Source organism: Burkholderia sp. A2, assembly GCF_001729305.1.
Lineage (GTDB): Bacteria > Pseudomonadota > Gammaproteobacteria > Burkholderiales > Burkholderiaceae > Burkholderia > Burkholderia sola.
Map to the genome: position 1 here is coordinate 57,672 of NZ_LZXX01000100.1, position 47,202 is coordinate 104,873.

Sequence of the window (47,202 nt, forward strand, 5' to 3'; positions counted from 1 at the left end):
TGCGCCGCATGGCCTTCGTTCTGCTCGGGCACATCATGACGAATTTCTCTGCCGACGAGTCGGATTATTTTTGGGTCGAGATCACGATCGTCGAAATGTGAAACGGTCGGCGGATTTGCATTTGAAGTGGTGAATTCTTTGTTTCTTTCATGTTAATTCCGTCAGTCATTCCATATATTTTTGGCGAAATGATTCTCGAATCATGCGCTCCAAATGAAAAAATGAATTTTGTTGTTTCGAAAAAGTTGAATCGACTGTTGTGAGGTAATTAATCGATATTTTCCGGTATTTAGAATTTCTCTGAACAACCGGCGATTGATATGAAATTTTTCGAGGTGTGCCATCATGAACGCTGCTATGGTGTGTCGGACAGTCAAGTGCACGGTGCGACGATCCTGGAAACAATCAGGTAGACCGAATTTTCAAATGCATTAATAGCAGTCACCGTATCGGAAATTCAATTTGTCGAAGCGGAATCCATTACGCGGTGTGCCGCCGCGTGCGATGGAGGTTTCGCGTTGTTGTCTGACTTCGCTGCGATTCGCTACGCCTTTTCGGTGTCATTTGTCGTGATGGACCGGGCGCGTCATCACGCGTTGCCGGATGAGTTGCCGGTTCAATTCGACAAGGCGGCACTATCCATTCAGGTTTCAAATCCTATGGGAAGCGTGTCATGACTCACCCGATCAAGAATATCGTCATCGTGGGCGGCGGCACGGCGGGCTGGATGTCCGCCTCGTACCTCGTCCGGGCGCTCCAGCACCACGCGAACATCACGCTCGTCGAATCCGCGGCGATCCCCCGGATCGGCGTGGGCGAGGCGACCATCCCGAGTTTGCAGAAGGTGTTCTTCGACTTCCTCGGGATACCGGAGCGGGAGTGGATGCCCCAGGTGAACGGCGCGTTCAAATCCGCGATCAGGTTCGTGAACTGGCGGAAGTCTGCCGATGGTTCGCGCGGCGATCACTTTTACCATTTGTTCGGCAACGTGCCGAACTGCGACGGCGTGCCGCTGACCCACTACTGGCTGCGCAAGCGCGAACGGGGCTTCCAGCAGCCGATGGAATACGCGTGCTACCCGCAGACCGAGGCGCTCGACGGCAAGCTGGCGCCGTGCCTGGCCGACGGCACCCGCCAGATGTCGCATGCGTGGCACTTCGACGCACACCTGGTGGCCGACTTCCTGAAGCGCTGGGCCACCGAACGCGGGGTGAAGCGCGTGGTCGACGAGGTCGAGCAGGTTCACCTGAACGATCGCGGCTACATCGCCAGCCTGTCCACCAAGGAAGGGCGCACGCTGGAAGCGGACCTGTTCATCGACTGCTCCGGCATGCGCGGGCTCCTGATCAACCAGGCGCTGAAGGAGCCCTTCATCGACATGTCCGACTACCTGCTGTGCGACAGCGCGGTCGCCAGCGCCGTGCCCGCCGACGACGCGCGCGACGGGATCGAGCCGTACACGTCGGCGATCGCGATGAACGCCGGGTGGACCTGGAAAATCCCGATGCTGGGCCGGTTCGGCAGCGGCTATGTGTTCTCGAGCAAGTTCACGTCGCGCGATCAGGCCACCGCCGACTTCCTCGATCTTTGGGGGCTCTCGGACAAGCAGCCGCTCAACCAGATCAAGTTCCGGGTCGGGCGCAACCGGCGCGCGTGGGTCAACAACTGCGTCGCGATCGGGCTGTCGTCGTGCTTTCTGGAGCCGCTGGAATCGACGGGCATCTACTTCATCTACGCAGCGCTTTACCAGCTCGTGAAGCACTTCCCCGATACGTCGTTCGACCCGCGGTTGGCCGACGCATTCAACGCCGAAATCGTCTACATGTTCGACGACTGCCGGGATTTCGTGCAGGCGCACTATTTCACCACGTCGCGCGACGACACCGCGTTCTGGCGCGCGAACCGGCACGACCTGCGGCTGTCGGACGCGATCAAGGAGAAGGTCGAACGCTACAAGGCGGGGCTGCCGCTGACCACCACGTCGTTCGACGATTCCACGTACTACGACACCTTCGACTACGAATTCAAGAACTTCTGGCTGAACGGAAACTACTACTGCATTTTTGCCGGCCTGGGGCTGCTGCCCGACCAGTCGCTGCCGCTCTTGCGGCACCGGCCGGAGTCGATCGACAAGGCCGAGGCGATGTTCGCGCGAATCCGGCGCGAGGCCGAGCGTCTGCGAGCGAGCCTGCCGACGAACTACGATTACCTGCGCTCGCTGCGCGAGGGCGATGCGGGGCTGTCCCGCAGCCAGCCGGGGCCGACGCTCGCGACGCCGGAGATCCTGTAGTGGACCGCGCCCCGGACCGGGTACGCGCGATCGCGGCCACGCACGCTGCCGTGGCGGCCTGCGACCCGCTGCAGGCGCGCGCGCTCGTCCTGCGGCTGCCGGGCCTGAACCGTCGACGGGACGTGCCCGGCATCGTCGGGTTGCTGCGCGAGTTCCTCCCGGCGCGCGGCATGCCCTCGGGCTGGGGCTTCGTCGAAGCCGCCGCCGCGATGCGGGACATCGGGTTCTTTCTGGGATCGCTCAAGCGGCACGGACACGAGCCCGTGGACGCGGTGCCCGGGCTCGAACCGGTGCTGCTCGACCTGGCGCGCGCGACCGACCTGCCGCCGCGCGAGACGCTGCTGCACGTGACGGTCTGGAACCCCGCGGCGGCCGACGCGCAGCGCAGCTACACCGGGCTGCGCGACGAAGCGCACCTGCTCGAGAGCGTGCGCATCTCGATGGCGGCGCTCGAGGCGGCCATCGCGTTGACCGTCGAGCTGACCGACGTGCCGCTGCGCTCGCCCGCGTTCGCGCAAGGGTGCGACGCGCTGGCGGACTATCTGCAAAAAATGGTCGACTCGATCGTCTACGCGTATCGCTTCATCTCGGTGCAGGTCTTCTACGACGAGCTTCGTCCGTACTACGAACCGATTCGAGTCGACGGCCAGAACTACCTCGGCCCCGGTGCCGTGGAAATGCCCCTCTTCGTGCTGGAGCACGTGCTGTGGGGCGCGCAATCGGACCACCAGGGTTATCGGGAATTCAAGGAGACGTACCTGCCCTACGTGCTTCCCGCGTTCAGGGCGATCTACGCGCGGTTCGCCGGGCGGCCGGCGCTCGTCGACCGCGTGCTCGGCGAAGCGCAAGCGGCTCGTGCGCGGGGCGAGCCGGTCCAGGCCGGGTTGGCGGCCCTCGACCGCGTATTCGAGGTCCTGCTGCGCTTTCGCGCGCCGCACGGCAAATTGGCCGAGCGTGCGTACGAAGTCGGGCGAAGCGGCCCCACGATCGGCAGCGGCGGGTACGCGCCCAGCATGCTCGGCGATCTGCTCACGCTCACGCGCGCGGCACGGTCACGCGTTCGCGCCGTGCTCGACGCGCGCTGACGGCTCGGCGCGGGCGGCGGCCATGTGTTCCATCTCACCAGGAGAGTTTGCCTCATGACTCAGCAGAGCCCCGCGAACGGGCGCGACAACAACCACTACGACGTGATCATCCTCGGCTCGGGCATGTCGGGCACCCAGATGGGGGCCATCCTGGCCAAGCAACGGTTTCGCGTGTTGATCATCGAGGAATCGTCGCACCCGCGCTTCACGATCGGTGAATCGTCGATCCCCGAGACGTCGCTGATGAACCGCATCATCGCCGATCGCTACGGCATTCCGGAGCTGGACCACATCACGTCGTTCTATGCGACGCAGCGTTACGTCGCATCGAGCACGGGCATCAAGCGCAACTTCGGCTTCGTGTTCCACAAGCCCGGCGAGGAACACGACCCGAAGGAGTTCACGCAGTGCGTGATTCCCGAGCTGCCGTGGGGGCCGGAGAGCCACTATTACCGGCAGGACGTCGACGCGTACCTGTTGCAAGCCGCCATCAAGTACGGCTGCACGGTTCGCCAGAAGACGAGCGTGACCGAATACCACGCCGACAAGGACGGCGTCGCGGTGGCCACCGCCCAGGGCGAACGCTTCACCGGCCGGTACATGATCGACTGCGGCGGCCCGCGTGCGCCGCTCGCGACCAAGTTCGGGCTGCGCGAAGAGCCGTGCCGCTTCAAGACGCACTCGCGCAGCCTCTACACGCACATGCTCGGGGTCAAGCCGTTCGACGACATCTTCAAGGTCAAGGGGCAGCGCTGGCGCTGGCACGAGGGGACCCTGCACCACATGTTCGAGGGCGGCTGGCTCTGGGTGATCCCGTTCAACAACCACCCGCGATCGACCAACAACCTGGTGAGCGTCGGCTTGCAGCTCGACCCGCGCGTCTACCCGAAAACGGACATCTCCGCGCAGCAGGAATTCGACGAATTCCTCGCGCGGTTCCCGAGCATCGCGGCGCAGTTCCGGGATGCCGTGCCGGTGCGCGACTGGGTCAAGACCGACCGTCTGCAGTTCTCGTCGAGCGCCTGCGTCGGCGACCGCTACTGCCTGATGCTGCACGCGAACGGGTTCATCGATCCGCTTTTCTCCCGTGGGCTCGAGAACACCGCGGTAACCATCCACGCACTCGCGGCACGCCTGATCAAGGCGCTGCGCGACGACGACTTCTCCCCCGAGCGCTTCGAGTACATCGAGCGCCTGCAGCAGAAGCTGCTGGACCACAACGACGACTTCGTCAGCTGCTGCTACACGGCGTTCTCGGACTTCCGCCTGTGGGACGCGTTCCACAGGCTGTGGGCGGTCGGCACGATCCTCGGACAGTTCCGGCTCGTGCAAGCTCATGCGAGGTTCCGCGCGTCGCGCGACGAGCGCGCCCTCGATCATCTCGACGACGATCCCCCGTATCTCGGGTACCTGTGCGCGGACATGGAGGGGTACTACCAGTTGTTCAACGACGCCAAAGCCGAGGTCGAGGCCGTGAGCGCGGGGCTGAAGCCTGCCGGGGAGGCCGCGGCGCGGATTCACGCCCTCATCGACGAACGCGAATTCGCGAAGCCGATGTTCGGCTTCGGGTACTGCATCACCGGCGCCAAACCGCAGCTCAACAACTCGAAGTACAGCCTGCTGCCGGCGATGAAGCTGCTGCACTGGACGCAGACCAGCGCGCCGGCGGAGGTGAAACGGTACTTCGACTACAACCCGATGTTCGCGCTGCTCAGGGCGTACGTCACGACCCGCATCGGCCTGGCGCTGAAGTAGTCGACCGACCCCGGAACGAAAATGATAGACGACGTTCAATTGAATCAAGTGCGTGCCAGCGAACATCCGTCGGCGGCGTATGACGCGACCACGCGCGTGGCCGCGAGCTGGTACGTGGCGATGCGCTCGGACGACCTCAAGGACAAGCCGACCGCGTTGACGCTCTTCGGCCGCCCGTGCGTCGCGTGGCGCGGCACGACGGGCCGGGCCGTGGTGATGGACCGCCACTGCGCGCATCTTGGCGCGAACCTGGCCGACGGGCAGATCAAGGATGGGTGCATCCAGTGCCCGTTTCACCACTGGCGGTACGACGAGCACGGCCAGTGCGTGCATATTCCCGGCCACAGCGCGGCGGTGCACCGGCTGGAGCCTGTGCCGCGCGGGGCGCGCCAGCCGACGTGGGTCACCGTGGAGCGATACGGTTACGTGTGGGTCTGGTACGGCTCGCCGCAGCCGCTGCACCCGCTGCCCGAGATCGCCGCGGCCGACGTGGACAACGGCGACTTCATGCACCTGCACTTCGCGTTCGAGACGACGACGGCGGTCTTGCGGATCGTCGAGAACTTCTACGACGCGCAGCACGCGACGCCCGTCCACGCGCTGCCGGTCTCGGCCTTCGAGCTCAAGCTCTTCGACGATTGGCGCGCGTGGCCGGAGGTCGAATCGCTGGCGCGGGCGGGCGCGTGGTTCGGCGCCGGGATCGACTTCACCGTGAACCGGTACTTCGGGCCGCTCGGCATGCTGTCGCGCGCGCTGGGCCTGAACATGTCGCAGATGAACCTGCACTTCGACGGCTACCCCGGCGGATGCGTGATGACCGTCGCGCTGGACGGAGACGTCAAGTACAAGCTGCTTCAGTGCGTGACGCCGGTGAGCGACGGCAAGAACGTCATGCACATGCTGATCTCGATCCGGAAGGTGGGCGGCGTCCTGCGCCGCGCGACCGACTACGTGCTGTTCGGGCTCCAGACCCGGCAGGCCGCGGGGTATGACGTCAAGATCTGGAACGGGATGAAGCCGGACGGCGGCGGCGCGTACAGCAAGTACGACAAGCTCGTGCTCAAGTACCGCGCGTTCTACCGGGGGTGGGTCGACCGCGTCGGCCGATAGCGGTGCCGCGGCGATGCCGAGGATTGCTGGCGACATCGATATGCCTGATACGCGATGACAAGATGGTCGGGTCGCGCCCGGCCGGCGATTGTATCGATCGAAGCGAAGCGGGCGTGCCTGCGCGTAGGCACGCCAACCGCATGCGCTGCGGCGTGGGTAAATCCCGGTTAAAGGCACGCTGTACGGCAATTGAATTCGATATTCAGAGCAATCGGTATCCACGGCAGTGCGACGGCGCAAACGTGTGCGGCCATGGTGCGCGTCGCGCCGTCGGCGACGTATCGAAGCAGGCAAATGCCATACGCAGGTCATCTTGGATCGGGACAATTCGAAAACTCCGCCAGTGATCTCGATCTCGCTGAATGGCTCTGGTTGGATTGGGCGATGGCGTTATCCCGTCACGCGGCGCATTTCCGTCGAAATGCCTTCGCCATCTTTACGATGTCGCATCAAAACATAAATTTATGTAAGAACATAAAATTCACCATTGGGCATGGTAATTTTAAAAAGAAGAACAAACGGGGAAATAATAAGTATGGCCAAGTCGGAAAAAGCATCCGGGTTGATGCTGGTCGCCGGTTCCATCGGCTCTTCCGCGGTCGATGGCGGCAATGCGCTGCGCGTGCAGCCATTTGCGGTGCGGGTCTTGTGTGTGTGGGTCATCACGTGCTGTTTTTTCGTCGTCTATCGAGGCGAGATGCTGCCCTCCGGGGCGAAGACCGAGAGCACGGATCGCCTCGAATATTGCGCGGACATACACGGCATGGGCGCACTTCAAGCCGCCCTCGTCCTGGCTGCCGACAGGGCCGCCGGTTTCAACGTCGCCACGCGCTTGGGATGGCGCGTATCGCTGATGCGGGCCGCAGCAGGCATGGGCGCCGGCAAACGATGAGTGCGCAAACGACCTCCCCTGCATCGTGGTTGCTGCATGCGCGTGCGCCGATAGGGCGCGACGGTCCCGTGCGCATGTGGGGACGTTTCCCGACTGTAGACACCATCCGTTAGATCTTACCTGTGCCGGGGCGGCGTGCGCCGGCATTGCTTGACGTCCGGAACGACACGAATTGAATCATCAACCCAGAGCGGGCACGGCTTCCGTGCTTGCTGTCCGCGGCAGCGTTGCCGCGACCCTGTGCATCGCGGCGCTTGCGTTCGCTTCGCTGCACGCCCTGGCGGCCGATACCCCGGAACATCCATCCCCGCCGGCCGCGCCGCGTGCAAACGTCGCGTTTTTCGACGGTGCCCAGCCGCCCGAGGGCTTGCTGCAAGCGTTCGACGCCGTAGTGCTCGATCCCGCCCGGGGCTTCGATCCGGCGACGCACCCGCTCGCGCATACCGTTTGGGTCGCACGCGTACCGCACGGCGCGTCGGGCCCGGCACTCGGGCCGGCGGCGTTTGTCTCGCAGCGCATCGAGCCGTTGTGGGCGCGTGGTTATCGCGGCTTCCTGCTCGACACGCCGGAGGCGATCGCCTCGAGCGAGGCAATTCATGCGGCTTATCCAGACGCTCGTCTGATCGTCGGCGGCAACGATGCGCTGCGCGCGGCGCAACCGCATGCGAACGTGCTTTACGCGGTGCTCGGTCCGCCGCTGGTGCGCGGTTTCATGGACGGCGACGACATGCGTGCGGTACGCGACGTCGCCGCCGCAGACCGCACCGCGCGCGTCGACACGGCGCGGATTTTCATGCGTGAGACGCACGTGCCGGTGTTGTCGCTCGAGATCTGCGAGCGCACCGACCGGGCATGTGCCCGCGCGACGGCCGCCCAGGTCGTCGCGACCGGCGTGACGCCGTACGTGACGGACGCGGGCCGTGACGTCGTCGGCATCGGTGCGATCGAAGTGCTGCCGCGCAAGGTGCTGATCGTACAGAACCGCGACGCCGATACGCCAGTGGACGAAACGCGTGGCGTGCGCGACCTCGCGATGCCGCTCAATTATCTTGGCTACGACGTCGAATACGCGGATCTCGACGCACCGCTGCCGACCGATATCACACCGGACCGTTACGCGGGCGTCGTCGCCTGGATCGAAGGCGCGGAGCCCGCCGATCCTGCGAGATGGCGGCGCTGGATCGATGCGCGCATCGCGGATCACGTGCCGGTCGCGTTCATGGGACAGTTCGGCTTCGACGCCGCGCAGGAAGAGGGCGCGGCACTCGATCTGCAGCCGGTGCCCGGCCCGTTCAGGGCGCCGCTCAGCGTCGTGACGCGCGATCCGATGATGGACTTCGAGATCGATCCGAGGCCGGATGCGCGCGATCTCGTCGGGATGCGCGTCGGATCGCACAGCCGTGTGCTGTTGCGGCTTGCGGCGGCAGGCACGAACGTCGACGCGGCCGCGATCACGCCGTGGGGCGGCTATACGCTGAGTCCGTACACGGTCGTTTCGCTGAACGGCATCGGGCAGACGCGTTGGGCGATTCAGCCGATCTCGTTCGTGACCGACGCGTTGCGTCTCGTGCGGATGCCATCGCCGAGCGTCACGACCGAGAACGGCCGGCGCCTGTTCATGACGCACGTCGACGGCGACGGCTATGCGTCGCGCGCGGAATTCCCCGGTGCGGATTATTCGGGAGACGCGCTCTATCGACGTATCTTCACGCGCTACAAGGTGCCGATGACGTTGTCGGTCATCGAAGGCGAAGTAGGGCCGACCGGCCTGTATCCGAAACTGTCGCCGCGCCTCGAGGCGCTCGCGCGGCAGATGTTCGCGCTGCCGTGGGTGCAGATCGGTTCGCATACCTATTCGCATCCGTTCCAGATGGCCGACCTCGATGCGACGACGGGCGCACGCGTCGACCACCGGAACAACGTCGAGCGCGGCAACGGCGGCGACACGGCGTTCTCGCTGGATATCCCGGGCTACACGTTCGATCTCGACCGCGAGATCGCCGGCTCGATCGCCTACATCGATTCGCGCCTCGCGCCGCCGGGCAAACGTACCGAAGTGCTGCAATGGCCGGGCGACTGCGAGCCGCCCGCGGTCGCCGTGCGCAAGGCCTATGCGGCCGGCGTCCAGAACATCAACGGCGGCGACACGATCATTCGCAAGTCGGTGAACAGCTGGACCCATATTGCGCCGCTCGGCGTCGACAAGGGGCCGGGCGCGTACCAGGTATACGCGCCGAACCAGGACGAGAACGTTTACACGAACGACTGGCAGGGCCCGTTTTATGGTTTCACGCAGGTACTCGAAACCTACGACATGACGGAGCATCCGTATCGCTTCAAACCGATCGACGTGTACTACCACATGTACAGCGGCACGAAGCTCGCGTCGCTGCGCGCGCTGGACCAGATCTACTCGACCGTGCTGAAGCAGCCCGTGCTGCCTGTCTACATCACCGATTACACGCACAAGGTGCTGGACTGGCGCGGTTTCGCGGTCGCGCGCGAAATGGCCGGCGGCGCATGGGTCGTCCGCGGCAACGGCGACGTGCGCGAATTGCACTGGCCGCGCAACGACGTGCCCGACCTGCGTGCGTCGCAGGGCGTGACCGGTTATGCGCCCGGCCCGGACGGCCTCTATATCCATATTGCCGACGGCGCCGCACGTGTCGTGTTCGAGCGCGACACGGAGAACGGATTGCGCGGCGAAGTTCAACCGCATGGCCCGGGCAGGACACCGTACATCGCGCAAGCGAACGGATTCGTCCGGAACTTCCATCGAACCGCCGACGGGATGTCGTTCGAGTTCGGCGGCTACTACCAGCCGTTCGTCGAGCTCGCCGACGCGCAGCGGTGCCGTGTGCGCATCGCCGGCCGACCGATCGACGCTCGGCGCGACGGAACGGCGCTTCGTTTCGAAACGGCGGCCGACGTCCGTCAGCCGATGCGCTACCAGCCGGTCGAGATCGCGTGTGACCGGTAATCGCCCGCGTATCGCGCCGCCATGGCTCGTGCTGGTGCTGGCAGGCGTCGTGCTGCTGGCTGGCTATGCGGTTGCACCACATGACGGGTTGCGTGAGCGGATGGCCGCGGTTGGCGGCCCGAGCGATCTGAGCGCGGCGTATCTCGAAGCATGGGTGAAAGTGCGGCCGCGCGACGAAGTGCTACTGGCGATGCTCGGTGAGCAATATGTGTCGCTGGGCCGGCTCGCGGATGCGGGGCGGGTCGTTCAACGAATGGACGAGGCGGCTTCCCCGCCACTGCGGCAGGCCGCGATGAAGCTGCGGCTCGCGATCGCGCAGCAACGCACGAACGAGATGCAGGCCGACGATCCGCGCCGTTCCGCTGCGCTTGCCGCACTGCGTCTGCAGCTCTCCGACGCAGCCGCGCTCGACTGGTCCGATCGCGATCTCGAATGGTTCGCGCAATCCGCGGCATCGGTCGGTGCCCCCGCGCTCGCGCTGCGTTTCTATGTGCGCCTCGCGCGGCGCGACACCGCACATCGCGATACGTGGGACGAATACGTGTCGCGCTACGCGCTGCAGATCGGCGACTACAAGGAGGCGGCCGACAGCTGGTTCCGGCGTCAGCAGAACGCGACGACGCTCGGCGCGCGGCGACGCTGCTTCATCGCGGGCATTCGTGTGCTGCAGGCCGGCAATCTGACCGCCGATGCAATCGCGGTTGCGCAGCGCCAGAACGACGCGTTCATCGACGATCAGCCGACGCTCGTTGCGTTGCTCGATCTCGCACGGGCAGCGCAGCGGCCGGACCTGATCGAGCGGTATGCGAAGGCGTTGGCGCGGCGCGCAGGAATCGGCGGGATTGCCTATCGGAGCAGGCGCGCGGGCCGCGTGCTCGCCATGCCGGCGGTTCACTGGTCGGGTTCGACGCCGCAGACGTACGCGTATCTGGACGGTCCGATGGTATGGGGCCGCGCACGTCGCGGTAGCGTCGCGCTGCAGCTCCGGGCAGGCCAGGGCGGCCACGGCCTGTTCATCGATGCGGCGCAAGCGCAAGTCACCGCACGGACGCAACCGCGGGTGCATATCGTGAAGGTCGCGCTGCGACGACGCGACGCAATGATGCGCCTCGCCGTCGCGACGCATGTATCGAAGCATGCGGCAGCTGTGCAACTTCCGTCGCCGCCGGCTGCCGATGGGGCGGACATTGCCGATCTCCTCTATCAGTCGTTCCTGGAGTCCGCCGATCCCGCCAATGCGCAGAAGGTCGCGCTCGCGCAGCTCGCCAAGGAATCGCATTCGGCGCTGTGGCGCAAGCGCCTGGCGCAGGTGGCCGAATGGAACGGGTCGTCGCAGCTCGCGCTGAAATCCTGGCTCGACTATGCGCGACAAACCGGCGACCCCGTCGGCTGGCGGAACGTTCGGCGCATCGCCCCGATGCTGGACGACGACGCCCACCTGGCCGCTTTGCTGCAGGCGGCACGGGCGACGCCCGACGATCTCAAGCTCGTCGATTCCATCACGGCGACGTATGAGCGCCTCGGGCGGCCGGACGACGCGATCGCGTTCCTCGACCGTCTACCGCACGGCCGTGAAGCGAACGCGCTCGACGAACGCGCCGGTGCGCTCGCGGAACGCGCCGGCCACGACGACGAGGCGCTCGTGATTTACCGTCGGCTGCAACGGCGCGAGCCGCGCAATCCGCGCTACGCGCTGCACACCGCCAATGTTCTGTATCGCGACGGAGACTACGCGGGCGCACTCGATGCAATGACGAACGCGAGCCGTTACGCGCAGGACGGCGAAGTGGCGTTCTGGCGCAACTATGGCGAACTGGCGCGCCTGCTGCAACGCGACGACGCGGCGCACGACGCGTATCGTCACCTGCTGGCGAGCGATGCGGCGACACCCGACGATCTGGCCGACATGTCGTACTTCTACGATGCGTACCCGATCGACGCCGGCCGCATCTCGGCGCTCCGCTACCGGCGCGACCATACCGTGCGCGCGCTGCAGCAGGCGGTCTACTACTACACCGCGGCCGGCGCGATGGAGCGCATCGACGCGCTGCTCGCGAGCCTCACGCCGCAGGAGCGCGAGGCAGCCGAGGCGTCGCCGGGTTTTCTCGGCGTCCGCGCCGAGTACGAGCGGCAAGCCGGCCGTCCGCTCGATGCGTTGCGCGATCTGCGGCATGCGGTCGATCTGCCGGGCGCATCGGCGGATCTGAATGCGGCGCTATTGTGGACGCTGGTCGATTACGGCACGGATGCCGAGTTGCGCGCGGCGCTCAACCGCTGGCGCGACAAGGCTTCGGCTGACGCGCCGCTGTGGGGGCCGTATGCCGCGGCCGAACTCCGCCTGAACCGGCCCGTCGATGCGCTCGAATATCTGCGCCGTCAGGCCGTGATGATGTCGCACGATCCGCTGTGGCTGCTCACGTACGCCGATGCGCAGGAAATGGCGGGGCGTCCGGATCTCGCGTGGTCGATTCGTCGCAAGGTGTGGCTGCAGATCGGCGCATTTGGCCGGACGCAGGCGCGGCAGACGCCGCAGGAACGGGATGCACCGTCCTCGCTGCCGCGACGGACGACGCAGGAGCCGCAAGACGCGCAACCCGTGCAACGCGGTGTTCCGGCGCGTACATCGCAGGACATCGAGACGCGCCTGGAACTGCGCAGCCGCGGCGTCGATCTGGCCGCGCAATATTCGAGCGCCGACCACGCGGTCGCGCTGCTCGACGCACTGCTGAAGGACGGCTCGGCGACTGCCGATTTCGTCAGCGAGCGCCGTACCTTGCTCGGCGACGCACGCGGTCTTTCGCCGCTCGAGTCGTCGGCGCGGGGTAGTACGAAATCGATGCACGACATGCTGGAAAAAGATCACCGTGCGTACGCGGCAGTCGCGCAGGAGGTGGCGATTACGTGGGCGCTGTCGCACGAGGCGAATCCGCTTGCGAAGCGGTGGCTCGCGTTGCAGGCGGCAAACCTGTTCGCGCGGCCGGCGTCCGCGCAATTGACCGTCGCGCTTGCCGACGGCGACATCGGAACGATGGAGCGTCTGCTCGATCAGGGCGTGCGCTTGCCGCGCTACGACCGGATCGATGCGGCCGTAGCTGTCGATCGTCCGGGGCAAGCACAAGCGCTCGCGTTCGACGGCCTCGATGGCGCGCCCGACGACAGCGAAATGCATCGGCGTCTCGTCGAAACCGCGCTCGCGTGGCCGCAGTCGCTCGACGCGAGCATGACGACCTACGCCGAACGTCCGCTCGATTACAGCGAGCAGACAATCGCGGCAAGCCGCAAGATCGCCGGGCATTACCTGATCGGCATGACCGCCACGCTGGACCTCCAGCGATCGACGGACGCGTCGCAACTGGTCAACGTGCCGTCGGCGGACCGCTCGCTGATCTTCCATGCCAGGTGGCAGACGCGCGACGATGCGTTCACGATGAGGGCGGGCCGCCGCGAAGGACTCGACGCCTTCTATACGATCGGACTGGGCGTGGAATTCGGACGCAACGGACCGCTGCAGTTCGGCATGCGTGCGGGCCGCGATCAGGTCGCCGACGAGCTGCCGACGTTGCGCATCGGCGGGATGAAGGACAACCTGATCGCCGATGGAAGCTGGCAGGCGAACGAACGCGTGACGGTGTCCGGCAGTGTCGAGATGGACCGCTTCTACAGCCAGGCGCGCACCTATCTCGGGAGCGGCGTGCTGTCGACCGCGCAGGTGAGCTACCGAATTCGCACGGCATACCCGGACTATACGATCCGCGTCGTCGGCACGCACGGCGATTATGGTGCGGGGGGGCGGGCGGACGCGCTGATTTCGTCGCTTCTGCCTGCCGCGAGCCGGTCGGCCTCCGCAGGAAATTTCATGCCGGCCACGTACACGCAATACGGATTGTTCGCGGGGTTCGGGACCGATCTGCGCGAACGGTACACGCATCGGTGGCGGCCGTTTCTCGAGGTCGGTGTCGTGCACGATTCGATCCAGGGCGGCGGAGCGGCCATCGATGCCGGCATGGCGGGTTCGGTGTTCGGCGGGGATCATGCCGCATTGTTCATCCAGCACCAGCGTGTCTCACGCCTCGGTACGCCTGTGACGGTGGTCGGCGCGCAATACCGCTGGTTTTATTGATTCCGGTTTCCATCGTTGTGCGGCGCGAACGGAACGACGCACACGATGACGCATACAACGAAGTGAGTAGGGAGTGGTTCGATGAACGAGATGAACGAAGCGGCTGTACGGTCCGGATGGTTGCGCTGCGCGGAGGCGGCCCGGCTCGTCCGCTGGGGCGCGGCGATCGCGATGTCGGCGGCGGTGCTCGCGGGCTGCGGCTCGATGCGACAGACCGCGGCGCCGACGCTCGCGGCCAGCGATGCGGTGGCGATCGCACCGATTGCGAACTTCACCGAAACGCCCGCAGCGGGCGGGAGCGCCGCGGCGCTCGCGGCGACCATATTGCGCGCGAACGGGCTGGCCGACGTGCGTCTCGCGCCGGTCGACGGAGACGGCAACGCGATGTTCGACACCGCGCAGCGCGACACGGGCGAGCGTCGGCTCGCGTGGGCGCGCGAGCATCACGTGAAGTACGTGCTGGCCGGCGCCGTCGAGGAGTGGCGCTACAAGGTGGGCGTCGACGGCGAGCCGGTCGCGGGCCTGACCTTCGAACTCGTCGACGTCGAGTCGGGCCGGGTCGTCTGGAGCGCGGCGGGTACGCGCAGCGGCTGGAGCCGTTCGAGCCTGTCGAGCGTCGCGAATGCACTGGTCGGCCGCCTGCTCGCGCCGCTGCGGCCGCGCTCGTGATGCGCGCTCGACACGACTGGACCGGGAGACGACCATGAGCGCCGCGAACGCTACCGGCAACCCTCACGGCGGGAGCGGCCCTGCACCGGCGTCGCCTCGATCGCGTCAGGCGAATCCGTTCGGGCACCTGAGTACGGTACGCCGTCTCGTCGCGCCTGCCGCTGCACGGCCGATTTCGGTCGTGGAAACGATCGTGTTCATGCTGATCGTGCTCGCGCTTGCGTGGCACTTCGACCGGAACGATCCGCTGCTGCTGCATGCGGACTTTCCGTGGCTGTGGTTCGGCCCGCTCATCGTCGCGCTGCGTTACGGGACGCTGCTCGGGTTGCTTGCGAACGCGTTGATGATCGGCGCATGGCAATGCGTCGCCCACCTGCATCCTGCCGCCGCCGGCGAAGCGTGGCCGCTGCAGCGCTTCGCCGGCGGGTTGCTGCAGACGATCGTCGTCGGCCATTTCGGCGACACGTGGGGCGCTCGCGCAACTCGGGCGAACGCGCTCAACGACTATCTGAACGACCGGCTCGTCGCGATCACGAAGAGCCACTACCTGATGCGTCTGTCGCACGAGCGGCTGGAAAAGGATCTGCTGTCGAAGCCGACCACGCTGCGGGATTCGATCACCGAACTGCGCCGTCTGTCGCTCGCGCACGGATTCGATGCGCCGCCGCAGGGTGTGGCGAGCACGGTACGGCTACCCGGTGCGCACGCGCTGCTCGAATTCGTCGCGCAGGCGTGTCAGATCGAGGTAGCGGCGCTGTATCCGGTCGAAGGCGCGACGCACTCGCCCGCAATCGTGTGCGAACCGGTTGCGCGGCTCGGCGATGCATTCGATTTCGATCCGCGCGACGGCCTCGTGGCCCGCGCGCTCGAGACGAAATGCATCGCCCATCCGAAAAGCAGCGGCGACGTGGCGCCGAATACGGCGCTGCTGGTCGTCGCGCCGGTCGTGTGCGCCGACGGCCGCCTGATCGCGTTGCTCGCGATCAAGCGCATGCCGTTTCTGTCGCTGAACTTCGACAATCTGCAACTGCTGCTGGTGCTGCTCGGCTATTACGCCGACGGCGTCGAGCATGCGGCGTGCGTGCGGGACGTGGTGGCGGCAGTACCGGCGTGCCCGTACGAATTCGCGCTCGAGGTCGCGCGTCTGACGCGCCTGCAGCGCGAGTCGGGGATCGCGTCGTCGGCGGTCGCGCTCGTGTTCCAGCACGACGAGGCGGACGATTCGCTGTTCGAGCACGTGATGCGCGGGCGCCGTTCGCTCGATCTCATCTGGCCGTTGAAGACGCCGACGCAATCGGTGCTCGTGAACCTGATGCCGGCGACCGATACGGCCGGCGTCGACGGCTATCTCGCACGCGTCGAGGCGAGCCTCGATGCGCAGTTCGGTCTCGATCTCGAAGGCGCGCGCATCGGCGTGCATACGTTGCATCTGGGCAGCCTCGAACCGGGGCCGGCATTGCAACGCCTGCTGAAGGGAAGCGGCATCCATGTATAGGCTGCGATCCGGTTCGTGGGCCCCCAGCGCGTTACGGGTGCCCCCGGCGTCGATGCTGGCCGCACTCGCGTCGTCCGTCGGCATTGCGATCGTCGCGGCGCTGCAGTATGCCGTGCTCGCGCGGTTCGGCGGGTTCGCCCAGGCCGGGGCGGCGATACCCGTTCCCGCACCGCCGGTCGCCCCCCTGTGGCCCGCGTTCGGCGCGATGGTGGTGGGCGGCGCGGCGCAGGCGGTGCTGTACCGGCAGTTGCTGCCGCAACGTTACCGAACCCCACGCAACGGGACGCTCGCGGCGCTCTGGCTCGCCTGTACGTTCGTGCCTGTCGGCGGCGGCCTCGTCGTGCTGGCCAGCTGTGCGTGGGCGGCTTGCTGGCCCGCGAAGCAGGGCGACGACGCATACGCCGACGTGCCTTTGCCCGAGTTCGTCACCTATCTCGTGTCGCGCGTCTCGCACGGCGGCGGCGCGCGTCTGCAGGCGCGTCTCGTGAATACCCGGGTGGCCGCGTCGGATCGTCTCTCCGCGCTCGTTGCGATCCAGAACATGCCGACGCGCACGACCGGCACGCTGCTGCGCGATCTGCTCGCCGATCCTCTCGAAGACGTGCGGCTCATCGCATACGGCACGCTCGACCGCGCCGAGAACGAGATCGCGCAGAACATCTTCCACGCGCAGCAGACGCTCGACGCCGCCCACGACGACGCAACGCGCCAGGCGACCCACCGCCGGCTTGCCGAGCTGTACTTCGAGCTGGTCTATCAAAATCTCGTGCTCGGTGCGGTGCACGGGCACACGCGCGAACAGGCCGACCGCCACGCGCAGGCCGCGCTCGCAATCGATGAAGGCGACGCGGCGATGTGGCTCGTTCGCGGCCGCCTCGCACTCGCGACCGGCGACGCGGACGCGGCCATGCAATACATGAGCCGTGCGCTCGAATGGGGCTTTCCGCGCGAGCGTCTCGTGCCGTGGCTGGCCGAGGCCGCATTCCTGCGCGGCGAGTATTCGCGCACGGCCGAGCTGCTCGCGTCGCTCGGCAACGCCGCCGCGCTGCCCGTTCTCAATCCCGTCGTAAGTTACTGGTCGTCATGAAACCGTCCATTCACCGCCGTGCCGGTCCGTCGACCGCGATCGACGTCTGCCTGCTGCTCGAAGGCACGTTCCCGTATGTCCGAGGCGGCGTATCGAGCTGGGTCAACGAGATGATTCGTGCATACCCGCTCAAGCACTTCGCGATCGTGTTCATCGGCAGCCGGGAAGACGACTATCATGGCGCCGCGTACGCATTGCCCGACAACGTCGTCCACTTCGAGTCCCATTATCTGTATGGCGACGTGCCTGCCGATGCGGGCAGCGCACGGGAGATTCCCGGCAACCCCGAAGCGTTCAAGCGTTCGGCTGCGCTGCACGATGCGTGGCGCGGGCAGGACACGGACGGTGCCGCGGCGAACCCGGCTGCGCTGATGGCCGATCTCGTCCAACTGATCGACGACGACGGACCGCTGAACGAGCGGCAGTTTTCCACCAGCCGCGCGGCGTGGGACTTCATCGTCGAGCGTTATCATCGCTATTGCACCGACCCTTCCTTCACCGACTACTTCTGGACGGTGCGGATCATGCACAAGCCGCTGTGGCAGCTTGCGCGGATCGCACGCGGACTGCCGCCGGCGCGCGTCTATCACACCGTATCGACGGGTTATGCGGGCTTTCTCGGTGCGCTGTTGCATTACCGCACGGGCCGGCCGTTGCTCGTTTCCGAGCACGGTATCTATACCAAGGAACGCAAGATCGATCTGCTGCAAAGCGAGTGGATCCGCGACAACCGGGGCGCGTTCGAGCGGGACGTATCGACGATCAGCTATTTCCGCGCGCTGTGGGTGCGTTTCTTCGAAGCACTCGGCAAGCTCGCCTACGACGCGGCCGACGAGATCGTCGCGCTCTACGAGGCCAATCGGCACCGTCAGATTGCCGACGGCGCCGATGCCGCCCGGACGCGCAACATTCCGAACGGCGTCGACGTGGACGGCTTCGCGCCGCTGCTGGACAAGCGGGACGGCGGCCCGCGCCGCGTCGTCGCGCTGATCGGCCGTGTGGTGCCGATCAAGGACATCAAGACATTCGTCCGCGCGATGTTCATCGCATCGCGGACGATGCCGGAAATCGAAGGCTGGATCGTCGGGCCGGAAGAAGAGGATCCCGCCTATGCGCTGGAATGCCGGGCGCTCGCGCAGAGCCTCGGGCTCGCGACGACGGTGCGCTTTCTCGGCTTCCAGCGGATTCACGACATTTTGCCGAAAGTCGACGTGATCGCGCTGACGTCGATCAGCGAGGCGCTTCCGCTCGTCGTGCTCGAAGGCTTCGCGGCCGGCGTGCCGTCGATTACCACCGACGTCGGGTCTTGCCGGCAACTGATCGAAGGGCTCGGAGAGGACGACCGCGCGTTCGGGACCGCCGGCGCGGTCGTGCCGATCGCGAATCCTGCCGCGTTCGCGCAGGCGGCGCTCGACCTGCTCGGCGACGCGCAGCGCTGGCAGGCCGCACAGCAAGCCGGTCTCTCCCGTGTCCGCCGCTTCTACACGCGTGCACAGATGATCGACCGGTATCGGGCGTTGTACGATGCGCTCGCGATCGCTCCCGACCGGATGCGTCGCGGGCAGCCGTTCGAAGCCGGCTGCCCGGTGCACCGTGCACGGGCGGGCGTGGCTGCATCCGGCTCGAGCAAGGAGGGCCGCTGATGGCCGGCATCGGCTTCGAATTGCGCAAGATCCTGCGGCAACAAACCCTCTTCGGCGTCGCGCGCGCATACGCGTATGCGGGGCTGATCAGCTCCGGGCCGCTGATTCTTTCGATATTTGGGATCCTGATCATTGGCGTGATGAGCGTCGCGTTCGTGATACCAAAATATGCGATCGTCCAGTTTCAAGTGTCGGTGACTTACCTGATCGCGTGCAGTCTGATTCTGACCGGGCCGCTGCAATTGTCGTTCACGCGCTTCATCTCCGACCGGGTGTTCGAAAAGCGCGACGATCTCGTGCTGTCGAACTATAACGGCGTGGCGCTCATTGCCACGGCGGCATCGGGATGCGTCGGCTTCATCGCGGTGGCGGCGGGATTTCGCGGTGAGCCGCTGCTGTATCGGCTGCTGATGGTCGTGGGATTCGTCATCGTCAGCAACATCTGGATCGCGGTGATCTTTTTGTCCAGCGTGAAACAGTACCGGCAGATTCTTGCGGTGTTCCTGGTCGGCTATGGCTGCACGGTCGCGTTCGCGCTGATGCTGAACCGGCAGGGCATCTGCGGCCTGCTCGGCGGTTTCGTCGCCGGGCATCTCGTCTTGTTTGCCGGGCTTTCGGGGTTGATCTACCGAAACTACCGCAGCGATCGCTTCGTGTCGTTCGACTTGCTCGACCGGCGCTTCGCGTATCCGACGCTCGCGCTCGTCGGACTGCTGTTCAATCTCGGCGTATGGCTCGACAAATTCATGTTCTGGTATGCGCCGGGCACGGGGGCGCAGGTGATCGGCCCGTTGCATGCATCGGTGATCTACGACATTCCCGTGTTCATCGCGTACGTTTGCGTGATGCCCGGGATGGCGACGTTCCTGGTACGCATCGAGGCGGATTTCGTCGAGTATTACGATGCGTTCTACGAAGCCGTGCGCAGTGGAGCAACGCTGCGGCACATCAACGACATGCGCGACATGATGGTCGGCAGCGTGCGCACCGGGCTGTATGAAATCATCAAGGTGCAGGCCGCCGTGCTGGTGCTGATCGTCGCATTCGGTCACTGGCTGCTGGCGGCCCTGAATATTTCGACGCTGTACCTTCCGCTTCTGCTCGTCGACGTGATCGCCGCGAGTCTGCAGGTGCTGCTGTTGGGTTTGCTGAACGTGTTCTTCTATCTCGACGCGCGTCGGCTGGTCGTGGCGCTGTCGGCGGCTTTCGTCGTGCTCAACGGCGTGCTGACCGGCATTACGCTATGGATGACGCCGGATGCATACGGCTACGGCTTCGCGCTTGCGCTGCTCATTCTCGATGTCGCGGCGGTGCTGTTGCTCGACCGCAAGTTCGGCCGCCTCGAATACGAAACCTATATGTTGCGTCATTGAGGGGATATGTTTTCATTCCGAATCCGTCGGTCGCGCAGGCGGCCGACGTTGGCAGCGGCATCGTCCGTCGCTGCCATCGCAGTCGTCATCTTGGGCGCGCTGTGCGGGCGGCCAGGACATGCGCAGCCCGCACCGCCCGTATCGTCGCCTGACGCGTGCGATCCGGCCGATGCGATGCGTCCGCATTCCGTCGCGTTCTTCTACGGCAACGACGTGCCGGTTCGTCAGCTGGAGAAGTTCGATGTCGTTGTCGTCGAACCCGACAGCGGCTTCGATCCACGCGCGCAAGACGTGCGATGCCCTGCATGGTTCGCCTATGTGAGCGTCGGCGAAGTCACACCAGAGCGCGACTATGCGCGCAGGATCCCGAAACAGTGGTTGTTCGGGCGTAATACGACCTGGGCGTCGGCGGTCGTCGATCAGTCGGCACGAGGGTGGCCGTCGTTTTTCGTCGAACAGGTGATCGCGCCGCTGTGGGCGCGTGGTTACCGCGGCTTCTTTTTCGATACGCTGGATTCGTACCAGCTCGTCGCGAAGACGGAAGCGGCGCGCGCGAAGCAGGCGGCTGGCCTTGTCGCGGTGATCCGCGCGGTGAAGTCGCGCTACCCGAGCGCGCAACTGATCCTGAACCGCGGCTTCGAGATCTTGCCGAGGGTGCACGACGCGATCGCCGCGGTTGCATTCGAATCGCTGTTCGGCAGCTGGGATCAGCGCAACCGGCATTACGGCGCCGTCCCTGCAGCGGATCGCGACTGGCTGCTCGCGCAAGCAAAGGCAATTGAAGAGCGCTACGCGCTACCGGTGATCTCGATCGACTATTGTGCGCCGGACGATGCGGCGTGCCGCAGCACGATCGCCGCGAAGATTCGCGCGACGGGTCTCATTCCGTACGTGACGGATGGTGCATTGCGCACCGTCGGCACGGGCCCCGATGCGGCGGCATCACGGTAATGCCGCGAGACGAGGTTGGGCGGAGGTTGACGCATTCGGCGTCCTGCTGGACTGTTTTGTCGATCTGTGTCGAGAGACGGGTGTGCGCGGCTACGCGGCCGCGGGGGATGATCGGTTCCTGGAGCCCTATAAGGCAGGCCTCAAGCAGTTCGCCACGTCGTTCGACGTCGTTCGTGGCCTCACTGCGGACAACGCGACGCAGCAGCGTCGTCTCGAGACACTGCGCGACATGCATCGGAAGGTGGCGGAGGTCGACGACAAGCTGATCGCCATGCGGCGTGACGTCAATGCCGGTACGCAGCCTGCCAACGCGCTGATCGACTACTTCAAGCAGGGCGACGACAAGCAGTTCATGGATCGCTATCGAGCCGTGGCCACCGAGCTGAACGAGGCCGAGCAGTCGCTGCTCGATCAGCGTTCAGGAGAGGTGGCCAGCTTGACTGCGTTGACCAAGTTGACGCTCGCGGCGGCAGGCATCATCACCGTCATCCTGTCGATCGTGCTGGGAACCGTCATCACGCGCGGCATCATGCGGTCGCTGGGTGGCGAGCCCGCCGACGCCGCGGTCGTGGCCGGGCGGATTGCCGAAGGCAATCTCGAAGCATCCGTGCCGGTCGCGCCGAACGATCGCGGCAGCCTGATGGCATCGCTCGAATCGATGCGGCGGCAACTGAGCGGCATCGTGTCGGAAATTCAGTCGACCGCGGAATCGATCACGACTTCGGCTGGTGAGATCGCGCAGGGTAACCTGGACCTCTCGCAGCGAACGGAAGAGCAGGCGGCTTCGCTCGAGGAAACGGCGGCCAGCATGGAGCAGCTGACCGCGACGGTTCGTCAGAATACGGAAAACGCCAAGCAGGCGAATGCGCTTGCGGGCAGCGCGTGCGAGGTCGCGATGCGCGGCGGCGAAGTGGTGAGCCAGGTGGTCGACTCGATGCGTGCCATTGCGAACAGTTCGGGCAAAGTGGCCGAAATCATTACCGTGATCGAAGGGATTGCGTTCCAGACGAACATCCTCGCGTTGAACGCGGCCGTCGAGGCCGCGCGTGCGGGCGAGCAGGGGCGCGGCTTTGCGGTCGTGGCCGGCGAAGTGCGCACGTTGGCGCAACGCAGCGCGAACGCGGCCAAGGAAGTGAAGGATCTCATCACGGGTTCGGTGGAGAGCGTGGCGCAGGGGTCGCAGCAGGTCGAACGCGCGGGCACGACCATGTCGGATATCGTGCAGTCCGTGCGGCGCGTGACCGACATCATGAGTGAAATCGCATCGGCGTCGGACGAGCAGGGAACGGGTATCGAGCAGGTGAACGTCGCCGTCGGCCAGATGGACTCGGTCACGCAGCAGAACGTGGCGCTCGTGGAGCAGGCATCGGCAGCGGCGCAGGCGATGGCGCAGCAGGCAACCACGCTGCGCGAGGTGGTCGGGATATTCAGGATCGGTCGCGCGCTCCCGCACTGACGGGCTCGGCCTCGGAGCTTCGCCGGAAGTCGACGCGACAGGCGTCGATGCGTGTTGGCGCGAGCCGTCTACAGGTTCTCGACCGGAACGGGGATCGTCTCGCCTTGATACGGCATCTCCGAGAACGGTCCGACCGCGCGAAGGATCCGGTGCCGGTTCAGTTCGAAGGCCAGCCGAATCTGCTGTTCGCTCGTATCCCGGGCACCGAGGCAGGCGCACACCGTCGACGTGCCACATCGGGGCCTATGCCGGACAACGCACTGCCGGCAGCGAGCAATCGGATGTGTCAATCGATCGATACACCGGCGTCAACGAATTAGACGTCGATCGAGGTGGATACGCCGGATGTGACCCGGGACGATTCGTCGAGCCACGCGATGATCGAATCGTACAGCGCGGCAAGGTGGTCGGCGCGCTCGCCGATCCGCTTGAGCATGTCCCGTTGCTCCGCCGTCGTGGCTTCCCATTGCCAACGCATGAATTGCTCGTATTGAATCGGCAGCAGCTTTCGTTGCCCGATGTAGTCATGCCTGACTCGCTCGCGCATCGCAAGGTCGGGCATGTGTCGTTCCGTCGTGTGCCGGGTCAATTTGTCGAAGGTCGCCCGGGCTTCGTCCACTTGAGCGTCGACCAGATAGAACAGGCTCGGCAAAAACTCGATGGGCCGCCATACCGGCGGCCGTTGTGTGTCTTTCGTCATCGTTTGAATGTCGATCAAGCTTCGCTCGGACGGTTCCAGCGCGCGCCGACGTCGACCGTTTCCATCAGTCGATCGATGTCGAGCAGGGTCAGCAGTTGTTTGCCGTCGTCTCCTTCGTGGACGGCGAGGCCCGTGACGAATTCCGTTTGCATCGCGGTCCCGACCTCCGGCGCCGGGCGGCGCGCGGAGCGATCGATATCGACGACGCTGCTCACCGAGTCGACGATCAGGCCGATCGTCTGTTCCGCACCGTCGAGTACGATGATGGCGGTCGGCACGGTGTCGCCGATCGGGTCCAGCGAGAACGTCATACGCAGGTCGACGATCGGCATGACGAGGCCGCGCAGGTTGATCGTGCCTTTGACGAACGGCGGCGCATCGGCGGCGGGCGTCGGTTCTACATAAGGGCGGATCTCGCGGACACTCTGGATATCGATTCCGTATTCGTCGCCGCCGAGTACGAAGGCGACAAATATCTGCGTGGTCGCGTCGCCGGCGTTATCGCGTCCGGGTGTGCTCTCCGCGATTTCAACTGCTTCCGTCATGTCATGCTCCAGGAAACGGATGGTTCGTGCCGAATCAAAAGGTGGTCCAGTCTGCTGCAGCGTCCATCGCGGCACGGGGTGACGGTGTTCTCGCCTCCGTCACGGGCGTGCGGCCCGGTCGCACCGGCCGCGACACGGCCGCCGTGGCTGCCGCACCCCGGTGCGCCGCCGGCTGGTCGTATGCACGGCTGTCCGCGGACCCGACGCGGAAGAACGAGACAGCCTCGGTCAATCGATGGCCCTGATCCTCGAGCGACTTCGACGCGGCCGCCGCTTCCTCCACCAGTGCCGCGTTCTGTTGCGTGACTTCGTCCATCTGCGTGATCGCGATGTTGACCTGTTCGATCCCGCGACTTTGTTCGGAGGACGCCGCGGCGATTTCACCCATGATGTCCGTCACGCGCGCCACGGCCTTCGTCACTTCGGCCATCGTGTGACCTGCATCGTCGGCAAAACGCGAGCCGTCCCGAATCTTCTGGACGGATGCGCCGATCAACGCCTTGATTTCCTTGGCTGCGCTCGATGAACGTTGCGCGAGGCTTCTCACTTCGCTCGCCACGACGGCGAAGCCGCGACCCTGTTCACCCGCGCGGGCAGCTTCCACGGCGGCGTTCAGCGCGAGGATATTGGTCTGGAACGCGATGCCTTCGATGATCCCGGTGATCTCGGCTATCTTCGACGAGCTGTCGCTGATGTCGGTCATGGTTTCCACGACCTGGCTGACGACCGCGCTGCCTTTGTGGGCGACGTCCGACGCGCCGTTGGCCAGGGCGCTCGCCTGTTGCGCGCTCTCCGCGTTCTGCCGCACGGTGGCGGTGAGCTGTTCCATGCTCGATGCCGTCTCCTGCAGCGACGCCGCCTGTTGTTCCGTGCGGGACGACAGGTCCTGGTTACCGGACGCAATCTGGCTGGATCCCGTCGCGATGCTGTCCGCAGCGGTGCGGACTTGCCCGATCAGCCGGACGAGGCTCGCCTGCATCTCGCCCATCGACGCGAGCACGCTACCTTGCGGCGCGGCCGCGGCGCCGTCGACGGTGCCGAGGTCGCCCGCCGCGACGCGGCGTGTGATGTCGCTCAGGTCGCCGGGTTCCGCGCCGAGTGCGCGCGTGATGCTGCGCGTGATCAGGCATGCCGCAACGACGGCTGCCGCGAGTGCAGCGAGACAGATGCCGATCAGCAACGCGCGGTGTCGGCTGTACTGTTGCACGGACGCCTGCTTGCTCTCAGCCGCCCGATTGCTTGCAAAACCGGCGTAGGTGTCGGCTGCTGTGACAAGTTCCTTCAGTAGCGGCCGGCATTGATCGTCGATCATCGCGATCGCCTGATCCCGCTGGCCGTGTAACGCAGCGTCGCCGATCGCGACGGCCACCGGGCCATATCGCGATTCAATGCGGTTGATCTCGGCCACCAGCACGCGGGCTTTCGCCGTCACGTCTGGATTTGTGGCGATTGCTTCGTTCAGCTGGCGAAGCCGTGTCTGCACTTCCTCATGTGCCTGTGTCATCGCAACGCGCTCCGCTTCGACATCGGCGGGTTTCATCACGAGCACGAGATTGCGGACGGCGACCGCGCGCTGAAGTACAGCCGCACGAATTTTCTCCGTCAACGCCGCGCGTGCGCGCGCCCCGTCGACGTAATCCGCGAAGCTGTCGTTCGCATCCCCGAGCGCACTGATTGCAAGCACCGAAACCAGAACCACCAGCGCAGCCATCATGCCGAAGGTCAGCGCGAGTTTCGCTCGCACGGTCAATTGTCCGAAGCTCATGTTTAATCTTCCCCTGTCGTTCGCCCTTGTCGAGCGGATATCGTTGTGCTTGTTATGAACGTCGGGTCGGGAAAGCGTCGACATGCATCCAAGCCCATCCGCGCCCCGTCGTTGTAACCGCGACCACGCAGATACCGGTACCGGCTTCGATGTCTTCGCATGCCGGTTCGCGAAGGACGAGCGCCGCCTGCCTGGTACGATCTGCGAGATCGTTCCGAGCAATACACGCAAGTGGTGTGCCACATAAAGGGGGCTGTCGGGCAAGGCTTTGCCGGCAGTGCGGCAGCGGGAGTGTCAACGCGCCCGGACACGCGTGTCCGGAAATCCGACGCTATCCGATGTCGAGACTCGCCATGCGCGTGTACGGAGACCGGGAGCTCATGCCGAGCCGCTTCGCCGCTTCCGCGCGATTGTCGCCGGTGAGTTCCGGCGTGAGCAGAAAACGGCTGCCTTGCACCGCCGCTATATGGCGATCTGCGTCGAAGAAAGAACCTGCTTGAGCACCATGAAAGTCCGAATCTGACGCACGCCGGGCAGGTAAAGCAGTTGCTCGGCATGGAGCCGGTTGAAGCTTTCGCTATCGCGCGTGCGCAGCATCATGAAGTAGTCGAACTCGCCGGTCACCACGTGGCATTCCATGCAGCCGGATACGTTCTGTGCGGCTTTTTCAAACGCGGCAAAGGATTCGGGGGTCGATCGATCCAGCACGACCCCGATGATCACGACCATGCCCGCATCGAGGGCAGGCGCGTTGAGCAACGCGACGATTCCTCGGATCAAACCCAGGCTCTTGAGCCGTTCGACGCGGCGCAAACAGGCCGGCGCACTCAAATTGACCTTCGCCGCCAGCGCGACGTTCGAGATCGATGCGTCCTTCTGAAGGGCCCGCAGGATTGCTTTGTCCGTACGGTCAAGTTCGACGTGGCTCGCGTCAGCCGGGCGCGATTTGCCGAGAAATTTTGTTGTCGATTTCATCGGTTCTAAAAAATAACAATTCGTGGAGATGGGGGAAATTGTATTTCAAAGTGCGGCGATGGACGGATGTTTGCAACCCCGTTTCGTAGGTATTTCACTAGAATTTCTTCGTGCCCGGTCGCCCTTGACGACATCGGGCGTCGGAACCCACCGCCCACTTTCGGAGAACCTCCGTGAACCTCGATCGCTTCCCGCGCCACAAGCTGACCTTCGGACCCACCCCCATTCATGAGTTGCCGCGCCTCGGCAAGGCGCTGGGTGGCAAAGTGCATCTCTATGCAAAACGCGAAGACTGCAACAGCGGCCTGGCGTTCGGCGGCAACAAGACCCGCAAGCTCGAGTACATCGTGCCGGACGTGCTGGCGAGCGGCGCCGACACGCTGGTATCGATTGGCGGCATCCAGTCGAACCAGACGCGTCAGGTCGCGGCAGTCGCGGCTCATCTTGGCCTGAAATGCGTGCTGGTTCAAGAAAACTGGGTCAACTACTCGGACGCCGTGTATGACCGCGTCGGCAACATTCAGATGTCCCGCATGATGGGCGCCGACGTTCGGCTGGTCAGCGACGGCTTCGACATCGGCATTCGTCCGAGCTGGGAAGAGGCGCTGGAGAGCGTTCGCAACGCGGGCGGGAAGCCGTATCCGATCCCCGCCGGTTGTTCCGAGCATCGGCTTGGCGGCCTCGGGTTCGTCGGTTTCGCGGAGGAAGTGCGCGCCCAGGAAGCCGAACTCGGATTCAAGTTCGACTACATCGTCGTGTGTTCGGTGACCGGAAGCACGCAGGCCGGCATGGTCGTCGGGTTCGCGGCGGACGGACGCGCGGATCGCGTGATCGGTATCGATGCGTCGGCCAAACCCGAGCAGACGCGCGAGCAGATTCTTCGCATCGCACGCCAGACCGCCGATCTCGTGGAACTCGAACGGCCGATCGAGGACGCGGACGTGGTGCTCGATACGCGCTACGGGGGCCCTGAATACGGCTTGCCGTCGGAAGGGACGCTCGAAGCGATTCGACTGTGCGCGAAGACCGAGGGGATGCTGACCGACCCGGTTTATGAAGGCAAGTCGATGCACGGGATGATCGACAGGGTGCGCCGCGGCGAGTTTCCGGAAGGGTCCCGGGTCTTGTATGCGCACCTCGGTGGCGTCCCCGCATTGAACGCATACAGCTTCCTGTTCAAGAACGGTTGAGGCTCGGCTGCGTTCCGGCTGCAAGTTGAGTCGGAACGCGGCGTGCATATCGCCAATTCGGGGTGCCAAGTATGGACATGCAGAATCGACTTCCGGCCAGCACGATGACGGACCCCGACCCGGAGGAGCTCCGGGAATGGTGCGACGCGCTCGATGGCGTGTTGCACGCGTGGGGCGGCGATCAAGGCAAGGCGCGTGCACGTCACCTTCTCGACTCGTTGCAGGCGCACGCACAGGCCCGTCGCGTTGCGTGGCGGCCGCCGTTGGTCACGCCGTACGTCAATACCGTGGCGCCTGAAGAGCAGCCAGCCTATCCGGGCGATCTGCACATCGAGCGGCGGATCGCGGCGTTGATACGGTGGAACGCACTCGCGATGGTGGTCCGCGCCAACCGCGCGCAGGGAGAGCTCGGCGGGCATATCGCAAGCTATGCTTCCGCCGCGGATCTGTTCGAGGTCGGTTTCCAGCATTTTTTTCGCGGCCCGGATGCGGTGCACGGCGGCGATCTGGTGTTCTTCCAGGCGCATTCCGCGCCGGGCGTCTACGCTCGGGCGTTTCTCGAGGGACGATTGTCGGAAGAATCGCTGTCCCATTATCGCCAGGAGATCGTGGGGGAGGCTCGCGGCATCCGGGGATTGAGTTCGTATCCTCATCCCTTTTTGATGCCGGACTTCTGGCAGTTTCCAACCGGATCGATGGGGCTGGGGCCGCTCAACGCCATCTATCAGGCGCGGTTCATGCGGTACATGGACAATCGCGGCTTGAAGGAGCACGGCGACCGTCGCGTGTGGGGTTTTTTCGGCGATGGAGAAATGGACGAGCCCGAGTCGATCGGCGCGTTGACGCTCGCGGCTCGCGAGCGGCTCGACAACTGCACATTCGTCATCAACTGCAATCTCCAGCGACTGGATGGCCCCGTCCGCGGCAACGGCCGGGTCATCGACGAGCTCGAGGCGTTGTTCGCCGGCGCCGGATGGAACGTCATCAAATGCATCTGGGGCTCGGAGTGGGATGCGTTGCTCGGCCGCGATCATGCCGGGGTGCTCGAGCGCGCTTTCGCGAACACCGTCGATGGCGATTTTCAGACATTGTCGGCCAATGACGGCGCGTTCAATCGCGAGACGTTCTTCAGCCGGAATCCGGAACTGCGAGCGCTGGTGGAGTCGCTGTCCGACGACGACATCGCGATGCTTCGGCGCGGCGGGCACGATCCCGTGAAAATCCATGCGGCTTTTGCCGCGGCGACCGTCAGGAATGGTCGACCGTCGGTGGTGCTTGCCAAGACCATGAAGGGTTATGGCATGGGCACGATCGCGCAAGGGCGCATGACGACGCATCAGCAGAAAAAGCTGGAGCGGGACGACCTGATTGCATTTCGGGATCGATTCGCGCTCCCGCTTTCCGACGAAGCGGCATCGGAAGCGCGGTTTTATCGGCCGCCGCACGATAGCGACGAGCTGCGGTACTTGCGGGAGCGTCGCGAGACGCTTGGCGGCTATCTTCCCCAGAGACGTGCGGCATCCGAGCGACTGGTGGTGCCCCCGCTGGCGAGCGTCGCCGGCTTCTCGATGAATGCGGACGGCAAGGTCATGAGTTCGACGACCGCCTTCGTCAGGCAACTCGGTGCGCTGCTCAAGGACGCCAACCTTGGCCCGCGACTGGTTCCGATCGTGGCGGACGAGGCCAGAACGTTCGGCATGGCGAATCTTTTCAGACAGGTCGGCATCTACGCGCCGTTCGGGCAGTTGTACGATCCGGAAGACAATTCGTCGATGCTCTCGTATCGTGAAGCGTCCGATGGTCAAATTCTCGAGGAAGGTATTACGGAGGCAGGGGCCATCTCGTCGTGGACGGCCGCTGCGACGAGTTACGCCGTGCACGGTATTCCGATGATGCCGTTCTATATTTACTACAGCATGTTCGGTTTTCAGCGTATCGGCGATTTGATCTGGGCGGCTGCGGACCAGCGCGCCCGGGGTTTTCTCGTCGGTGCCACGTCAGGCCGCACGACGCTCGGAGGAGAAGGATTGCAGCATCAGGATGGCTCGAGTCATCTTCTCGCGTCGACGATACCGACGTGTCGGGCGTACGATCCGTCCTTTGCCGGCGAACTGGCGGTGCTGATCGACTACGGGTTGCGGCGCATGCTGAGTGACGCGCAGGACGAGTTCTATTACGTCACCGTGACCAATGAGAACGTCGCGCAACCGAGTATTGCTGACGCGTCGCATGAAGGTATCGTGAAAGGCATGTATCTGTTCCGACAAGGAGGCCGCTTTCACAGGCGGGTTCAGTTGTTCGGCAGCGGCGCGATCATGGGCGAGGTGCTCAAGGCGGCGGACGAACTCGAGCGGTTACATGGGGTGGCCGCGGACGTCTGGAGTGTTACCAGCTATGTCGAGCTGGGGCGGGATGGCGCGCGATGCGAGCGGGAATGGCGGCTTGGTTCGGGCGACATCGGGGACGCGTGGATTGCTCGCCAGTTGCGTACGACGGTTGGGCCGATTATCGCTGCGTCCGACTATGTGAAAGCGCTTCCGGAAATGGTGCGTGCGTATATTCCGGACGGACGGCGGTATGTCACGCTTGGGACCGATGGGTTTGGTCGAAGCGATTCTCGCGCGCAGTTGCGGCGGTATTTTGAGGTGGACGCGCAAGCCATCGTGCAGGCGGGGTTGCGGGCCCTCGAGGGGCAGGCGGCGGGGAATGAGGTTCGCGAACGGGCAGGGGCCTCTCATGTCGTCGGGGTGGTGGCGCACTGACGTGGGGCTCCCCGGGAATATGGTCGGGGCCGTTGTTTTAGGCGGCTCTCCACACGCTTGTCGTTGAACCCGTTTTGCTATCGGTCTATTAGCGTCGCCCCTGCGCGGGGCGGCGGTCACTTTTCTTTGTCTTCCAAAGAAAAGTAACCAAAAGAAAGGCGCGTCCTTGGGCGGACGGCAAAGGTGGTTCTGCTCAGGTTGGCGGTTTCTTTGCCGCCGTAGGTCGTGGTATGTCGGGACTGGGTGGTGGCAGTACGAAGTCGTCGCGCAACTAGTCGGCCGTTTGCAGCTGCTTCACCAATTCGCCAACGAAGTCGACCAGGACGGTCGACAACACTCGGCCCGACAGGGTCTGGATCTGGATCGCACGCAACGACATGCCCGGATGATCGATCGGTATCGCTACCAGACCGTCCGTCGCCAGACGCGCCTGCACCGTCAGACGGCTGGTCAGGGACACGACTCCCGACATTTGAGTGAATGCATACAGCATGTTGGAGTTGTTGCAGGTCAGGACAGGCTCGAAGAGAAGATTCTCCAGGCTCGCCGTCGTATCGAAAAGCTGACGGATCGTCGTGCCGCGGTCAAGCAGCGCAATCGGGAAATTCCGCAACTCGGCCATCGATACCGTCGCATGCCCGGCCAGCGCGTGAGAACGGGGCATGACGGCACAAATGGGCGCGCTCCGCGTGTACTCGACGTTGATCTCCGGCTCTCGTACGACACCGAACGTCAGGCCGATATCGGCTTCGCCGCTCCGTACGTGTGCCGTCACCTCTTTCGGCGCTGTCACTGCCACCTCGAAACGGGTACCGGGCGACTTTTCCAGAAATTGCGTGATGGCGCGAGGGAGAACATCCCGGGCAAACGCCTCCGACGTCGAGACGCGGATCGTGCTTCGATCGAATGAGTTCAGCGCCTTGATCTCCTCGAGCACCTGCTGACCTTCAAGCAGGGTTCGCCGGACATGCGCAGCCAACAGCTCCCCGGCCTTGTTGGGGACCATGCCGCGCGCCTGACGCTCGAACAGCGGGCAGCCGACCTCCTCCTCGAGCTTCGTTATCTGACGGCTGATCGCCGAGATCGAAACGTGCAGCTTTTCGGACGCCTCGCTCAGCGAACCGGTGTTGGCAACGGCAAGGAAGTATCGGAGTGCAGCGTTGTGCATGACGTCCGCCAAGTTTGCGTTATTGGAAAGCAGGGCACGCAAAAAAGTCAATTGTGGTGCGCGTTTTGGCTCCGTACGCTTGATCCATCAGGGCTGCACAAACCGCTCTTCCACGATACACGCGAGGATCACCATGACGCGTCGCCAAGCAATCGACTCTGCCACAAAATATTTCGATTCGGGTGGATTCCTGACAGATCTCGCACGCCGCGTCCACATGGCGACGGAAAGTCAGGATTCCGGAAGGGCCGGCGAGCTTCGAGCCTACCTCGTCGACGAGATCATCCCATCGATCGACCGTATTGGTTTTGAGTCTCGTATCGTCGAAAACCCGGTTGCGGGGAGCGCGCCGTTCTTGATTGCGACACGTATCGAGGATCCCTCGCTTCCGACGATCCTGATGTACGGGCACGGTGATGTCGTCCGTGGCCATGACGGACAGTGGAACGACCAGATGTCGCCATGGAACATTACGATTGAAGGAGACCGGTGGTTTGGGCGGGGCACGGCGGACAACAAAGGGCAGCACACGATCAACCTCGCCGCGCTGGAGCAAGTCATCGAGGCCAGAAATCGACGTCTGGGTTTCAATGCGACGCTGCTGCTCGAGATGGGGGAGGAGACCGGATCGCCCGGGCTACGTGCAGTCTGCGAGCAGAACAAGGACCTTCTCGCAGCCGACGTTCTGATCGCTTCGGATGGCCCCCGGGCCAGATCACACGTCCCCTGTGTTTTTCTCGGGTCGCGCGGATTCGTCAACTTCACGCTTTCCGTTCGGCTCCGGTCGGGCGCCCATCATTCCGGAAATTGGGGAGGGGCGCTCGGCAATGCCGGAACCGTACTCGCGAACGCGATTTCGTCGCTCGTCGACGGGCGTGGGCGGATCCTCGTCGACGCGCTGTTGCCGACGCATATTCCGGCCTCGGTACGAACGGCGCTGAAGAATATTAGCGTCGGTGGCGGGCCCAACGATCCTCACGTCGATGCCGGTTGGGGCGAACCTGGGTTGACCACCCAGGAGCGTGTCTATGCATGGAACGCGCTGGAAGTACTGGCCTTTACCACCGGTAACCCGACCAGCCCGATCGGCGCGATTCCTCCTGTTGCGCATGCGCATTGCCAACTCAGATACGTCGTCGGTACGGATTGCGGGCGCATCGAGGAAGTTCTACGGCATCGCCTCGACGCATCCGGGTTCGACAGGGTCGAGGTGGCTATCGGCGAGCGAATGGGCGCCACGCGCCTGCCGCCGGAAGATCCGTGGGTCGCATGGGCGCTCGATTCGATCGAGCGGACGACCGGAAAGCATCCCGATTTGCTTCCCAATCTTGGCGGGTCGCTGCCCAACGACGTCTTTTCCGAGGTGCTGGGCCTTCCGACGATCTGGATTCCGCACTCGTACGGAGCCTGTTCGCAGCACGCCCCGAACGAACACCTGCTTGGAAGCGTCGCGCGTGAGGCGCTGCAGATCATGGCCGGCATATTCTGGGATCTCGGGGAGTCGGCATCCGCCGTCCGGGATCGACGCAAGGAAGGAGCGCTCGTCGTCCAGGCATAAGACGCCAATTTTTAATGCACTTGTTGTCGTAAGTTAACGGAGAATGAGATGCGTACTATGGAAATGGTGGATGCCGCGCCGACTAGAGAACAGGCTCCTAACGTTTTTCGACTGGTGTCCGCCGCAACCGTCGGCAACGCTTTGGAGTGGTTCGACATACTGATTTATGGATTCTTCGCAATCTCGATTTCAAAGGCTTTCTTTCCGGCGTCGAGCAGCGGGGTATCCCTTCTTCTGACGTTCGGGACGTTCGCGATCTCGTATTTGGCCAGGCCGATCGGCGCGCTCGTGCTGGGGTCGTATGCGGATCGTCGCGGTCGCAAGGCATCGATGATGGTGTCGATCGTGACGATGATGGTGGGCACGACGACGATCGCACTGACGCCGAGCTACGAGTCGATCGGCATGATCGCGCCGATTTTGGTCATCTGCGCTCGACTGCTTCAGGGCTTTTCCGCCGGCGGCGAGTTCGGCAGTACCACTGCGTTTCTGGTGGAACAGTGCCCCGAACGCAAGGGATTGTTCGCCAGCTTCCAGTTCGCGAGTCAGGGGTTGAGCTATATGCTCGCGGCCGGTTTTGGCGTTCTCCTGACCTTGACCCTCGATGCAGACGCCATCGACGCATGGGGTTGGCGCATACCGTTTCTCTTTGGCGTGTTGATCGGCCCCGTCGGCCTGTACTTGCGAAAGCACGTGCATGAGGCCGACGGCGCAACGCGTGAAAGGCGCGAATCGTTCCCGGTAAGGGAAGTGTTCGTCAATCAGAAAGCCAGAATGTTGTTGGCGATCGGTACGCTCGTTCTTTCCACCGGCGCCAGTTACGTCATTCTTTATGTTCCGACCTACGCGGTACGCGAGCTTCATCTGCCCGCCAGTTTCGGCTTCATTGCAACGATGTTGACCGGCGGGATCCTGACGTTCGTTACGCCGTTCGTCGGCTATCTGTCGGACAGGATCGGCCGCGTCAGGCTGATGATCTGGGCCGGGATGGCGTTCATCCTGACCATTTATCCGGTTTTCAAATTGCTTGGCGCGCATCCCGATCTGGGAAGGCTCATTGCGATGATGGCCTGGATCGGGACGCTCAAGGCGGTCTATTTCGGCGCGCTTCCGGCGCTGATGGCGGAAGTCTTTCCGACAGAAACCCGAGCGACGGGTATGGCCATCAGCTACAACATCGGCGTCACGCTGTTTGGCGGTTTCGCGCCGCTGATCGTCGCATCGTTGATCCATCAGACAGGCAATTTGGCATCGCCGGCGTTTTACCTGATGCTGGTCGGTGTGCTGAGTTTGATTGCATTGCGCGGATGTCGATCAATGTTGAATCTCCGATGAGGCAGCGCATCGAGGGAATCCCGCACAGCCGAGCGATTGCTTCGACGGGTGCGGTCCGGGACTGTTTCGACCACATGCGAGGTGAGATCGGAATGAGTGCAAGGAAACTGGACACGGCATCGTCGGGGGCGTCGACGTGGAATTGGCTGTTACCGCCTTCGGAGCGGGCCCGCGTGTGTGTCGTCATTGATCCAAGCCTCGGCGCTGCCGTGGTTTCAGCGACCGTAGCCTGCTTCACGGCGATGCCGGAAGTCGCGCTTCTCCAGATTGACGATCCGGTCGATGCGCACCGTGCATGGAGCGCGTCGCTCATGCCGGGTGGCGTTCCCGAGGCGGCGACGATCAGCACGGATTGCGGGTTGCGTCGATTGCCGCGGGGCGTGCCGTTGCTGGTGTGGTCGACGCACCCGCAAGACCTCGACTGGCTCGGCGGCATCGAAGGGAACAGGGTGCGGGCCCTCGTGACCTTCGAGGATGACGAGGTCGAAATGCAGGTATCTCGTCTTCTCACGCTTGTTCTGAAGGCGTTGAAGCACGAGATCGCCGAGAACATGTTGATCTACTAATACGACAAAAATGGTCTTGCTTCGGCATGTCGCGACATACGCTCGCGAGTCACGTATCTGCAATTCATCCATTTTTCCAACAACACGAACAAGTGACCGGTATGTTGACCGTTATTTCGAAGTTGAACATCGGCAAGCGGCTGGGGCTCGGTTTTGCGATGGTATTGGCGATGTCGCTGATCGGGATCGTCATCGGACTGATGCGTCTGTCTTCCGTTGCCCAGGCCACCCGCGACATGGTCGCTAGGCCGTTGCAGACCGAGCGGCTCGTCAATGACTGGTCCCGGCAAATCAGCGTCGCGGTGACGCGCACTACCGCGATTGCGAAGAGTGCCGATCCGGGGCTGGCCAACTATTTCAACGACGAAGCCATCGCCGCATCGAAAGTGTCCGCGGCGAAGCAGACGGCCATCGAGGCGGTGATGACGTCGGACGCGGAAAAGCGCTTGTTCGCTGCCATCGGCCAGCAACGCAAGCGCTTCCTCGCCATCCGGGATCAGATCTATGCGCTGAAGAAGGAAGGAAAAGCGGAACAGGCCGACCAGTTGCTCGAACAGCAATTCATACCGACCGCGCGGCAACTCGTCGAAAAAGTCGACGCGTTGGTGACGTACCAGCGCGAAGAAATCGACGGACTTGCGGCCGAGATCGACGCGAATTATCGATTCGGACGCACGCTGATGATCGCGTTCGGCGTTGTCGGCATGCTGTTGAGCGTGGTATGCGGATGGTTGATCACCCGCAGCATTACCCGGCCGCTCATGCGCGCGACGGACGTCGCGCATCGGGTGGCCAGAGGCGACCTGAGCGTTCATGTCGACGTTCATGGCACGGACGAACTCGGCCGACTGCTCGGCAGCTTGCGTGACATGCAGGCTGCACTGCTTCGCGTGGTGTCCAACGTGCGCCGCGGCTCGGATAACCTCGCGGCGGCGAGCGCCGAAATCGCGCAGGGCAACGACGATCTCAGTTCCCGCACGGAGAGCCAGGCCAGCGCGCTCGAGCAAACCGCCGCGTCCATGGAGGAACTGAGTTCCACCGTGGCACGGAACGCCGACAACGCTCACGAAGCGAATCAATTGGCGATGAATGCATCGACGGTGACCGCGCAATGCGGCGAAGTGATCAGCCAGGTCGTGGAAACCATGAAGGGCATCAACGACAGTTCCCGCCAAATCTCGGACATCACGGGGGTGATCGACAGCATTGCCTTTCAGACGAACATCCTGGCCTTGAATGCCGCGGTCGAGGCCGCGCGTGCCGGCGAGCAGGGAAGAGGCTTCGCGGTGGTCGCCAGCGAAGTGCGCAGCCTGGCAGGACGTTCCGCCGATGCGGCCAGGGAGATCAAGAAGCTCATCGGCTCGAGCGTGGGGCGCGTCGCTCAAGGTTCGACGGAAGTCGAGCGCGCATGGGTGGCGATGACAGAAGTCGTGAACTCGATTCGTCGCGTCACCGAGACGATGAGCGAAATCAGCGCCGCGAGCACCGAGCAATCGCTCGGCGTGGCCCAGATCGGCGAAGCCGTCGGCCAGATGGAGCGCACGACGCAGCAAAACGCCGCGTTGGTCGAGCAAACTGCTGCGGCGGCGATCAGTCTGCGCCAGCAGTCACGGGAACTGGTGGAGGTCGTCTCGGTGTTTCAGCTTGGACGCGGTGAAGCACTGTAGAGCCGGGCGACAAGGCTGCGCCGGCAGTGCGGCAGCGAGCGTGTCAACGCGCCCGCACACGTGTGTCCGGCAATCCGGCGCTAGCCGATGTCGAGGTTCGCCATGCGCGTGTACAGGGACTGGCGGCTGATACCGAGCCGCTTCGCCGCTTCCGCGCGATTGTCGCCGGTGAGTGCCAGCGTGCGCAGGATCATCTCGCGCTCGACGGCGGCGAGGGCTTCCGACAGCGGACGATTGAGCATCGCGACCGGCAGCAGCGCGTCGCGCGACGGAACACCCGGTTCGTCGAGGAACGCGAGATCGCATCCAGTGACGACGGCGCCGGGCGCGAGCGCATTCACGCGTGCGATCGCGTTGCGCAGTTCGCGTACGTTGCCCGGCCACGCATACGCGATCAGGCGGCGCTCCGCCTGCACGGACAGCCGCTTCGTCGTAGTCGTGCTCGACGTCGTGTCGAGAAAATGGACGGCGAGCGGCAGGATATCGTCCAGCCGTTCGCGCAGCGGCGGCAGATGAATGGGGATGACGTTGAGTCGGTAAAGCAGGTCTTCGCGAAACGTTCCGTTCGCGACCATGGTCCGCAGGTCCCGGTGGGTTGCTGCAATCACGCGGACGTTCACCGAAACGGACCGGTTGACGCCGAGCGGGGTGACTTGTTGTTCCTGCAGCACGCGCAGCAGCTTGGCCTGCATGCAGGTCGCCATGTCGCCGACTTCATCCAGAAAAAGCGTGCCGCCATCGGCTTCGACGATCCGGCCCGTCCGTGCGGCCGTGGCGCCCGTGAAAGCGCCTTTGCAATGGCCGAAGAGCTCGCTTTCGAGAAGCTCATGGGGAATCGCCGCGCAATTGACGGCAACGAACGGGCGAGCGCGACGCGACGACTCGACGTGGAGCACCCTGGCCGCGATTTCCTTGCCGGTTCCCGTTTCCCCGGTGATGAGAACGGTCGCGTCCGACGCTGCCGCGCGGCCGATACATTTTTGTACTTCGCGCATCGCCGCGCTGATGCCGAGCAAGCGCGGCTCCGTACCGACAGGCTCGTCGAATGCATCGACGTTCGCAGGCATACGGGCAACGGCGTCGGACGGAGAATGGGCCGCGAAGATGCGCTCGAGCAGGCGCGCGATATCGTCGCGGCCGACCGGCTTCGCCAGGTGGTCGAACGCGCCCAAGCGCATGGCGGCGATCGTGTTGCCGCTACGGGCATAGGCGGTCAGTACCACGACGGGTACCGTCGCGAGGCGATCGACGTGCCGCAGCTTCTCGAGTACGGCTATTCCGTCCATGTCGGGCAGCCGGATGTCGAGAAAGATGCAGGCGGGTTGCAGACCTCGCTCGATGCGTGCGAGCGCGTGCTTGCCCGTGCCGGCGCATAGGGTTTCGTGACCGAGATCGGTCAGCGTTTCAGACAATCCTTCGCAGAAGGCATCGTCGTCGTCGATCAGCAGGATGGTTGCCATGGGATATCGATGACAAAGCAGGCAGTAGGGGTGGCGGCGTGATAGGCATTGCCGCCGTGCGACGCTGCGATCTCTCGAACCAGGGTGAGACCCAGCCCGCAGCCGCCGGGCCGCGCACTGACGAAGGGTTCGAAGATGCGCGCGCGCTCGGCTTCGGCCACGCCGGGGCCGTCGTCGGCGACTTCGAGTACGAAGCGCACGCCACATGGCGAAGCGCGACGGCTGGCCTCGATGTGAACCGTGCCGCCCGGGCGAACGTGCGCCAGCGAATTGACGATCAGATTGTCGAGGGCACGGCGCATCTGGGCGGGGTCGAAAACGGGGCGATCGGTCATTTCCCCGGCGGACGCCGTCGGCATATTGCAGGCCACCGTCAACGCGACGTCCTTGCTGCGCGCGAACTCATCGTGTGTCTGCACGCTTTCCGGAAGCCATGTGGCCGGATCGACCGGCTCGACGCGCGGCGTAACGGGCTGGGTGAGCGCCAGGAGCCTCGACACCTGGATTTCGATGCGCTCGATCTGGCCGAGTATCGAGCGCAGTGCCGATTGCTGCCGGGAGGCATCACCGGCCAGCGCGTTTTCGGCTTTCAATCGCATCGCGCCGGCCGGATTGCGGATTTCATGCGCAACCTCGGCGGCCAGTGTGCCGAGCAGCGCGACACGATGCGCGTGAGCGAGGCGTGTTTCCAGTTCGCTCGCCCGTTCGCGCGCATCGCGGGTACGCGCAATCCAGCGGTTGAATGCATGCGCGATTCGATCGAGTTCCGGTTCGCCCGGGCAGGAGATGCTTCCGGTCCAATCGGCGTCGTCGTTCGAGAGCGCGGTGTCGAGCCGTACCAGTTTGTCGCGCCATGCGCACAGTGCGAATGCGAGATACAGGGAAACGGCGAACAGAACCGCCAGCGCGCCGGCGAACGTCGCTACGATGGCGTCGCCCTGACGGACCCACATCGATTGCGCGCGCACGAGGGTCCACGCATAGAGCCCGGTATGTCCGTTTACGGGGCACGCGATCGCGATAACCGCCTCGCGGTGTCGTCCGACTATCTCGGCGGCGGGACGAACGGCGCTGGAAGCGGCGGAGAGCGCACTCAGGATCAGCGGCGTTTCCGCTTCCGGAATGTCGCGCTTGATGCCGCTGCCCGGGTAAGAAGGAAACGCATAAGCGAGGAATCCACCGCCATGCCCGGGCGCACTCGCAGGCGGCGTGGAGCGCGGTGCGCCAGCCCGCCAGAACCCTCCCTCGATACCCGCGGATGCGGCAAGGGCCGTGTTGAGTACGTCGCGCAACAGTTCAACGTTCGGCTCCGTCGCGTGCGGTAACGACAGCGTGTAGTGGGAAGCAATCGCCTCGCACGCGTCGCTCGCGCGCTGTCTGGCGGATGCGATCCGGTGGCCCTCGGTGCAACTGGCCATTAACCAGACGATTGCGACCAGCGATGCGCACAACGCCGCGGCAAGTGCCCTGAGTAGCGACAATTGCGTTGAAAACCTCGGTCTGACTAGCGGCATGGTCTTGCGTTGAAGGGTGCTACGTCTGTTCTCATGGAAATGGTCTGCGCAGTGCAGGGCAATCGCGTTCGCATCCGCGTCGACGTCCGGTCGAGAATAATGGGGTGGCCGCGGGGACGATGTGACGGGCCATTCGTATGTGAAGCATGCGATGTATGCGGTACGCATGCACTCGCATCGCTCGTTCGGTGGGTTTTGTCAGACAAGACGGCGATGGAATCCCGCACACTCCAACCGTCCGACAAGCGCGCCGATTTCGGTCACACTCGAAGCATTTGGGCAGCCGGTGGGTGCAATAACTAGAAGGTGGAGGCGCGGAAGCACCCATATGGGCGCCGGGGAGACGAGCGTATCGTTTCACTCCCGTTTTAAGTACATAATGAAATTCATGTGTCAGACACGGTTCGTGTTCATATCTGGAAGTGATCCTTATTATCTGAATGGTACAGAAACGTTTTATTTTCGTCTTGTGCGCAATCGTTTGCGGACTGTGCGTCGTCAATAAAAGCAATGTGGCGCCCGATCGGGCTGACGGCACGGGAACCCCCGCCTGGCACCGCGACCGCACGCCAGGCTGACCGTCTGATTACCGTTTTGTCATCTACGCCGTTCGCGCCTGCACGGAGCGAAGCCGTGTCGCCGTTTCCGGGTAACATCGCCGGATGTCCCCACGAAAAGCGACGGAGCCGGCCATGCGCATCCTGATAGTCGAAGACGAACCGAAGACGGGCGCGTACCTGAAGAAGGGGCTCGAGGAATCGGGCTTCAGCGTCGATCTGGCGAAGGACGGCGCCGAAGGGCTGATGCTCGCGCAGGAAGAGCGTTACGACGTGATCGTGCTCGACGTGATGCTGCCCGTGCTCGACGGCTGGGGCGTGCTGAAGCGGCTGCGCGAAACACACACGACGCCGGTGCTGTTCCTGACCGCACGCGACGACGTGCAGGACCGCGTGCACGGCCTCGAACTCGGCGCCGACGACTACCTCGTGAAGCCGTTCGCGTTCGTCGAACTGCTCGCCCGCATCCGCACGCTCGCCCGTCGCGGGCCGCCGCGCGAGACCGAACATCTGACGGTCGGCGATCTGGAAATCGACGTGGTGCGCCGCCGCGTGAAGCGTGGCGCGACGCGAATCGACCTGACGCCGCGCGAATTCTCGCTGCTGCAGCTGCTTGCGCGCCGGCAGGGCGAGGTGCTGAGCCGCACGCAGATCGCGTCGTACGTGTGGGACATGAATTTCGACAGCGATACCAACGTCGTCGAGGTTGCGATCCGGCGTCTGCGCGCGAAGATCGACGACGCGTTCCCGGTCAAGCTGATCCATACCGTGCGCGGCGTCGGCTACGTGCTGGAACCGAAGGACGACGCATGACGCGCCCGCGCTCGCTTGCGGCGACGCTCGCGCTCGCGTTCGCCGCCACCACGCTCGCCGCGTTCGCGCTCGTCGGCGCGTACGTGTATGCGGGCCTCGAGCGGCAGGTCAACACACAGGACGATCTCGACATCGTGCTGGCCGCGCGTCACACGCGCCGGCTCGCGGGCGAGCTCGAGTCGCTCGATGCGGTTCGCGCGCACGCGGAGCGGCTCACGAGCCAGGTGCTGGGCAACGAGGCGCTGTCGATGGTCGTCGTGGATGCGCAGGGCGACGTGCTCGCGCGCCACAACGTCCGGCTCGCCGCGCTCGACGACCCGCCTGCGGCCGCATCCGTTCCGCTGGCGGACGCGCAGCTGTTCGCGCCGCACGCGGCGCCGGTTCCCGCGAACGACCGGATCACGGCCGACCGGCTCGTCACGTGGACCACTGGCGGCGGCACGCCGATGCGCGGCGTCTTGATCGAGGCCGCGCTCGGCGACCGCACGCCGATCCGCATCGCGATCGCGCGCAACATGCGCGACCGCGCCGATCTGCTCGAAGGCTATCGCGACCGGCTCAAACTCGCCGGCGCCCTCGGCGCGCTGTTCGCGCTACTGCTCGGCTACGGGCTGATTCGCAAGGCGCTCGCGCCGCTGCGCGAGATCGTCGACGACACCGGCCGGATCACGGTCGACAAGCTCGACACGCGGCTCGATGCGTCGCGCGCGCCGCCCGAGCTGCGCGCGCTCGTCGATGCGCAGAACGCGATGCTCGGCCGCCTGCAGCAGGCGTTCGCGCATCTGTCGCAATTCAGCGCCGATCTCGCGCACGACTTGCGCACACCGCTGAACAACATGCGCGGCGCCACCGAAGTCGCGCTCGCGCGGCCGCGTTCGGTCGACGAGTACCAGACGCTGCTCGAATCGAATCTCGAGGAATACGACCGTCTCGCGCGGATGATCGAGAACGTGCTGTTTCTCGCGCGAGCCGAGCATCCGAGCTTCGTCACGCGGCAGCGCGCGTTCGACGTGCGTGAAGAACTCGAGCGCATCGCCGAGTATTTCGAGGGGCTCGCCGACGAAGCGGGCTCGTCGTTGCGCGTCGACGGGCACGGGCAGCTGACCGCCGACGTCGAGCTGTTTCGTCGCGCGGTCGGCAACCTGCTCGCGAACGCGCTGCGTTACACGCCTGCCGGCGGTGTCATCACGCTGCGTGTCGACGAAACGCCGGACGCGGTGCGCGTCGTCGTCGCGAATCCGGGCGAGCCGATCGATCCCGCGCTGCTGCCGCGGATCTTCGACCGCTTCGTGCGCGGCGACCCCGCGCGCAGCGGCGGTGTGCCGGGCGGTACGGCCGGGCTCGGCCTCGCGATCGTGCGCTCGGTGATGGAGCTGCACGGCGGCACCGCGCAGGTCGAAAGCGACGCGCGCGGCACGCGGTTCGTGCTCACGTTCAACCGGCCGCCGGCTGCGTGACGGCGGGTCGGGGCCGTGCGGCCGCCGCGGGTTCCGTCGCGCCAGTGTTCGACTCCGCGCCTGCGCTTGCGCTCGCCTGCCAGCCGCCGCCCAGCGTCTTCAACAATCCGACCAGGCTGGGATGGCGGGCGCGTAGAACGCCACTTCGAAGCCTAGCGGTTCGCAAGCGCTGGTCCGGTTCGACTCAAAGAACGAGATGCCCCGTCTCGGGAGCCACGCGAAACAACGCTCGCCTCATGGCATGCTCACGCCGTGAACCCGCGACCAGTGAGCCAACGAGCACGCCCGAAACATGACGGCGCGCTCTTGCTCATTCAGCGGCAATGGATCGGCGCAGCGGCGCTGCAGCCGGGGTACGTCGAGCAAGCCGGCGATGCGGTCGGCGTCCGTAGCCAGTATTTCGCGGGTGTGGTGGCGCAATGATTCGCCGTTGCCTTGATCCTTGGGTAAGGCCGACTTCCTGCGCAGGCGCACGGCTTCCGGCAACGCACCGCGCGACGCTTCACGCAACATGGCCTTTTCCACGCCGTCACGTAGCGCCAGCTCGGCCGGAATGGTGGCAGCCAGGTCCAAAACTTCGGTATCGCTGAAGGGGACGCGCGCTTCCAGTCCATGTGCCATGCCATGGATATCGCCGTTATGCAACAGCCGCTGCAACCAACGATGGCGCACCAGCCATTGCGTGGCGCGCAAACGTGACGCGGGCGTATGCCAATCGTGTCCGGCCGCGATCGCCAGTTGGCGATAGACCTCGCCGTAGTGTTGCAACGGTCGCTCCAGCAGGCCGGGCCGTAGATAGGGATCGCCGGTCAAGCGTTGCAGGATATGGGTCGGGTCACGGGTGGCGTGCGGGTCGAGCAGAAAGTGATAACCGTAGTGCGTTTCATCGGCGGCATCGCCCACCAATACCGCCTTGAGGCGCGTGCTGGCGGCTCGCGCCAGGTAATGTTGCGCCAGCTCCTGTTCCCATGCGGGCAGTGCATCGTTTTGCGTGGCCAATTGCAGCAGATCCTGGGCCAGCGCGGAGCGCGTCGGTGCGACGTCTTCGCGTGGCAGGCCCAATTCATTTGCGGCCTGTTCGGCGAAAGGCTGATCATCGGAAGCCACGATCAGCGAACGCGCGTAGTCGTAGCGATCGTGATCTTCAAAGCGAATGGTGAAGCACGGCGGTGTCGTACCTGCTGCTCGCGCCAGGCCGCCTATCAGCGTGGAGTCGAGGCCACCGCTGAGAAACAGGCCGACCGGTGTATCGGCGATCGAGCTGCGCTGGACGGCCGCGGCCAGCCGCTCGCGCAGCGCGGGAGCGATATCGTCGGCCCTGGCAGCCGGATTTTCGGCAATCTCCGGCGCCCAGCGCGATAGCTGCAAGCCATCGCGATCCAGGCGCAGCAGATGCCCGGGCGGCAGGTACGCCATGCCTTCGAACATGGGTTGGGCCACGCCGCTGAAGAACGGCGCCACCAGGTATTCCAGCACGGCGTCGCTATTCGCACGCGGCGCGTGCATCGCAGGCAGCAGTCCTTTGGCCTCCGAGGCAAACAGGAATTCCGCCCCCTGTTGCAGGTAAACGAACGGCTTGACGCCCAGCCGGTCGCGCGCGGCAAAGGCTCGCTGACGACGGGTGTCCCACACCAGGAACGCGAACATGCCGTTCAAGCGCCGAAGACACGCTTCGCCCCAAACCGCATACGCGGCGAGCACCACCTCGGTGTCGGTGTTCGTGTGGAACGACCAGCGCGCGCTCAGTTCGCGGCGAAGCTCCGCATAGTTGTAGACCTCGCCGTTGTAGACCAGCACGTAACGATGGTCGGCACTGCGCATCGGCTGCGCGCCATGCTCGGCGTCGAGTAGCGCCAAACGGTCGTGAGCAAGCACGGCGTGTTGGTCATGCCATAAGCCCCGGCCGTCTGGCCCACGATGCCGTTGTCGCTCGCGTATGGCGAGCACCCGCTCGACCTGTGCGGGCGCCTGGCCGTCATAGCGAATCAGCCCAGCCAAGCCGCACATCAGGCGGTCACGCCCAGTTGAACGGGGGCGAGCAACAGCGTGGTCCATAGCTGTTGCCGTTCGAAGGTGCTGCTAACAGTCATCCCAGATACGGCTAATGGGAACACTCGTGGTAGCGCCGTCAGCAAAGGCTGAGAGCGACGTTCTTTTCGTGTCTGCACGCGTTGCGCTCATGTAAAAAATGGGGGAAGTATGCGCGAAGATTGTGCTAATGCGTTTTCAAGAGCTTGCAATTTCAGATTTGGCTCATGAGCGGCGTAATGAGGCAAACAACTCGTGACAAGAGCATAGCGTGCACGTAACGGATGATCAACAAATTGGGTGCGTGCACAACAATATAACCATCATCCGAAGCCGGTGGGGGCGACGCTAGTGCTTGTTTTACAGGGTGGTGGAGGCTGTCCACATTGCGCCTTGGCGCACGCCCAGGCCGCGCTTCAACACCATCGTTTGGGGCCTACGCCGAGGCGGAAAGACAGCATCGTAAGTGCGGCGCGAAAAGATTTTTGCGGGCATGGCGCGCGGCACGCGCTCCTTGCAGGTTCAACCGGCCGACCGCAGCGCGACGGCGGCTTCGGGCCGCACGGCCGCCGCGTGTTCCTTCGCGTCGGTGTTCGATTCCGCGCCTGATACTGCGCTCGCGCTCGCCTGCCAGCCACCACCCAGCGCCTTCAGCAACCCGACTTCGGCCTCGACCCGCCGCGCGTCGATCTGATCGGCCGTGCGCCGGTTCGTCAGCGCGATCGTCTGCGCGGTCACCACGTCCAGATAGCTGACGGCGCCCGCGTTGAAGCGATTCGTCGTCAGTCGCAGCGACAGGTCGGCCGCGTCGGTCGCGCGTTGCTGGCTGCCGGCTTCGGACGCGAGCGCATCGATCGCGGACAACTGATCCTCCACCTGCTGGAACGCGACGAGCACGGTTTGCCGGTAATCGGCGACCGCGCCGTCGTATTGCGCATGCGCGCCCCGCAGCGACGCGCTGCGGCGGCCGCCGTCGAACAGCGTGCCGGCGAGTTGCGGGCCGAGCGACCAGAACAGGCTCGGCGCCGCGAGCCACGGCGCGAAGAACGAACTCTCGAGGCCGGCGCTCGCCGACAGCACGAGATCAGGGAAGAACGCGGCGCGCGCCTCGCCGATCTGCGCGTTCGCGGCCGCGACGCGACGCTCGGCCGCCGCGATGTCGGGCCGCCGCTCCAGCAATTGCGACGGCACGCCGGCCGGAATGGCCTGCACGTGGAACGCCTGCACGCGCGGCGGCAGTGCGAACGTCGATGCACTCTCGCCGACGAGCGTCGCGATCGCGTGCTGCAACTGCGCACGCGACGCATCGATGTCGGTGTCTTGCGTGCGCGTCGATTCGAGCTGCGTGTCGGCTTGCGCAACCGCCGACGCGTCGATCGCACCGGCCGCGAGCTGCTGCTTGAGCAGCGTCAGCGCGTCCGCGTACGCGCGCACCGTGTCGTCGAGCAACTGCTTCTGCGTGTCGAGCGAGCGCAGCGCGAAATAGTCGGTTGCGAGTTCGGCCGTGACCGACAGCTTCACGGCCTGCAGGTCGGCCGCGCTCGCGGCGGCATTCGCCTGCGCGCCGGTCACCGCGTCGCGCACGCGGCCGAACACGTCCGGTTCCCAGCTCGCGGCCACGCCGGCCTGGTAGTCGGGCGTCGTTTTGCCGGCGAGCGACGAACCGAGCCGGTTCTGCGACACGCGCGAGCGGCTTTGTGCGACGCCCGCGGTGATCGTCGGCAGGAACCCGGCGTGCTGATAGTCGACCATCGCGCGCGCTTGCTGGAGATCGGCGACGGCTTTCTTCACCGTCTGGTTCGATACGTCGACGCGCGCTTCGAGCGCGTTCAGATCGGCGTCGCCGAACACGGTCCACCACGCGCCGCGCGCGGCGGCGTCGGCCGGCATTGCGGCGCGCCAGCCGGCCTGCTCCGCCGGTACGGCCGGCGCGCCCGCGTAGTGCGCGGGCACCGCGACGGCAGGGGGCGAATAGGGAGGCAGCGTCGAGCAGGCGGTCAGTGCGGCGACGGCGCCGAGCGCGACGATGCGGCGAGCGAACGGGAGCGGATGAAGAAGGCGCATGGCAGGCATCTCGTGGGTGGTCGTCGATGGGTTAGCTGCGGGTGGGCGCCGGAGCGAGTGTTGACGCAGAGGGTGCGACGCCGGCTGTGCGCAATTGCGGCACGTCGCGCGCACCGGCCGCGGACGCCGGTTGCGCAGCCTGCGCGGCCTGCGCGGACGAAGCGGACGAAGC

General features: G+C 64.7%; 32 protein-coding genes. 22 read left to right on the forward strand and 10 right to left on the reverse strand.

What is annotated here, in order from left to right; translation table 11 throughout:
- Positions 1 to 673 precede the first annotated feature (673 nt).
- The 5 genes from A9Z05_RS19560 (at position 674) to A9Z05_RS19580 (ending at position 7,132) form a co-directional block, all read left to right on the forward strand.
- On the forward strand, positions 674 to 2,290 hold the full coding sequence (locus tag A9Z05_RS19560) for a tryptophan halogenase family protein (protein ID WP_069619540.1): 1,617 nt from the start codon (positions 674 to 676) through the stop codon (positions 2,288 to 2,290).
- Positions 2,290 to 3,375, forward strand: coding sequence for a monodechloroaminopyrrolnitrin synthase PrnB family protein (locus A9Z05_RS19565; RefSeq protein WP_069619541.1), 1,086 nt, complete (start codon positions 2,290 to 2,292; stop codon positions 3,373 to 3,375). Before A9Z05_RS19560 ends, A9Z05_RS19565 begins: the two co-directional genes overlap by 1 nt.
- 54 nt (positions 3,376 to 3,429) lie before the next feature.
- Positions 3,430 to 5,130, forward strand: a complete 1,701-nt coding sequence (locus tag A9Z05_RS19570; protein WP_069619542.1) for an NAD(P)/FAD-dependent oxidoreductase — start codon at positions 3,430 to 3,432, stop codon at positions 5,128 to 5,130.
- Positions 5,131 to 5,154: 24 nt separating this feature from the next.
- Positions 5,155 to 6,240 carry a Rieske 2Fe-2S domain-containing protein gene (locus A9Z05_RS19575; protein WP_034175623.1) on the forward strand — a complete coding sequence of 362 codons (1,086 nt, stop codon included), beginning with the start codon at positions 5,155 to 5,157 and terminating at the stop codon, positions 6,238 to 6,240.
- A 535-nt stretch (positions 6,241 to 6,775) separates the two neighbouring features.
- Positions 6,776 to 7,132 (forward strand): hypothetical protein, encoded by a 357-nt coding sequence (locus tag A9Z05_RS19580; protein WP_034175538.1) that lies wholly within the window; start codon positions 6,776 to 6,778, stop codon positions 7,130 to 7,132.
- Between the two features lie 109 nt (positions 7,133 to 7,241).
- Here A9Z05_RS19580 and A9Z05_RS36275 read toward each other — a convergent pair whose 3' ends face one another.
- Entirely contained in the window at positions 7,242 to 7,508 is a 267-nt protein-coding gene (locus tag A9Z05_RS36275; RefSeq protein WP_124478279.1) for a hypothetical protein, read from the reverse strand.
- Here A9Z05_RS36275 and A9Z05_RS37860 point away from each other — a divergent pair.
- The 9 genes from A9Z05_RS37860 to A9Z05_RS19625 all read left to right on the forward strand — a co-directional run bounded on the left by A9Z05_RS37860 (position 7,401) and on the right by A9Z05_RS19625 (position 22,906).
- Positions 7,401 to 10,112, forward strand: a complete 2,712-nt coding sequence (locus A9Z05_RS37860; protein ID WP_256122032.1) for a sugar ABC transporter — start codon at positions 7,401 to 7,403, stop codon at positions 10,110 to 10,112. The genes A9Z05_RS36275 and A9Z05_RS37860 overlap by 108 nt on opposite strands.
- Complete coding sequence (locus tag A9Z05_RS19590; RefSeq protein ID WP_069619544.1) at positions 10,102 to 14,232, forward strand: tetratricopeptide repeat protein; 4,131 nt, start codon at positions 10,102 to 10,104, stop codon at positions 14,230 to 14,232. The genes A9Z05_RS37860 and A9Z05_RS19590 overlap by 11 nt, the downstream gene beginning before the upstream one ends.
- Before the next feature lie 171 nt (positions 14,233 to 14,403).
- On the forward strand, positions 14,404 to 14,901 hold the full coding sequence (locus A9Z05_RS19595; RefSeq protein ID WP_084044344.1) for a penicillin-binding protein activator LpoB: 498 nt from the start codon (positions 14,404 to 14,406) through the stop codon (positions 14,899 to 14,901).
- 34 nt (positions 14,902 to 14,935) lie between these two features.
- The gene (locus tag A9Z05_RS19600) at positions 14,936 to 16,396 is read left to right on the forward strand and encodes a PelD GGDEF domain-containing protein (RefSeq protein ID WP_069619545.1); all 1,461 of its coding nucleotides are present in this window, start codon (positions 14,936 to 14,938) and stop codon (positions 16,394 to 16,396) included.
- A gap of 52 nt (positions 16,397 to 16,448) precedes the next feature.
- Positions 16,449 to 17,483, forward strand: a complete 1,035-nt coding sequence (locus A9Z05_RS19605; protein WP_069619546.1) for a hypothetical protein — start codon at positions 16,449 to 16,451, stop codon at positions 17,481 to 17,483.
- Entirely contained in the window at positions 17,480 to 19,126 is a 1,647-nt protein-coding gene (gene pelF, locus A9Z05_RS19610; protein ID WP_069619547.1) for a GT4 family glycosyltransferase PelF, read from the forward strand. The genes A9Z05_RS19605 and pelF overlap by 4 nt, the downstream gene beginning before the upstream one ends.
- Positions 19,126 to 20,499, forward strand: coding sequence for an exopolysaccharide Pel transporter PelG (pelG, locus tag A9Z05_RS19615; RefSeq protein WP_069619548.1), 1,374 nt, complete (start codon positions 19,126 to 19,128; stop codon positions 20,497 to 20,499). The genes pelF and pelG overlap by 1 nt, the downstream gene beginning before the upstream one ends.
- A gap of 174 nt (positions 20,500 to 20,673) precedes the next feature.
- Positions 20,674 to 21,450 carry an endo alpha-1,4 polygalactosaminidase gene (locus A9Z05_RS19620; protein WP_069619549.1) on the forward strand — a complete coding sequence of 259 codons (777 nt, stop codon included), beginning with the start codon at positions 20,674 to 20,676 and terminating at the stop codon, positions 21,448 to 21,450.
- Complete coding sequence (locus A9Z05_RS19625) at positions 21,431 to 22,906, forward strand: methyl-accepting chemotaxis protein (protein WP_371090902.1); 1,476 nt, start codon at positions 21,431 to 21,433, stop codon at positions 22,904 to 22,906. The genes A9Z05_RS19620 and A9Z05_RS19625 overlap by 20 nt, the downstream gene beginning before the upstream one ends.
- A 316-nt stretch (positions 22,907 to 23,222) precedes the next feature.
- On the opposite strand, the gene A9Z05_RS36285 is transcribed toward A9Z05_RS19625, so the two are convergent.
- From A9Z05_RS36285 to A9Z05_RS19645, 4 genes are all read right to left on the reverse strand, one after another.
- Positions 23,223 to 23,624, reverse strand: coding sequence for a hypothetical protein (locus A9Z05_RS36285; protein ID WP_124478281.1), 402 nt, complete (start codon positions 23,622 to 23,624; stop codon positions 23,223 to 23,225).
- Complete coding sequence (locus tag A9Z05_RS19635; RefSeq protein WP_069619550.1) at positions 23,621 to 24,151, reverse strand: chemotaxis protein CheW; 531 nt, start codon at positions 24,149 to 24,151, stop codon at positions 23,621 to 23,623. The genes A9Z05_RS36285 and A9Z05_RS19635 overlap by 4 nt, the downstream gene beginning before the upstream one ends.
- Before the next feature lie 34 nt (positions 24,152 to 24,185).
- A complete protein-coding gene (locus A9Z05_RS19640) occupies positions 24,186 to 25,916 on the reverse strand; it encodes a methyl-accepting chemotaxis protein (protein ID WP_069619551.1) in 1,731 nt (576 codons plus the stop codon).
- 462 nt (positions 25,917 to 26,378) lie between these two features.
- Positions 26,379 to 26,891 (reverse strand): Lrp/AsnC family transcriptional regulator, encoded by a 513-nt coding sequence (locus A9Z05_RS19645; RefSeq protein WP_069619552.1) that lies wholly within the window; start codon positions 26,889 to 26,891, stop codon positions 26,379 to 26,381.
- Between the two features lie 173 nt (positions 26,892 to 27,064).
- Here A9Z05_RS19645 and A9Z05_RS19650 point away from each other — a divergent pair, with 173 nt between their 5' ends.
- Positions 27,065 to 28,081 (forward strand): 1-aminocyclopropane-1-carboxylate deaminase, encoded by a 1,017-nt coding sequence (locus tag A9Z05_RS19650; protein ID WP_069619553.1) that lies wholly within the window; start codon positions 27,065 to 27,067, stop codon positions 28,079 to 28,081.
- A gap of 71 nt (positions 28,082 to 28,152) precedes the next feature.
- Complete coding sequence (mdeB, locus tag A9Z05_RS19655; protein WP_069619554.1) at positions 28,153 to 30,843, forward strand: alpha-ketoglutarate dehydrogenase; 2,691 nt, start codon at positions 28,153 to 28,155, stop codon at positions 30,841 to 30,843.
- A 271-nt stretch (positions 30,844 to 31,114) separates the two neighbouring features.
- Here the strand turns inward: mdeB and A9Z05_RS19660 are convergent, their stop codons facing one another.
- Positions 31,115 to 32,011: a LysR family transcriptional regulator gene (locus tag A9Z05_RS19660; RefSeq protein ID WP_069619569.1), complete on the reverse strand. Its 897-nt coding sequence runs from the start codon at positions 32,009 to 32,011 to the stop codon at positions 31,115 to 31,117.
- 133 nt (positions 32,012 to 32,144) lie between these two features.
- Between A9Z05_RS19660 and A9Z05_RS19665 the strand changes: the two genes are divergently transcribed.
- The 4 genes from A9Z05_RS19665 (at position 32,145) to A9Z05_RS19680 (ending at position 37,137) form a co-directional block, all read left to right on the forward strand.
- Positions 32,145 to 33,569 (forward strand): M20 family metallopeptidase, encoded by a 1,425-nt coding sequence (locus A9Z05_RS19665; protein ID WP_069619555.1) that lies wholly within the window; start codon positions 32,145 to 32,147, stop codon positions 33,567 to 33,569.
- 48 nt (positions 33,570 to 33,617) lie between these two features.
- Positions 33,618 to 34,904: an MFS transporter gene (locus A9Z05_RS19670; RefSeq protein ID WP_069619556.1), complete on the forward strand. Its 1,287-nt coding sequence runs from the start codon at positions 33,618 to 33,620 to the stop codon at positions 34,902 to 34,904.
- 173 nt (positions 34,905 to 35,077) lie between these two features.
- Entirely contained in the window at positions 35,078 to 35,470 is a 393-nt protein-coding gene (locus A9Z05_RS19675; protein WP_141723443.1) for a hypothetical protein, read from the forward strand.
- Positions 35,471 to 35,571: 101 nt separating this feature from the next.
- Complete coding sequence (locus tag A9Z05_RS19680; RefSeq protein ID WP_069619558.1) at positions 35,572 to 37,137, forward strand: methyl-accepting chemotaxis protein; 1,566 nt, start codon at positions 35,572 to 35,574, stop codon at positions 37,135 to 37,137.
- 80 nt (positions 37,138 to 37,217) lie between these two features.
- On the opposite strand, the gene A9Z05_RS19685 is transcribed toward A9Z05_RS19680, so the two are convergent.
- Together A9Z05_RS19685 and A9Z05_RS19690 are read right to left on the reverse strand one after the other, a co-directional pair.
- On the reverse strand, positions 37,218 to 38,597 hold the full coding sequence (locus A9Z05_RS19685) for a sigma-54 dependent transcriptional regulator (protein ID WP_069619559.1): 1,380 nt from the start codon (positions 38,595 to 38,597) through the stop codon (positions 37,218 to 37,220).
- The gene (locus tag A9Z05_RS19690) at positions 38,579 to 40,078 is read right to left on the reverse strand and encodes a PAS domain-containing sensor histidine kinase (RefSeq protein ID WP_371090903.1); all 1,500 of its coding nucleotides are present in this window, start codon (positions 40,076 to 40,078) and stop codon (positions 38,579 to 38,581) included. The genes A9Z05_RS19685 and A9Z05_RS19690 overlap by 19 nt, the downstream gene beginning before the upstream one ends.
- A gap of 725 nt (positions 40,079 to 40,803) precedes the next feature.
- Here A9Z05_RS19690 and A9Z05_RS19695 point away from each other — a divergent pair.
- Complete coding sequence (locus A9Z05_RS19695; protein WP_006481405.1) at positions 40,804 to 41,481, forward strand: heavy metal response regulator transcription factor; 678 nt, start codon at positions 40,804 to 40,806, stop codon at positions 41,479 to 41,481.
- A complete protein-coding gene (locus A9Z05_RS19700; RefSeq protein WP_069619561.1) occupies positions 41,478 to 42,938 on the forward strand; it encodes a heavy metal sensor histidine kinase in 1,461 nt (486 codons plus the stop codon). The genes A9Z05_RS19695 and A9Z05_RS19700 overlap by 4 nt, the downstream gene beginning before the upstream one ends.
- A gap of 234 nt (positions 42,939 to 43,172) precedes the next feature.
- Here the strand turns inward: A9Z05_RS19700 and asnB are convergent, their stop codons facing one another.
- On the reverse strand, positions 43,173 to 44,993 hold the full coding sequence (gene asnB / locus A9Z05_RS19705; RefSeq protein ID WP_069619562.1) for an asparagine synthase (glutamine-hydrolyzing): 1,821 nt from the start codon (positions 44,991 to 44,993) through the stop codon (positions 43,173 to 43,175).
- A gap of 495 nt (positions 44,994 to 45,488) precedes the next feature.
- Positions 45,489 to 47,030, reverse strand: a complete 1,542-nt coding sequence (locus A9Z05_RS19710; protein ID WP_069619563.1) for an efflux transporter outer membrane subunit — start codon at positions 47,028 to 47,030, stop codon at positions 45,489 to 45,491.
- Between the last annotated feature and the right edge of the window lie 172 nt (positions 47,031 to 47,202).

Coding starts and splice junctions, on each gene's coding strand:
- A9Z05_RS19670 (WP_069619556.1), top strand. CDS start 33,618: ATGCGTACTATGGAAATGGTGGATGCCGCGCCGACTAGAGAACAGGCT.
- pelF (WP_069619547.1), top strand. CDS start 17,480: ATGAAACCGTCCATTCACCGCCGTGCCGGTCCGTCGACCGCGATCGAC.
- A9Z05_RS19595 (WP_084044344.1), top strand. CDS start 14,404: ATGTCGGCGGCGGTGCTCGCGGGCTGCGGCTCGATGCGACAGACCGCG.
- A9Z05_RS19600 (WP_069619545.1), top strand. CDS start 14,936: ATGAGCGCCGCGAACGCTACCGGCAACCCTCACGGCGGGAGCGGCCCT.
- A9Z05_RS19625 (WP_371090902.1), top strand. CDS start 21,431: ATGCGGCGGCATCACGGTAATGCCGCGAGACGAGGTTGGGCGGAGGTT.
- A9Z05_RS19695 (WP_006481405.1), top strand. CDS start 40,804: ATGCGCATCCTGATAGTCGAAGACGAACCGAAGACGGGCGCGTACCTG.
- A9Z05_RS19560 (WP_069619540.1), top strand. CDS start 674: ATGACTCACCCGATCAAGAATATCGTCATCGTGGGCGGCGGCACGGCG.
- A9Z05_RS19665 (WP_069619555.1), top strand. CDS start 32,145: ATGACGCGTCGCCAAGCAATCGACTCTGCCACAAAATATTTCGATTCG.
- A9Z05_RS19700 (WP_069619561.1), top strand. CDS start 41,478: ATGACGCGCCCGCGCTCGCTTGCGGCGACGCTCGCGCTCGCGTTCGCC.
- A9Z05_RS19685 (WP_069619559.1), bottom strand. CDS start 38,597: ATGGCAACCATCCTGCTGATCGACGACGACGATGCCTTCTGCGAAGGA.
- A9Z05_RS19660 (WP_069619569.1), bottom strand. CDS start 32,011: ATGCACAACGCTGCACTCCGATACTTCCTTGCCGTTGCCAACACCGGT.
- A9Z05_RS19570 (WP_069619542.1), top strand. CDS start 3,430: ATGACTCAGCAGAGCCCCGCGAACGGGCGCGACAACAACCACTACGAC.
- A9Z05_RS19605 (WP_069619546.1), top strand. CDS start 16,449: ATGCTGGCCGCACTCGCGTCGTCCGTCGGCATTGCGATCGTCGCGGCG.
- A9Z05_RS19680 (WP_069619558.1), top strand. CDS start 35,572: ATGTTGACCGTTATTTCGAAGTTGAACATCGGCAAGCGGCTGGGGCTC.
- A9Z05_RS19620 (WP_069619549.1), top strand. CDS start 20,674: ATGCGTCCGCATTCCGTCGCGTTCTTCTACGGCAACGACGTGCCGGTT.
- A9Z05_RS19710 (WP_069619563.1), bottom strand. CDS start 47,030: ATGCGCCTTCTTCATCCGCTCCCGTTCGCTCGCCGCATCGTCGCGCTC.
- asnB (WP_069619562.1), bottom strand. CDS start 44,993: ATGGACCACGCTGTTGCTCGCCCCCGTTCAACTGGGCGTGACCGCCTG.
- A9Z05_RS19645 (WP_069619552.1), bottom strand. CDS start 26,891: ATGAAATCGACAACAAAATTTCTCGGCAAATCGCGCCCGGCTGACGCG.
- A9Z05_RS19635 (WP_069619550.1), bottom strand. CDS start 24,151: ATGACGGAAGCAGTTGAAATCGCGGAGAGCACACCCGGACGCGATAAC.
- A9Z05_RS19580 (WP_034175538.1), top strand. CDS start 6,776: ATGGCCAAGTCGGAAAAAGCATCCGGGTTGATGCTGGTCGCCGGTTCC.
- A9Z05_RS19640 (WP_069619551.1), bottom strand. CDS start 25,916: ATGAGCTTCGGACAATTGACCGTGCGAGCGAAACTCGCGCTGACCTTC.
- mdeB (WP_069619554.1), top strand. CDS start 28,153: ATGGACATGCAGAATCGACTTCCGGCCAGCACGATGACGGACCCCGAC.
- pelG (WP_069619548.1), top strand. CDS start 19,126: ATGGCCGGCATCGGCTTCGAATTGCGCAAGATCCTGCGGCAACAAACC.